The sequence below is a fragment of the Desulforamulus aquiferis genome, assembly GCF_030577015.1.
GTDB classification, from domain to species: Bacteria; Bacillota; Desulfotomaculia; order Desulfotomaculales; family Desulfotomaculaceae; genus Desulfotomaculum; species Desulfotomaculum aquiferis.
This window is the reverse complement of sequence record NZ_JARPTC010000022.1, coordinates 57,672-112,909: the sequence shown is the minus strand read 5'-3', so window position 1 is coordinate 112,909 and position 55,238 is coordinate 57,672. Positions and strand designations below refer to the sequence as shown.

The 55,238-nt window shown below is 43.9% G+C and carries 46 protein-coding genes and 1 CRISPR repeat array (1 of these 47 only partly in view); of the genes, 33 read left to right on the top strand and 13 right to left on the bottom strand.

Annotation, left to right across the window (positions count from 1 at the left end; all coding sequences use genetic code 11):
- Positions 1-189 precede the first annotated feature (189 nt).
- Positions 190-1,606: a CRISPR direct-repeat array (repeat unit 32 nt; unit sequence GTCGCCCCTTGCACGGGGGCGTGGATTGAAAC).
- Positions 1,607-1,674: 68 nt separating this feature from the next.
- The 11 genes from P6N53_RS15335 to P6N53_RS15285 all read left to right on the top strand — a co-directional run bounded on the left by P6N53_RS15335 (position 1,675) and on the right by P6N53_RS15285 (position 9,373).
- Positions 1,675-1,953, top strand: coding sequence for a TM1266 family iron-only hydrogenase system putative regulator (locus tag P6N53_RS15335; RefSeq protein ID WP_304544718.1), 279 nt, complete (start codon positions 1,675-1,677; stop codon positions 1,951-1,953).
- 266 nt (positions 1,954-2,219) lie between these two features.
- Entirely contained in the window at positions 2,220-3,272 is a 1,053-nt protein-coding gene (locus P6N53_RS15330) for a metal ABC transporter substrate-binding protein (protein WP_304544717.1), read from the top strand.
- Between the two features lie 147 nt (positions 3,273-3,419).
- The gene (locus tag P6N53_RS15325) at positions 3,420-3,548 is read left to right on the top strand and encodes a hypothetical protein (protein ID WP_304544715.1); all 129 of its coding nucleotides are present in this window, start codon (positions 3,420-3,422) and stop codon (positions 3,546-3,548) included.
- A 178-nt stretch (positions 3,549-3,726) separates the two neighbouring features.
- A complete protein-coding gene (locus P6N53_RS15320; RefSeq protein ID WP_304544713.1) occupies positions 3,727-4,212 on the top strand; it encodes a permease in 486 nt (161 codons plus the stop codon).
- Entirely contained in the window at positions 4,213-4,707 is a 495-nt protein-coding gene (locus P6N53_RS15315; RefSeq protein WP_304544711.1) for a permease, read from the top strand. It begins immediately after the preceding gene.
- 358 nt (positions 4,708-5,065) lie between these two features.
- The gene (locus P6N53_RS15310) at positions 5,066-5,908 is read left to right on the top strand and encodes an Mrp/NBP35 family ATP-binding protein (RefSeq protein ID WP_304544709.1); all 843 of its coding nucleotides are present in this window, start codon (positions 5,066-5,068) and stop codon (positions 5,906-5,908) included.
- Positions 5,909-5,934: 26 nt separating this feature from the next.
- Entirely contained in the window at positions 5,935-6,294 is a 360-nt protein-coding gene (locus P6N53_RS15305) for a NifB/NifX family molybdenum-iron cluster-binding protein (protein WP_304544707.1), read from the top strand.
- Positions 6,295-6,306: 12 nt separating this feature from the next.
- Positions 6,307-7,152 carry a P-loop NTPase gene (locus P6N53_RS15300; protein WP_304544705.1) on the top strand — a complete coding sequence of 282 codons (846 nt, stop codon included), beginning with the start codon at positions 6,307-6,309 and terminating at the stop codon, positions 7,150-7,152.
- A complete protein-coding gene (locus P6N53_RS15295) occupies positions 7,149-8,009 on the top strand; it encodes an ATP-binding protein (protein WP_304544703.1) in 861 nt (286 codons plus the stop codon). The genes P6N53_RS15300 and P6N53_RS15295 overlap by 4 nt, the downstream gene beginning before the upstream one ends.
- 153 nt (positions 8,010-8,162) lie before the next feature.
- A complete protein-coding gene (locus P6N53_RS15290; protein ID WP_304544701.1) occupies positions 8,163-8,510 on the top strand; it encodes a NifB/NifX family molybdenum-iron cluster-binding protein in 348 nt (115 codons plus the stop codon).
- 248 nt (positions 8,511-8,758) lie between these two features.
- A complete protein-coding gene (locus P6N53_RS15285; protein WP_304544699.1) occupies positions 8,759-9,373 on the top strand; it encodes a cell wall hydrolase in 615 nt (204 codons plus the stop codon).
- A 48-nt stretch (positions 9,374-9,421) separates the two neighbouring features.
- Here the strand turns inward: P6N53_RS15285 and P6N53_RS15280 are convergent, their stop codons facing one another.
- Both P6N53_RS15280 and P6N53_RS15275 read right to left on the bottom strand, forming a co-directional pair.
- Positions 9,422-10,423 (bottom strand): asparaginase, encoded by a 1,002-nt coding sequence (locus P6N53_RS15280; protein ID WP_304544697.1) that lies wholly within the window; start codon positions 10,421-10,423, stop codon positions 9,422-9,424.
- Between the two features lie 77 nt (positions 10,424-10,500).
- Complete coding sequence (locus P6N53_RS15275; protein ID WP_304544695.1) at positions 10,501-10,761, bottom strand: DUF1294 domain-containing protein; 261 nt, start codon at positions 10,759-10,761, stop codon at positions 10,501-10,503.
- A 384-nt stretch (positions 10,762-11,145) separates the two neighbouring features.
- On the opposite strand from P6N53_RS15275, the gene P6N53_RS15270 reads away from it, so the two are divergent.
- The 4 genes from P6N53_RS15270 (at position 11,146) to P6N53_RS15255 (ending at position 19,296) form a co-directional block, all read left to right on the top strand.
- A complete protein-coding gene (locus tag P6N53_RS15270) occupies positions 11,146-15,591 on the top strand; it encodes an FAD-dependent oxidoreductase (RefSeq protein ID WP_304544693.1) in 4,446 nt (1,481 codons plus the stop codon).
- 26 nt (positions 15,592-15,617) lie between these two features.
- Entirely contained in the window at positions 15,618-17,990 is a 2,373-nt protein-coding gene (locus P6N53_RS15265) for an FAD-dependent oxidoreductase (protein ID WP_304544689.1), read from the top strand.
- 194 nt (positions 17,991-18,184) lie between these two features.
- The gene (locus P6N53_RS15260) at positions 18,185-18,589 is read left to right on the top strand and encodes a DUF134 domain-containing protein (RefSeq protein WP_304544687.1); all 405 of its coding nucleotides are present in this window, start codon (positions 18,185-18,187) and stop codon (positions 18,587-18,589) included.
- Positions 18,590-18,906: 317 nt separating this feature from the next.
- Positions 18,907-19,296, top strand: coding sequence for a NifB/NifX family molybdenum-iron cluster-binding protein (locus tag P6N53_RS15255; protein ID WP_304544685.1), 390 nt, complete (start codon positions 18,907-18,909; stop codon positions 19,294-19,296).
- Between the two features lie 70 nt (positions 19,297-19,366).
- Here P6N53_RS15255 and P6N53_RS15250 read toward each other — a convergent pair whose 3' ends face one another.
- Positions 19,367-20,692 (bottom strand): acetyl-CoA hydrolase/transferase family protein, encoded by a 1,326-nt coding sequence (locus P6N53_RS15250; RefSeq protein ID WP_304544683.1) that lies wholly within the window; start codon positions 20,690-20,692, stop codon positions 19,367-19,369.
- A gap of 154 nt (positions 20,693-20,846) precedes the next feature.
- Between P6N53_RS15250 and P6N53_RS15245 the strand changes: the two genes are divergently transcribed.
- Positions 20,847-21,308 carry a CBO0543 family protein gene (locus P6N53_RS15245; RefSeq protein ID WP_304544681.1) on the top strand — a complete coding sequence of 154 codons (462 nt, stop codon included), beginning with the start codon at positions 20,847-20,849 and terminating at the stop codon, positions 21,306-21,308.
- Positions 21,309-21,359: 51 nt separating this feature from the next.
- Here P6N53_RS15245 and P6N53_RS15240 read toward each other — a convergent pair whose 3' ends face one another.
- On the bottom strand, positions 21,360-22,070 hold the full coding sequence (locus P6N53_RS15240; RefSeq protein ID WP_304544679.1) for a gamma-glutamylcyclotransferase family protein: 711 nt from the start codon (positions 22,068-22,070) through the stop codon (positions 21,360-21,362).
- Positions 22,071-22,264: 194 nt separating this feature from the next.
- Here P6N53_RS15240 and hslO point away from each other — a divergent pair, with 194 nt between their 5' ends.
- Together hslO and P6N53_RS15230 are read left to right on the top strand one after the other, a co-directional pair.
- A complete protein-coding gene (gene hslO / locus P6N53_RS15235; RefSeq protein ID WP_373323060.1) occupies positions 22,265-23,167 on the top strand; it encodes an Hsp33 family molecular chaperone HslO in 903 nt (300 codons plus the stop codon).
- A gap of 33 nt (positions 23,168-23,200) precedes the next feature.
- Positions 23,201-23,488 carry a Dabb family protein gene (locus P6N53_RS15230; protein ID WP_304544677.1) on the top strand — a complete coding sequence of 96 codons (288 nt, stop codon included), beginning with the start codon at positions 23,201-23,203 and terminating at the stop codon, positions 23,486-23,488.
- A gap of 32 nt (positions 23,489-23,520) precedes the next feature.
- On the opposite strand, the gene P6N53_RS15225 is transcribed toward P6N53_RS15230, so the two are convergent.
- From P6N53_RS15225 to P6N53_RS15205, 5 genes are all read right to left on the bottom strand, one after another.
- The gene (locus P6N53_RS15225; RefSeq protein ID WP_304544675.1) at positions 23,521-24,183 is read right to left on the bottom strand and encodes an SdpI family protein; all 663 of its coding nucleotides are present in this window, start codon (positions 24,181-24,183) and stop codon (positions 23,521-23,523) included.
- A complete protein-coding gene (locus P6N53_RS15220) occupies positions 24,164-24,457 on the bottom strand; it encodes an autorepressor SdpR family transcription factor (protein ID WP_304544669.1) in 294 nt (97 codons plus the stop codon). The genes P6N53_RS15225 and P6N53_RS15220 overlap by 20 nt, the downstream gene beginning before the upstream one ends.
- A 104-nt stretch (positions 24,458-24,561) precedes the next feature.
- Positions 24,562-26,565 (bottom strand): molybdopterin-containing oxidoreductase family protein, encoded by a 2,004-nt coding sequence (locus P6N53_RS15215; RefSeq protein ID WP_304544667.1) that lies wholly within the window; start codon positions 26,563-26,565, stop codon positions 24,562-24,564.
- 89 nt (positions 26,566-26,654) lie between these two features.
- Positions 26,655-30,074, bottom strand: coding sequence for an EAL domain-containing protein (locus P6N53_RS15210; protein ID WP_304544665.1), 3,420 nt, complete (start codon positions 30,072-30,074; stop codon positions 26,655-26,657).
- 393 nt (positions 30,075-30,467) lie between these two features.
- Positions 30,468-31,004 carry a YpiB family protein gene (locus P6N53_RS15205; protein WP_304544663.1) on the bottom strand — a complete coding sequence of 179 codons (537 nt, stop codon included), beginning with the start codon at positions 31,002-31,004 and terminating at the stop codon, positions 30,468-30,470.
- A gap of 220 nt (positions 31,005-31,224) precedes the next feature.
- On the opposite strand from P6N53_RS15205, the gene P6N53_RS15200 reads away from it, so the two are divergent.
- Positions 31,225-32,121: an RluA family pseudouridine synthase gene (locus P6N53_RS15200; RefSeq protein WP_304544661.1), complete on the top strand. Its 897-nt coding sequence runs from the start codon at positions 31,225-31,227 to the stop codon at positions 32,119-32,121.
- On the opposite strand, the gene P6N53_RS15195 is transcribed toward P6N53_RS15200, so the two are convergent.
- Both P6N53_RS15195 and P6N53_RS15190 read right to left on the bottom strand, forming a co-directional pair.
- Complete coding sequence (locus P6N53_RS15195) at positions 32,118-33,320, bottom strand: MFS transporter (protein ID WP_304544659.1); 1,203 nt, start codon at positions 33,318-33,320, stop codon at positions 32,118-32,120. The genes P6N53_RS15200 and P6N53_RS15195 overlap by 4 nt on opposite strands.
- Before the next feature lie 82 nt (positions 33,321-33,402).
- Positions 33,403-33,555, bottom strand: coding sequence for a peptidase (locus P6N53_RS15190; RefSeq protein WP_304544657.1), 153 nt, complete (start codon positions 33,553-33,555; stop codon positions 33,403-33,405).
- A 212-nt stretch (positions 33,556-33,767) separates the two neighbouring features.
- On the opposite strand from P6N53_RS15190, the gene glpX reads away from it, so the two are divergent.
- The 12 genes from glpX (at position 33,768) to P6N53_RS15130 (ending at position 49,139) form a co-directional block, all read left to right on the top strand.
- A complete protein-coding gene (glpX, locus tag P6N53_RS15185) occupies positions 33,768-34,736 on the top strand; it encodes a class II fructose-bisphosphatase (RefSeq protein ID WP_304544655.1) in 969 nt (322 codons plus the stop codon).
- A gap of 155 nt (positions 34,737-34,891) precedes the next feature.
- Entirely contained in the window at positions 34,892-35,428 is a 537-nt protein-coding gene (locus P6N53_RS15180; RefSeq protein ID WP_304544653.1) for an RNA polymerase sigma factor, read from the top strand.
- Positions 35,428-36,903 (top strand): TolB family protein, encoded by a 1,476-nt coding sequence (locus tag P6N53_RS15175; RefSeq protein WP_304544651.1) that lies wholly within the window; start codon positions 35,428-35,430, stop codon positions 36,901-36,903. The genes P6N53_RS15180 and P6N53_RS15175 overlap by 1 nt, the downstream gene beginning before the upstream one ends.
- A gap of 5 nt (positions 36,904-36,908) precedes the next feature.
- Positions 36,909-39,263: a DUF8725 domain-containing protein gene (locus tag P6N53_RS15170; RefSeq protein ID WP_304544722.1), complete on the top strand. Its 2,355-nt coding sequence runs from the start codon at positions 36,909-36,911 to the stop codon at positions 39,261-39,263.
- Positions 39,260-40,189: an ABC transporter ATP-binding protein gene (locus P6N53_RS15165; protein WP_304544649.1), complete on the top strand. Its 930-nt coding sequence runs from the start codon at positions 39,260-39,262 to the stop codon at positions 40,187-40,189. The genes P6N53_RS15170 and P6N53_RS15165 overlap by 4 nt, the downstream gene beginning before the upstream one ends.
- A 2-nt stretch (positions 40,190-40,191) precedes the next feature.
- Positions 40,192-41,055 (top strand): ABC transporter permease, encoded by an 864-nt coding sequence (locus P6N53_RS15160; protein ID WP_304544647.1) that lies wholly within the window; start codon positions 40,192-40,194, stop codon positions 41,053-41,055.
- Positions 41,056-41,533: 478 nt separating this feature from the next.
- On the top strand, positions 41,534-41,833 hold the full coding sequence (locus tag P6N53_RS15155) for a hypothetical protein (RefSeq protein ID WP_304544646.1): 300 nt from the start codon (positions 41,534-41,536) through the stop codon (positions 41,831-41,833).
- 2 nt (positions 41,834-41,835) lie between these two features.
- Complete coding sequence (gene nuoE / locus P6N53_RS15150) at positions 41,836-42,378, top strand: NADH-quinone oxidoreductase subunit NuoE (protein WP_304544645.1); 543 nt, start codon at positions 41,836-41,838, stop codon at positions 42,376-42,378.
- Entirely contained in the window at positions 42,374-44,179 is a 1,806-nt protein-coding gene (nuoF, locus tag P6N53_RS15145; protein WP_304544720.1) for an NADH-quinone oxidoreductase subunit NuoF, read from the top strand. Before nuoE ends, nuoF begins: the two co-directional genes overlap by 5 nt.
- Positions 44,172-47,618 carry an FAD-dependent oxidoreductase gene (locus P6N53_RS15140; protein WP_304544644.1) on the top strand — a complete coding sequence of 1,149 codons (3,447 nt, stop codon included), beginning with the start codon at positions 44,172-44,174 and terminating at the stop codon, positions 47,616-47,618. Before nuoF ends, P6N53_RS15140 begins: the two co-directional genes overlap by 8 nt.
- A 92-nt stretch (positions 47,619-47,710) precedes the next feature.
- Positions 47,711-48,409 carry a sensor histidine kinase gene (locus P6N53_RS15135; protein WP_304544643.1) on the top strand — a complete coding sequence of 233 codons (699 nt, stop codon included), beginning with the start codon at positions 47,711-47,713 and terminating at the stop codon, positions 48,407-48,409.
- A 34-nt stretch (positions 48,410-48,443) separates the two neighbouring features.
- Positions 48,444-49,139, top strand: coding sequence for a response regulator transcription factor (locus P6N53_RS15130; RefSeq protein ID WP_304544641.1), 696 nt, complete (start codon positions 48,444-48,446; stop codon positions 49,137-49,139).
- A 282-nt stretch (positions 49,140-49,421) separates the two neighbouring features.
- Here the strand turns inward: P6N53_RS15130 and mnmL are convergent, their stop codons facing one another.
- Entirely contained in the window at positions 49,422-50,384 is a 963-nt protein-coding gene (gene mnmL / locus P6N53_RS15125; protein WP_304544639.1) for a tRNA modification radical SAM protein MnmL/YtqA, read from the bottom strand.
- A gap of 163 nt (positions 50,385-50,547) precedes the next feature.
- On the opposite strand from mnmL, the gene P6N53_RS15120 reads away from it, so the two are divergent.
- Entirely contained in the window at positions 50,548-52,926 is a 2,379-nt protein-coding gene (locus P6N53_RS15120) for a Lon protease family protein (RefSeq protein ID WP_304544637.1), read from the top strand.
- An 89-nt stretch (positions 52,927-53,015) separates the two neighbouring features.
- Here P6N53_RS15120 and trpB read toward each other — a convergent pair whose 3' ends face one another.
- Positions 53,016-54,188, bottom strand: coding sequence for a tryptophan synthase subunit beta (gene trpB, locus P6N53_RS15115; RefSeq protein ID WP_304544634.1), 1,173 nt, complete (start codon positions 54,186-54,188; stop codon positions 53,016-53,018).
- 221 nt (positions 54,189-54,409) lie between these two features.
- On the opposite strand from trpB, the gene P6N53_RS15110 reads away from it, so the two are divergent.
- Positions 54,410-55,238: the 5' portion of a PLP-dependent cysteine synthase family protein gene (locus tag P6N53_RS15110; protein ID WP_304544632.1), read on the top strand. It continues 122 nt past the right edge of the window; only the first 829 of its 951 coding nucleotides appear in the window; the start codon lies at positions 54,410-54,412; the stop codon falls past the right edge of the window.

Below are 55,238 nucleotides of genomic sequence, written 5' to 3'. Positions count from 1 at the left end.
CCGTCGGTAGTTAAATCATTCCGCAGCCCTTAGGGCTGTCAAGGCCGCCGGACCATCATTGTATAACTTAGCCTTTTCTGGCTGTTATGAAATTCAATGAAAAAATGAGATTATGGGAGATGGCTCTAACAATAGGGGGTTAAACCGGATTGAAACTCGTATATCGATTACGGGGACATCTGATGTAACGTCGCCCCTTGCACGGGGGCGTGGATTGAAACCATCAAGCTCACCATTGATTTCGTCCATCTCGCCGTCGCCCCTTGCACGGGGGCGTGGATTGAAACAATATCTCAACCTCTGCCTTTTTTGTCCTGTTCGTCGCCCCTTGCACGGGGGCGTGGATTGAAACAATTACGTGTGGTGCTAGGTTAGCTACGGCAATGTCGCCCCTTGCACGGGGGCGTGGATTGAAACAAAAAAAGCCTTATCAAAGTGCTTACACTCAGAGTCGCCCCTTGCACGGGGGCGTGGATTGAAACAAAAAAAGCCTTATCAAAGTGCTTACACTCAGAGTCGCCCCTTGCACGGGGGCGTGGATTGAAACGTCTTTAGGTAATACATCAATTAGCAACATTATCTGTCGCCCCTTGCACGGGGGCGTGGATTGAAACAGAAACACCAGCTCCTAGTATAAATTGTTTAACGTCGCCCCTTGCACGGGGGCGTGGATTGAAACCTTTAGCTACAGCAAGATATATTTCGGTTGCACTGTCGCCCCTTGCACGGGGGCGTGGATTGAAACTAAGTAGTATAAATACGGAATACATATATGAATTGTCGCCCCTTGCACGGGGGCGTGGATTGAAACATTTTCATGCTTACAGCTTATGCAGTTATTAGGAGTCGCCCCTTGCACGGGGGCGTGGATTGAAACTTTAACTCTAGCTTTATTGGCGGCTCTGCTTAAGTTGTCGCCCCTTGCACGGGGGCGTGGATTGAAACTCAAGACCGAGAATCAAATCCTACGAGAATCAATGTCGCCCCTTGCACGGGGGCGTGGATTGAAACGACAATCCCCTGGGGCTAATCGCCGCACACGATCCGTCGCCCCTTGCACGGGGGCGTGGATTGAAACCAAAACATTGCCCATTTTTTCTAAGTCGCTTTTGGTCGCCCCTTGCACGGGGGCGTGGATTGAAACACATTCTTGGCTATCCACCATTGCCTGACGGCTCGTCGCCCCTTGCACGGGGGCGTGGATTGAAACGGTAAACTCGGTTATTATTACATTGTCAATCGACAAGTCGCCCCTTGCACGGGGGCGTGGATTGAAACTCTTTATGTGCCATGTATTTACCCCCTATCCGGGTCGCCCCTTGCACGGGGGCGTGGATTGAAACATCCTCACCGGCAGAATACCTCCCTGGGGCATTTCGTCGCCCCTTGCACGGGGGCGTGGATTGAAACTGGTGGTAACGTAGACAGGCCCCGTTTTCAGCAGGTCGCCCCTTGCACGGGGGCGTGGATTGAAACGCCTGTCGACCATGCGCTATATGCCCCACTATCAGTCGCCCCTTGCACGGGGGCGTGGATTGAAACTTAGGTAAGGAACGTACTGTAGAGTTTCCTATGTCGCCCCTTGCACGGGGGCGTGGATTGAAACCCTGTGAGAATGCATAAATACCGGAAGGCCTGCCATAATAACAAAAGAAAAATATTGGAGGTGCTAATTTGCAAAAGGATATTTATGTGGTAGGTATGATGGTAGACGAGCGGGGTTCCAAGGCTCCTGATGTACAACAGGTTATTACCCGCTATGGTGATAAGATACTTTGTAGAAATGGCATTCCCAGCCCCAGTAGGGAACGGGGAATTATTACACTAACCATGGAGGCCACCCCGGAAGATTACCAGAGGATGGAACAGGATTTGAAAGGCCTTAAAGGTGTAACGGTGGAGAGTATTCACTTCAGCCAGCCTGAGTCTTTTCAATTATGCGAGAATAGATAGAAAGAATAATAACACTATAGTACTATCCCAAGAGGTCCTTATAAAAATGGGCCTCTTTTTATTTGTTTTTTATAAACTAATTACAAGATAATGGAAAAAAATTCCTGAATATATAAAAACAATTGACATATAATGGACAATTATATAATAATATTTAGTAAATAAGAATTATTACTAATGGTGGTGGTAGTGTAGTGGCTGTATTATTTCAAAGAAATTTTTTGAAAAATTATAACCGTGCGGTGGTATAAAGGAGGATTATAAATTTGAAAAGATTAGTACTTACACTGGCTGCTTTATTTTTATTAGCTGTAACAATAGCAGGATGCGGGACTAGCGCTGAAGATAAAGACGACCGTATAAGGGTAATGACAAGCATTTATCCTCTGTATGATCTTACTAAAAACATTGGTGGAGATAATGTATTAATCAGTAACATTGTCCCGTCAGGTTCTGAACCCCATTCTTGGGAGCCTAGCCCTAAGGATATGGCAGATATGACAAAGGCGGATGTTTTAATCCTTAGCGGTACTGGTATGGAACCCTGGGCAGATAAGGTATTGGCCAATATTGATCAGAGTAAGGTGACTGTCGTTTATGGTGGTAAAGATATTGCATTGATCGATTGGTCGGGACATGAAGACGAGGAAGAACATGATCACCATAATGAAGCCCATGATTCAGACGTTCCTGAGGAACACTCTGATAAGCATAAGGAGCATGAGCATGAACATGACCAAGATGAACACCAAGATGAAGTCACAGGGGACGGACATGACCACCACCATAGTGGAAACGACCCCCATGTATGGCTTGACCCATTAAACGCTAAGATCATGGTTGACAATATATTAGAAGGACTTATAAAGGCAGATGAAAAAAACAGTTCTGTTTACCGAGCCAATGCAGAAGCCTATAAAAAGGAATTGGATAACCTGCATGAGGATTTCCAAAAAGGCCTTGAAGGCGCAAGTATCAAAGAATTTGTTACTTCCCATGCTGCCTTTGGCTATTTGGCAAAGTGTTACGGTTTAGAGCAAATACCGGTACGTGGCTTAAATGCTGAGAGTGAGCCTAGTCCTGCTGATATGGCTGCCATTGTAAAACTGGCCAGGGAGAAGAACATAAACTATATTTTCTTTGAAACCCTGGTAAGTCCTAAGGTCTCCGAAACCATTGCTAAAGAAGTTAGGGGTGAAACCCTTGTGCTTAATCCCCTGGAAGGAATGTCAGACGAAGAAATGGCCGCAGGCAAGGACTATCTTTCAGTGATGCGGGAGAATCTAACAAATCTCCAAAAGGCTCTTAATGTCAATTAAAGAACCTAAGAATTGGTAATATAAAAGGTTACCTTAGAAAATAATATATTATTTTGCAGGAGATCTTATGTTTGATTCAGGGACAACTCTTTTAGGAATAAGATATCCCGTGTATTTTCCCATAGCCAGGAGGAGTTCTTTGGTATTATGAACTATCTGGATGTTCGTAAACTTATTAAGAATCCAGGTGTTAACCGTATTATTTTTGAATTAAATGGAATGGCTCCTGCCGGCCAAATCAGAGGAAAAAGCTGCTGGTTTTCCTGCCAATTATAATGGGGATGTATCTGCTTTACTGGTATCTTATAAGAAAAATATAGGGATCTGCCTTAAAGGGCAGGTCCTTCTTTTTTACCTTAATAATTAAATAATAAGAATATAAAAAATGGCTAATAAGGAAGGAGTTATAAATATCTAAAAGAATAGTATATAAATATAATTTGAAGTAAATGAGGTGGCACGATTGAGTTTTATTAAATTGCTTTTTATAATCACGGCAATATGCCTGATTATATCCTGGGTTAAGGATAGGCAAAGGACGATCAAGGCATTAAAGATCGCCCAAAAATCCTTTATGAACCTATTGCCCTCTATCTTAGGTATTATCGGGATTTTGGGATTTTCCCTGGCGGTGCTGCCTACGGAAACCATAAAGACCCTCTTTAGTGACCAGAGTTTTTTGGGACTTGTCCTGGTTTCCCTGGTGGGGTCCATTACATTAATGCCTGCCTTTGTGGCCTTTCCCCTAGCTGGTTCACTGCTGCAGGCAGGTGCCAGTGTTACAGCAGTTGCCTGCTTTTGTACCACATTACTTATGGTGGGCATTCTTACAGCACCGGCGGAAATAAAGTACTTTGGCAAATCCTTTACACTCAGCCGCAATATCCTAGGCTTTGGTTTTGCTCTAATAATTGGGCTTCTGATGGGGGTAATGGTATAAATGATTGTCTTTAAAAAATATTTCTTATTCCTAATGGTAGTGATATTGGATTTAGTGCTATATAGAATGGATACCAACAAAGGAATTACGGCAGTTCAGACGGGTTTTGACTATCTGGTTGAAATGCTGCTATTTATTCCTCCAATCATGATCCTGGTGGGATTGTTAGACGTCTGGGTGCCTAGACATATAGTGGAAAAGAACGTAGGTAAGGGCTCTGGGGTCAAAGGGATTTTTATTTCTATCCTGGTTGGCTCAGCTGCAGCGGGACCCCTTTATGCTGGTTTTCCTGTGGTGGATGCGATGCTAAAGAAAGGCTGCCGTCTTTCCAATGGGGTTATTTTTCTTTGTACCTGGGCTACCATTAAAATTCCCATGATTATGATGGAAATAAGATTTGTTGGCTGGAAGTTTGCTCTAGCCCGGTTATTTCTTACTTTACCTACTATTATTGCAACAGGCTATATGGTGGAGAAATGCTCTGTAGGTAGATAAGCAATTTTTTTTACTTCTTCTAGTTATAGAAGTATAGAATTAAATTAAAACCAAAGCCAAATAAAGCCTATGAAACAATATTTAGAAAATCTAAATAAACGACATATATTTAGATGCGGAATTATAATTAATTATATTTAGTTTATTAATTGCAATAAGTTAATAAATGTTAAATTAAATATCTAAATAAAATTCAGGAAAATGTTACATTATTTTATTGACATTAGTTCATAATAGCTATAATATGGTTTTGAGCGGATGTCCATAATTTTATTGTTAAGGTTGGATTATGGAGCCACTAAAGGAAACTAAAATCTGACCTGGGATAATATCACATTTAAGGGAGGAAGCCAAAACCATGAGTAATCAAAGTAATGAGTGTTCAAGCTGTGGAGAAATGAAAGAGGGAACCTGTGGGGGTGAAAAGTGCAGTGCCCCGCCAAAGCTCTATCCCGGTGGCCAAAGTAAAATAGCCCGAGTTATTGCAGTGATGAGCGGTAAGGGTGGTGTTGGTAAATCTTCAGTAACTTCACTTATGGCTGTAAATTTAAGAAAAATGGGTTATAGGGTAGGAATCTTAGATGCAGATATCACTGGTCCAAGTATACCTAAAATGTTTGGGGTTAAAAGGGTTCCCCCCAATCAAGGACTGCTCCTTCCCGCCATTAGCCAGAAGGGCATTAAGATAATGTCTTTAAATCTGTTATTGGAGAGTGAGGATGAACCTGTTATCTGGAGAGGCCCAATTATTGCCGGTGCAGTGAAGCAGTTTTGGACGGATGTAAATTGGGGTGAATTGGATTATCTACTACTTGATATGCCGCCGGGTACAGGGGATGTTCCTTTGACTGTAATGCAGCAAATTCCGGTAGATGGCATTGTAGTGGTAACATCTCCACAGGATTTGGCTGTCATGGTTGTCAAGAAGGCTGTGCGTATGGCAGGCATTATGGAGACTCCCCTTTTGGGATATGTGCAAAATATGGCCTATTTTTCTTGCCCAAAATGTGGAGACCGTCTTGAAATCTTTGGCAAAGCTTTGGCGAAGGGAGACACCTTTGATGCTTTGCCGGTTTTGGAGGTTCTTGCCATTGACCCGAAATTTACGCAATTATGTGATAATGGCCGGGTAGAGGAGTCAGATATCAACGCATTTGAGGAAATACCTAATTTGCTGAAGGTTAAGAGCCAAGTCAGTTAGTACCCTTTAGGATTGGAGGAAGTATTATGATGATAGCCATTTCTGCCTTCGGGAAAGACCAGGATAATGAGGTAAATCCCCGTTTAGGAAGGTGTGAGTACTTTGTCCTTTATGATACTGGTACGGGTCAGTATTCAGCCATTGAAAATAGTGGTCGACTTTCTCCGGGGGCGGCAGGCATTGCCACAGCTACCTTATTGAATGACCAGCAAGTACAAGTGGTAATCACTGGCAATATAGGTCCTAACGCTTTTAAAGGATTGGAGGCGGCGGGCATTAAGGTATATACTGGTGCTTCTGGAAAGGTTAAAGATGTGGTGGAACGCTATCAAAAGGGTCTCTTAATCGAGGCAGCAGCTCCAAATGTAGGTCCCCATGGTAGATAGGGCGGTGATTATATGAACATCTCTGTGGCTAGCGGTAAGGGCGGCACCGGTAAAACAATGGTCGCAACCAGTTTAGCTTTAGCCATATTAAATGATCAGCCTGTTCAACTGCTGGATTGCGATGTTGAGGAACCTAATGCACACCTGTTTATTAGACAGGAGGCTATTAAAGGCACCAATGTAAGTCTGCCTATTCCACAAGTAGATTATGATAAATGTCAATATTGTGGTAAATGTGCAGAAGTATGTCGCTTTAAAGCTATAGCATTTCTAAAGAAAACTCTGGTAATCTTTCCTGACGTTTGTCACAGCTGCAGTGCCTGCTGGCATTTCTGTCCTTCAGGTGCTTTAGTACCTGCTCCAAGAAAAGTAGGAACGGTAAATATTGGACAGTCAGGAGAATTAAAACTAATTACCGGAAGATTAAACCTGGGTATTCATGCTAGTCCTCCAGTAATAAAAGCTGTAAGAAATGCTGCTGAAAAGGAGGTTATAACCATTATAGATGGTCCTCCTGGCAGTTCCTGCCCGGTAATGGCGGCTGTAGAGGGAACGGATTATTGCCTGCTTGTAACTGAGCCCACTCCCTTTGGACTTAATGATTTGTCTTTGGCTGTAGATATGCTTAATGTGCTTAAGGTTCCATACGGTGTAATAATTAACAGAGATGTACCAGGTAGCGAAATAATCGATCGTTACTGTCAGGAGAAGGGAATTAGGATATTGCTGAGGATCCCTTTACAGACGGAGATTGCCCGTTCTTACTCAAGGGGAATAACCCTTGTGGAACATGATTCGGCATGGACGAAAAGGTTTGCTGAGTTGTTCCGGCAGGTGAGGAGGGAGGTGTCCAAATGAGGGAGCTTACAGTGGTGAGTGGTAAAGGTGGAACTGGCAAAACCAGTTTACTGGGTGCCTTTGCCACCCTGGCAAACGGTTCCGTTATTTGTGATTGTGACGTGGATGCCGCTAACCTGCACCTAATTTTGAACCCGGAGGTTAAAGAAGCCCACCCCTTTATAGGGGGCATTAAGGCAGAAATATCCCTGAATGCTTGTTCAAAATGTGGTCTTTGCGAAGAACTATGTAGATTTTCTGCCATTAAAGAATTTCAAGTAAATGCTTATGCCTGTGAAGGCTGTGGCCTTTGTCATCTAGTCTGCCCCACTGGAGCAGTTAAACTTAAAGAGCACTTGTCCGGCAACTGGTTCAAATCAGAAACTAAATGGGGACCGATGGTTCATGCTAAACTTGGCATAGCTGAAGGAAATTCCGGCCTGTTGGTAAATGTAGTGCGTAAAAAAGCTAGGGAGATTGCTTCAGAACGAAAGATACCATTGATTATAAGTGATGGGCCCCCTGGCATTGGCTGCCCTGTCATATCTTCTTTAGCGGGCACTGATGTAGCACTTATCGTTACAGAGCCTACTAAGTCTGGCCTGCATGATATGGAAAGAATCCTCCGGGTCACGGCAACCTTTAGCTGTACAGCGGCAGTTTGTATAAATAAATATGATTTAGATGAAGAACAATGTAGTGAAATAGAAAAGACCGCACTCAATCTTAAGGTTCCGATAATAGGGAAAATTCCATATAACCAATCTCTCTCCCAATCCATGCTTCAGGGCAGACCAGTTACGGATATAGGGGAAAATGAGGTAACTTCTGCAATTAGAGACCTTTGGCAACAGGTTAACAAATTGCTGGGAGAATAATTATGATAAGATTCCGATGCGTCCAGTGTGGGAAAATTGTGGAATACCTTCGCCTTTACAATAAAGGTGTAGAACAACCAAGGTGTAGCTGCGGGGGATGCTTAGAAAAGATTAGTGAGCAGGTTAACAAAAATGATAAAGGAGATTTCAACAATGAAAATTGCAATGCCAGCCAAAAATGGAATGGTCAATGAGCATTTCGGTACTACACAGGAGTTTGCCCTTATTGAGTTAGAAAATGGCAAGGTTAGAGGAAAACAAATTATTTCGAATGATGGACTTCAGCATAACCATGGCGGCATGGCCCATATGCTTAAAAATGAAAATATTGATACTATCATTTGCGGGGGCATAGGGGGTCATATGATTCAAGCTTTGCAGCAAATGGGCATTAAGGTGCTCAATGGTGCCGCAGGCCCACTGGAAGAAGTGGCCGAAGCCTATGCAGCAGGTTCTCTGAGAACCAATCCAACACAGTGTAATTGTGGTGGAAATCATTAGAGTGCCGTAGCATTAATATGCCTATATTGAAACCTATAGGGGTTGGCTAACATGAGCCAACCCCTAATCTATCAGACTACTTCCTTTTCCAGTCATTTATTCCAGACTATTTTGGCAGAAATAGCAGAAATTGAGGGTTTACGCTGTGTCCTGTGTATGTTAGTCTTGTTGTTACGCCAAGGCTTAACAAAATGAAATTGGCCAGTAACAAAGGTTCTGGATAAAGTTATGGAAAAGGAGTGAAACAAATGCTAAAAAGAATGAAACATTACGTTAATAATATAACAAATAGTGTATCATTAAAAAAAGCTGGAATCTCAGCGATGCTAGGTATCCTGACGGTGACCTTTTTGATGCCTGCTCCAGGTCCGGCAACGAAAAAGCCAGAAGAAATTTCGCTGGAAACAAAGGCTGCGGAGAATAAGGAGCAGGTAGAGGTACAGGTTGGAGCAATTGAGCCAACGGAAACACGTAATGTAAGGGAGCCTCAGATATCAAGGGGAAACCTTAACAGAAACGAAGTGATTCTACTGGCCATGGTTATTGAGGGAGAGGCTGCCGATGAGCCATATAAAGGTAAGGTGGCTGTAGGGTCAGTAATTCTAAATCGAATTGAAGATAATAAGTTTCCTGATACCCTGTCTGGTGTTGTATATGAGAGGTTAGCCTTTGAGTCAGTTATGAATAATCAGTATAAAAGACCCTTAACTGAGGAGTCAATAAAGGCTGCCCAGGAAGCAATCGGCGGTTGGGATCCAACGGAGGGTGCATTGTACTTCTGGAATCCTGTAACAGCTAAAAGTAAGTGGGTATGGTCCCGACCGATTACTGATCAAATTGGACGACATGTCTTCGCAAAATAGTAGTTTACAGCAAGGCCATACTTACTGTTAGGTAAGTATGGCCTTGTGTTACATAGAAAAGGCAACTTCTAAGTGACCTATTGTTTCTCCGCGGTGGTTTTTCAATGCAGGCTGCCACAGATGCTTCAATTGGCTGAATTCGGCATCGTTAAGGTAACCTAAACCCTTTAGCACATTAATAACCACTGGGCCAATTGCCCTGTAGTTTCCATCCTCGATTTTTAGAGCGAGACCTATTCCTTCGTTTACTATACCAACGCAATATATGCCTTCTGAACCTAACTTGGCAACCACCTTGCCCTTAGTTGCCTCCATAAGCATGGTATCCAGCCGGTCAGTGCCTGCAACGTAGTAGGGGTTGCTGGTCATGGCATCCCTTATGAGGTTAATGGCCCTGGTTCTTCCTGGGCTAAAATAATCCTCGGGTAAAGAGAGTCTTGCATAGGCCATTGCCATATTTCTTAGGGGTAAGCCAAATACCGGCACACCACACCCATCTATTCCCAGGACAATATCCTTTGGTGATACTGTACTGCACTGGCTGATCACTTTTAGCATTTCTTGTTGAACTGGATGGTCTTTATCAATGTAGTTAGCTAAAGGAGCGTTTAATAGCAAGGCTAACATCAACATACCACTATGCTTCCCGGAACAGGCATTGTTCCAAGCAGCATATTTAGCACCGGAGGTCAGTATTTTTTGAGCTGCAGGCTTATACATCGGCTCAGAAGGACCACAATTCAAACACTCTGTGGAAAGCCCAATCTTTTTAAACAGGTTGCCTATGGTTATAACATGCTGCTCCTCACCACCGTGGGAGGAGGTGAGTATTGCTATTTCAGACCCTGTTAGGGCGAATCTCTCGGCTCCTCCCCGTTCAATCAGGGGGATAGCCTGAAAAGGCTTGGCGGAGGAACGCCAGTATGTGACCAGTTCAGGATTGCCAAGGGTAAAGATGGTATTTCCAGCTCTGTCGCAAACCACCAGGTGCCCCCTATGCTGGGATTCTATTAAACTACCCCGAGTGACTTTAACAAGTAAGTCAGCCAACTTTTCCAACCTCCACATATTTAAGATGCTCTAAAAACAAAAAGAAAAACCCACTCAACCGCGGGTTTCAGGAAAAACTAAATGGAAATCCATAGAAATAGAACCAGTTGTACAGCACCTATAACGGGTAACCCAACCGAAAAGATGGTTTTTCTGGTTTTGTGATGAGCAAACTTCATGCCTAGGTAACCTCCTACACCACCGCCCGCTAAGCTGGCAATGAAGAGGGTTCTTTCTGAGATACGCCAACCGCCAGTTGAGGCAAACCACTTATCCAGATTAAACATGATGAAAGTCAATACATTGACTGCCAGTAGGTACCAAAGTAAAACTTCCATCCGGGATCCCTCCTTATATTAACCGCTGGTTAGTTATTAATTATAGTATAAGGGAATATGTTTTATTTTGTCTAATATTTTTTAAAAATGAAGTATTCTTTCAAATAGTTAATCCCATTAAACCGGTACATGTTGTACCGTTTATTTATTTTCAACCTCAATAAATTTACTAATAAAAGTTCTATAAACTAACTAAAATAAATTCAGTAAATTTCTTAAATAAATATCAAAAAAATTATTAATAAAAGTTAAAAAATATCTTTGAATTACGCTGAGACTATGATACATTAAAAATACAAATAGCATAATAGGAATTTGGAGGTGAATTGTTCGTAAAACATACGGAATTAGGGAACTGCTTGTTCATTTGAGGAGGGTAATGGGATGAATAAGGAACAGGAAGCTAATAAGCTGGTTGGAGCAGTCATGGTAGTCGGAGGTGGTATTTCTGGGATGCAATCAGCCCTAGATTTAGCTGAATCTGGCTTTAAAGTATATCTTTTAGAAGAAAAGCCAGCCATTGGCGGAACAATGGCTCGCCTGGACAAAACTTTTCCAACTAATGATTGTGCCATGTGTATCATGTCCCCAAAATTGGTGGATACAGGTCGGCATAAGAATATCCAAATTGTCACTGGAGCTAAAATAACAGATGTATCTGGTGAACCAGGAAATTTTCGGGTCAAAGTCAAACAAAGGGCCCGTTATATAGATCTAGCAAAATGTACAGGTTGTGGTGACTGTGCCAGGGTTTGTCCCGTTGAATTGCCAAACAACTTTAATGGTAATTTAGATAGCCGTAAGGCAACCTATAAGCTTTATGCCCAGGCAACACCTAATGCCTTTGCCATTGAAAAAAGGGGATTGGCTCCATGTAAAGCAACCTGCCCTTCCGGGGTCAACGTTCAGGGCTATATTCAGTTGGTTAAGTCAGGCAAGTATGTTGATGCATGGAAAATGATTTATCAAGATATGCCATTTCCTGCGGTCCTTGGCCGAATTTGTGCTCACCCTTGTCAAGGGGCTTGTAACAGGGCATCCATAGATGAATCAGTACAAATTAAAAATTTAAAGAGATTTGCAGCAGACGTTGCCTATAGGGATTTAGACAATTTACCCCTGCCTGAAAGGGATTTTCAGAGAGAGGAAAAGGTTGCTGTGATCGGTTCTGGGCCTGCAGGCTTATCCGCAGCATATTTCTTAAGCCTGCAGGGTTATCAAGTAACGGTTTTTGAGGCTCTGCCCGTTACGGGTGGGATGATGCGGGTTGGGATTCCAGAGTATCGCTTACCCAAAAAGTGGGTGGATTTGGAGATTGAACTAATCAAAAAACTGGGGGTAGAAATCAGGCTTAATACGGCATTAGGCAAAGATATTACTATTGACAAGCTATTTGCAGATGGCTATAAAGCAATATTTTTAGGAGTTGGAGCACAAGAGGGCTTGCAGCTTAATGTACCGGGCAACGATTTAAAGGGAGTCTTAACAGCCGTAGAAATGCTGCGAGGCGTTGGACTAGGTGAAGATGTAAAGGTTGGGAGTAAGGTTATGGTCGTCGGCGGTGGTAATGTGGCCATGGATGCTGCTAGGGTATCAAGACGTCTGGGTGCCGAGGTACATGTACTTACTCTGGAAGCCCAGGGACAATTACCTGCCGATCCTGAGGAAATACAGGAGGCCATTGAAGAAGGCGTAAAATTCCACTACAGTGGCAGTGTAAAGGAAATCAGGGGGGTTAATGGTAAAGTCAGCGGACTTATTACTGCCAATGTAATACGGCTTTTTGATGATGAAGGATGCTTTTCGCCCATGTGTGGGGATGAGCTAACTGACTGGAATGGTTTCGACGGTGTGATCATTGCCATTGGCCAAAGGCCAGATTTATCCTTTGCTGGTGATAAACCTATTATCAATGAACAGGGTAATCGTCTGGTTGCAGACAGGGATACTTTAGCTACCAGTGTACCGGGGATTTTTGCAGGAGGGGATGTCCAAACTGGCCCGAGGCTATTAATTGATGCTGTAGGAGCTGGGAAAAGGGCTGCAGAAAGTATACACCGATATATTCAAGGGGAAGACCTTAGGGCAGGTCGTACCTTCTTAATATCCCCGGAAGAAATATCCCCCCTACGTCAAAAGAAATGTGAAGTTAACAAGGAACCAGCCATTAAGCAGTCATACATCTCTCCTGAAATAAGATCCAGTGGTTTCAACGAGGTGGCCTTGGGTTATTCAGAAGAGCAGGCCTGTGCTGAGGCTGAGCGCTGTCTAAACTGTGCAGTATGTTCAGAATGCCTTCAATGCGTGGATGTCTGCATACCAAAGGCTATTAACCACGAGATGAGAGATCAGGAACTGGAGTATGAAGTAGGGGCATTGGTACTTAACCCTGGTTTTAAACCCTATGATCCCAGTGATTTATATTTGTACGGTTATGGTAGATATCCAAATGTTGTTACTAGCATCCAGTTTGAACGGATTTTATCGGCCAGTGGACCTTTCTCAGGTCATATGATCAGGCCCTCTGACCATAAAGAGCCGGCTAAGATTGCCTGGATTCAATGTGTTGGGTCAAGAAATGAAAAAATTGGCCAGGGCTTTTGTTCATCGGTATGCTGTATGTATGCAATAAAACAAGCCATGATAGCTAAGGAACATAGTCACCACCCTTTGGATACAACAATATTCTACATGGATCTGCGCACCCACGGCAAAGACTTTGAAAGGTACCAAAATAGGGCTAAGGATGAACATGGCATCAAGTTCGTTCGTTCAAGGATATATGGTATAGATCCTACAAGCAAGGGTAGTGATGACCTGGCCATTCGTTATGCCGATGAATCGGGCAATATTCATTACGAAACCTTTGATATGGTGGTTCTGTCCATTGGCCTGTCCGCCCCCGAAGGCTCAGCAGAATTAGCTCGGGCAGTAGGCATTGAGCTTGACCGTTATGGATTTTGTCGGAGCTTAGATTTTAGTCCGGGACAAAGCTCTAGACAGGGTGTTTTTACCAGCGGGGCCTTTGGAGAACCAAAGGATATTCCCGAAACAGTGGTTGATGCCAGTGCGGCAGCTGCCATGGCCTCCCGCTTATTGGCACCGGCACGTGGGACCATGACCGCAGTCCAAGAGTACCCACCGGAAAGGGATGTCAGCAGGGAGCTTCCACGGGTAGGAGTTTTTGTCTGCAACTGTGGCATTAACATTGGCAGCGTGGTTAATGTAACAGAGGTAGCTGATTTTGCCGCGGAACTGGCTGGGGTTGTTCATACTGAAGAATTTTTATTTACCTGTTCCCAGGATAACATTATAAAAATAAAAGAGCGTATTTCGGAGCATAAATTAAATCGGGTTGTGGTTGCTTCCTGTACACCCAGAACACATGCACCACTTTTCCAGAGCAGTATGAAAGAAGCAGGGTTAAATCCCTACCTCTATGAACATGCCAATATTCGGGAACAGTCATCCTGGGTGCATCGGGAGTTTCCAAAGGAAGCCACCGAAAAGGCCAAGGATTTAGTAAGAATGGCAGTGGCTAAGGTTCGCCTGCTTAAGCCGGTTCAGCCAACCTTTATTGATGTAAATCCTAAAGTTCTTGTGGTTGGTGGAGGAATCGCAGGCATGACTGCAGCTTTATCCCTGGCAGAGCAGGGGTTTCATTCGGTATTGGTAGAAAAATCCCGGGACCTTGGAGGTATGGCTAATGAGCTGTGTTACAGCTATGATGGCGGTGATTTACCCAGATTTTTAAACGGTCTTAAAGCTGATGTTAAAGCCAATGAATTAATTGAGGTAATGCTGAAATCCCAGGTTCAAAATGTGGCTGGCTACCTTGGCAACTATAAAACCAAAATCATTAGAAATGACGAAAGCACTTCAGAAATCGAACATGGTGGCGTGATCATTGCCACGGGAGCCAATCCGGTTGTCCCAACTGAATATCTTTATGGAGAAAATCCTTCCGTTATCACCCAGGTGCAGTTGGAGCAAAGAATGTACTACCAGGGACTTGGTGACGCGAATACCATTGTGATGATTAACTGTGTAGGCTCCCGGGAACAGGAAAGACCTTATTGCAGTAGGGTCTGCTGTACTCAATCTATAAAAAATGCTTTAAAGATTAAGGAACTTAACCAAGATGCCAGGGTAGTAATTTTATATCGTGATATTCGTACCTTCGGTTTTAAGGAGGAATATTATGTTGAGGCCCGCCGCAAGGGGGTAATCTTTATCCGCTACGGACTAGACAATAAACCGAAGGTGGAGTCAGAGGGTGAAAAAATAACTGTAACTGCCATGGATCATGTTCTGCAGCTGAATATCAAAATTGATGCAGACTTGTTGGTCCTGGCTAATGGGATGGAAGCTCGCAAGGATAATTTAGAGCTTAGTCAGATGTTTAAAGTGCCAATTAATAATGATGGATTTTACCTTGAGGCTCATATGAAGTTGAGACCTGTGGACTTTGCTGCTGACGGTCTTTACCTATGCGGATTAGCCCACGGTCCTAAAAATATCAGAAGTACAATTGCCCAGGCCAATGCTGCCTCAATTAGGGCCGTCAGTCTCCTGTCAAAGGGTAAGTTAGAGTCACTGGGTATTACGGTACAGGTTGATACAGAATTATGCAAGGGCTGTGGCATATGTGTAGCTGCCTGTGCCTATGGTGCTAGGGTTATCGATGAGAAGAAACGTGTGGCCTTGGTGCGGGAAGTTCTTTGTCAGGGCTGTGGTGCCTGTGCAGTTGCTTGCCCAAATGGAGCTACTCAGCAAAAGGGCTTTGAAAAGGAACAAATGTTGGCCATGATTGATGCTGCACTATTTTAAATGTTTAGGGGCGAGGAGGGGAACCCATGACAGTTAATAAACCCATTGGTACGGTGCTGGTTGTGGGGGGTGGTATCTCAGGTATGCAAGCTTCCCTTGACTTAGCTAAATTGGGCTATCTCGTGTATCTAGCAGAAAAGAGGCATAATCTAGGGTCAATTATGACGAAGAGGGATAAACACCTGCCGGAGAATAATTGTGCCATTTCTGCCAAGCCATGTGCCATGTGTACTTTATCCCCATTGTTAATTAGTGTACTTAATCATAGGAACATTAACATTTTTACTGAAGCAGAAGTCATCGATCTTGAAGGAGAGCCTGGTAGTTTCAGAGCAAAAATCCTGCAAAGAACTAATAACGTAGACTACAATCGGATATTAGGCTGTGGGGCATGTGCTAAAGTTTCCGAGCCTGACAATAACCTTAGTTCCAATGAACTATGCTGGGATTGTAAAGAAAAAAACCACCCAGAGAATATAATAGAACGTGTGCTTCAGTTAGAAATGGATGCAGTAATACTTACAGGCAGAAATGCCAACAAACTAGGACAAATTTTGGATATAAGGCTAAAGGGTAACCGAAATGGACTTAACAAGTTAACCATGCCAGGTCATACAGCACGCCCGGGTATCTTTACCTGCGGTAATTTCTCTGGACCCAAGGATGTTGCTGAAACTGTCATCGATGCAAGTTCCACTGCCGCCCAAGCTGCTAAGCTTTTAGCACCGATACGAAACAAAAAAATTGATAAAGTATATCCGGTGGAACGTAATGTTAATATGGAGAAGCCTAAGGTGGGTGTGTTCATTTGTAATGGAGGCAATAACATTGCCAGGGTTGTCAATATGCCTGAAATTTTATCCTATGCCAAGAACCTAAAAAATGTTGACTATGTAAGTGAATACCTTCATTTATGTTCTCCCGAGAGTATTGCTAAAATGAAGGAAATGATTATTAAATATACGCTAAATAGGGTGGTAATTGCCTCCTGCACACCTAATGTCTTAGAAGCATTAATAAAAGACGGTTTAAGGGAGATAGGACTTAACCCATATCTTTATGAACATGTTAATATTCGGGAGCAGGTTTCCTGGGTACACAGCAATAAGCCGGAGAAAGCCACCGAGAAAACGAAGGATTTAGTTAAGATGGCTGTTGCAAAGGCCCCCTTGCTTAGACCAGTTTCCACCACCCATGCCGATATAATTCAGGCCAGTCTCATTATCGGTGGTGGCGTGGCTGGCATGATTAGTGCCCTATCACTGGCAGACCAGGGCTATCAAACAGTTTTAGTGGAAAAAAATAATGAGCTTGATAGTTTTATTGGGGAGCTAAAGGAAAAGGTCTTGGCTGCTCCTAACATTCAAGTGTTTCTTAAAAGTAAAATAAAAGATGTCGCGGGCTTTCCAGGTAGGTATAAAACTACTATAGCGCAGAGCAATGGTGGTACCACTTATGTAGAGCACGGCACGGTAATCATTGCAACAGGGGCATCCAGCGTTAAGCCCAAAGAATATTTGTATAGTCAGCACCCAGCTGTAATTACACAGCAAGAGTTGGAGCAACGAATTTCTCAGGAATTCCTTTCCGGGGTCAAAACTGTTGTGATGGTGCAGTGTGTTGGTTTAAAAGAGGTAAGGCCCTATTGTAGTAAAAATTGTTGTACCGAGGCATTAAGAAATGCCCTGGCAATCAAAGAAATAGATCCAGATATTAATTTATATATATTATACCGGGATAGTATTAATTGCAGTTCATACCCAAACTACTATACTAGAACACAGCAGAAAGAAATAAGGTTTATAAGGCTGGGACTTGATAAAAAACCCCAGGTCACTAATGTCCAGGGAAACATAAATGTTCAGATAAAAAATCCTTACCCTGAATTAATGTTGAATTTGCAAGCTGACCTCTTGGTATTATCCACTGGAGTAGAGCCAGCAAAGGACAATAAAATACTAAGTAAATGTTTTAAAATACCTCTGGACAAAAATGGTTTCTTTGCCCCAGCTGATCAGAAATTTAATGTTGTAAATTTTAAAGTTGATGGTTTGTATCTATGCGGAACAGCCCAAGGACCTCAAACAACAGAAGAAAGTATAAGCCAAGGCTATGCTGCATCAATACAGGCAGCAAACTTCCTGGACAGGAAGAAGGTTGAATCCCTTGGTATTGTTGCCACGGTTGACGAAGAATTGTGCGGGGGCTGTGGTTTATGTGAAAAGCACTGCCCCAGTGGCGCAAGGGATTTGGATAGGTTTAAGAGGGTAGCTAGTGTAAGGGAAGTATTGTGTACCGGTTGTGGAATGTGTGTAGCCGTTTGTCCAAATGGTGCCAGCCAACAGCATGGTTTCCAAAAGGAACAATTACTTTCAATGATCGAAGCTGCCCTATGCTAAAGCCTAAGCCATTCCCTTGCTATATGGAACCATAGTAATAAAGCCGTAGCATTGCTACGGCTTTAATCATACTAAAATCATTTATAAAAATATTAAAAGTTAATACAAAGCATTTATTAAGGTGATTATTGACAAAGGATCAAAGATAGGTATAATATGGTTATGAACGGATGTCAAAAAAGGACGTGTGCACATTGGCTAGGCCTCCCAAGTATAGGCAAGTAGAGAGACTTCCTGTGGTGACATATTTTAAGCCTCAAGGAATACCCATGAGTCAACTATCTGAAGTTGTTCTTACGGTAGAGGAATTAGAAGCTGTTCGTCTTTGTGATTTAGATAGTTTAGATCATGAGGTTTGTGCGGAGAGAATGGCAGTATCCAGGCCAACCTTTCACCGGATAATTGTTTCCGCACGAAAAAAGATATCCGAAGCTCTGATAAATGGTCTGGCCATAAGGGTTGAGGGGGGCAACTATCGAATAGTTTTATCCAAACTTGAGTGTAAAGAATGTGGGTATAAGTGGCAGGGGAATTTCTGTCGACGGCACACCAAATGTCCCTTCTGTAAGTCAACAGATTGGGATAATGTTAAAGATTAAGAGATTAAAACTGCTATAGAAGTTTGCAGATTGTTGAAAAAGCTACAACCGGGTTTTAATAATCCCGAGCAGCGACATTCGGAGCAGTGGAAACAGCGCTTCGCGAAGCTGAGGATGCGAAATGGTTGAGAGGACATGGATGTCCGCGAAAGCCTGAGGTAAACACGCTGTTTACTCGAAGGCAGCCCATTTTCGCCCGATGCAAGGGATTAGCGCTGTCCACTGCGGAGATAGGAGTCGGGAGGGATTATTAAAACCCGAAGGTAGTTTTTCGACAGCCTAAAAATATTGCAGTATAAAAAGGGGGACGATGACAAATGAAAATTGCTATGCCAGCAAGGAACGGTCAGGTCAACGAGCATTTTGGTACCACCCAGGAGTTTGCCATTATTGAACTAGAAAACAATAAGGTAAAGAGCCTGCAGATTTTATCCAATGAAGGCCTTCAGCACAACCATGGTGGTATTGCCAACATGCTGAAAAACGAAAAAATTGAGGCCATTGTTTGCGGAGGTATTGGTGGTCATATGATCCAAGCCCTGGAGCAACTAGGTCTAAAGGTCGTGAACGGTGCCTCCGGCCCACTGGAAAGTGTAGCCGAGGCCTATGCAGCAGGTTCCTTAGTAACTCGCCCAGTGAGCTGTGGCTGCGGCGGCGGACATCAACATCATCATCATCATCATGGTGGCGGAGGATGTCATCACTAGAAACACTGCAAAGGGTTGTTGCGAAGCGAACTTAATAGTTCGTAGCAACAACCCTTTTTTATTAATTCTCCTAAAGCAAGCCCATTTTTTTGGCAGCTTCCCTTAATTCTGGTCGGTGATCCGGGTGGGCGATGTTGATAAGGGCCTCGGCCCTTTGTTTAAAGGTACGGCCAGATAGTTTTGCCACACCGTATTCCGTAACAATATAATCAACGTCATTTTTACTGGTGGTTATTACTGTGCCCTCACGGAACATGGGTACTATTTTTGACTTGTTTTTGACGGTTGAATGTAGGACAATAAAGGCTTTTCCCCCTGGGGCCTGTACAGCGCCCCTCACAAAATCCACCTGCCCCCCGGTTCCGCTGTACTGGATAGGTCCGATGGTTTCCGAAGCACATTGGCCAAGCAAGTCAACTTCTACAGTAGCATTTATGGAGACCATTTTTATATTTTTCCCAATGGTATTTGGGTTATTGGTATAGGAAACGGGATGCAGCTCAAACATGGGGTTATCATTAATAAAATCATACAGCCGCTTGGTACCAAGGGCGGCACAGGCCAGAGATTTACCAAAATGAATTGATTTGGCGTTGTTTGTAACAGCCCCTGCCTCCATCAAATCTACCATGCCGTCGGTTAAAATCTCAGAGTGGATACCTAAATTTTGTTTTGTTAGAAGTGCCTGGGCAACTGCATTAGGAATTTTACCAATCCCAAGCTGCAAGGTTGAACCATCCTCAACAAGCTCCGCAACATGCTGACCAATAGCCAGATCTTCCGGTCCCATATCCTTTGAGGGAAGTTCGGGAAGGGGGGAATCGTCCTCTACCAGATAGTCCGTCTGAGTAACATGTATAAAAGTATTGCCATGGGTTCTGGGCATGTTGGGATTAACAACCAGCATGATCTTTTTAGCCTTTTGGGCAACGGTGGTTGTGTAATCAATGGAAGCACCAAAGCTGAAGAAGCCAAATTTATCCATGGGTGAAACTGTCGCCATTAGGATGTCAACTTCTATGTATTCAGCAAAAAGCCGGGGGGAGAGATAAAAATAATTTGGCATTATATCAAAGCGACCGGTCTGTACCCCGTTTCGACTTGCCCCACTGGTAAACCAGGATACATGGCTGAAGTGTTTTTCCATGCCAGGTTGGAGGTATTTTGACGGGCGCATGGGAATCATTTGATGAATTCGAACGTCCCTGAGCTCTTCCTTTCGATCAGCCATGGCATCCAGTAATATAGGTGTTTCAGCAACGCCAAAGGCTACCACTACATCGTTATCTGATTTAATGCCCTTTACTGCTTCGGCAGCAGACACTAACTTACTGTTATACTGATCTCGCAGTACTTGGGGGTTACTGGTTACCTTTCCTCTGTCTTGCCAGGCCATTAAAGCCCCTCCCTTAAAACTATTTATATATTGTACAAGATATTCTACAGAGCAGATTCTCCGCAGGGGTCAATAATTCCTTCATAGATACAATATTATGGTATAGGATGTACGGATTGTTGAAAAAATAAGATTGATGAAAGGTGGAATTACTTTGCCCTGGCTTATAGCTGGAGTTATCTCCTGGATCATATTTTATATACTTGTGGATTTTAAACAACTTAGGCGGACTGTTTACGCCGGGCTTTTCGCCTCTCTGATGGCTACTTTTGTGGATTGGGGAGGTCAGAGATTAGGATTTTATAGGTTTGACGAGATGCTCCTGCCAATTGCAAATGCTCCCATATTCTACATATTCGGGCCTGTATTTGTAGTTGGAGTTCTCTTTGCACAGCATTTGCCTAGAAATAAAAGCCTACAAATAGTTAATATTTTTATAGTTTCTTTATTATACCTGTCCTTGGAATATTTACTCATCCAGACCAATGCTGCTAGACATCTTAACTGGCACCTTTTAGCAAGCTTCTCAGTAAATTTAGCAGCGTTTACAATCTTAACCTATGTTATACGTATGTTTAACCTATCACCAAAATTTGATAGCTTATTTAGGCTATAGGTTTAAAAACCCCCGTTTTTTTAAGCAAAACGGGGGTTTAAACACTAGCTTTTAGTTGCTCAGGGGTAGGGAGACCAACCAGCGTAGATATTGTTGGGGTAGACCAAAGAATTGGGCGCCGCTGGACATCTTTTCCAGATAACGACGGCCTGGCAAAAATGAACCTTCAGGGATGGTTCGGTAGCTATCGCAACATAGTGGCCCAAAGGAAGATTTAACCACAGTGCGAACCTTCCGGTACTCTTCGCTGCGGTTTTGATTGCCATCCAAAATTTCATTACCACCTGGAGGTAAGCAATAGATTATGCCCCAGACCTGATCCCCAGGGGATCTTTCAACACCGGCGATTCCTCCACCCTGCTTTGTTTGCCTGTTGAAAACCAATCTATAGCCTTCCAGGACTGCCCTGCATAAAAAGTGACTGCCGGGGCAGCGCTCCTGGTACATACGATCAGGATTAAGATTCGCTCCATAAGCAAAGTACAATCTACCTTCACCGGCCAGTTCGATCAAGTAATCCGCAACCATTTGATCTACGGCCTTTTGAGCTTCCTTTGGGGTGAGAAAGCGGCACAAAGTTAGTGGCTTACCGGCGTCCTCATCGAGGGAAAAGATTAAGCCCTGTTTTTTTAAGGACTCAATAACTTCCGGTAGTTCTTCAGCATTTAAATTGCCACGATTTACTATGGTTTGGAATGACGGTGCATTATCTGCCTCTCGAATGATACTTAAAATCGTTATGGGCCTATCTATATCTGGCAAGCTTATTCCTCCTTTCGGGGATTAAAATCATAGAATTCGACCTGTGATAGGCTATTTCCTCTTTGAATTTATTGTAATGAAAATTAAAGGATTAAATACTCTTTTATAGTATATTAGCTTAAGGATAAAATTGACTTTACCATCTTTAGGTTGGTAGAATAAGCCCAGTGACTGTAAATGGAGGTAGTATTTTGATGGTGCATGATTATTTAGTACGGGCTGTTGCTAAGGATGGTAGCTTTAAAATATTTTCCGTACTTACTACCAGTACTGTGGAAGAGGCAAGACAGCGTCACAACCTATGGCCGGTGGCCTCTGCAGCTTTGGGCAGGACCATGACCGCTGCCCTATTATTAGGGACCAATTTAAAGGGTGAAGATATTCTTACTATAAGGGTTCTGGGTGACGGACCCCTGGGTGCTATTTTAGTCTCAGCCAATTCCAAGGGTGAGGTTAGGGGATATGTACAAGAACCACAGGTTCATTTGCCCAGTACTCCGAAAGGCAAACTGGCAGTGGGAGCGGCTGTCGGCAAGGGATTTTTACATATTACCAGGGACTTAGGTTTAAAGGACCCCTTTACGGGAAGTGTAGAATTGGTATCTGGGGAAATAGCTGAGGATATTGCCCACTATCTGATAACCTCGGAGCAGACTCCTTCAGCTCTGTCATTAGGGGTTTTGGTGGAAACAGACAACTCTGTGGTTGCTGCCGGAGGACTGTTACTACAACTGCTTCCCCAGGCAGAGCAAAGTGTCTTAGATACAATAGAGAAAAATTTGTCAAAGCTGCCCCCCATTAGCTCACTAATCAAAGACGGGGAAACTCCAGAGGATATCATCAACAGGGTTACGGAAGGTATTGAAGTGAAAATACTAGAAACAAAGCCCGTGTGTTTTTGCTGCCAATGTTCAAGGGAGCGGCTGGAAAATTTACTTATAGGTATTGGCAAAGAGGAGGTTTCCTCCATGCTTGAAGAACAGGGGGGGGCAGAAATAAATTGCCACTTTTGTTCAGAGAGATATACCTTTGACAAGAAGGATCTGGAAAATGTATTAATAAAGATAGAGAGCCAGGGGAAGAAAAAAGACGACTAATCAAAGTCATAACTATAAAAAGAGTTGACCAAAATGATTACCCATATCGTATGCTTTAAGCTTATCGACCGCAGTCCTGAAAGTGTTCAAAAGGCTAGGGAATTATTAATGGGAATGGAGGGCAAGATACCCCAACTGCGCCACCTGGAAGTGGGTGCAGATGTACTTCACACAGAAAGATCCTATGACCTGGCACTGATTACCAAATTTGATTCATTGGAAGATTTACAAACCTACCAGGTGCATCCGGTTCATGTGGAAGTGGCCAATTACCTTGCCAAAGTAAGAGAGGCCGCTGTGGCTGTAGATTTTGAATCATAAAAAAAGGTCCGGCAATTGCCGGACCTTTTTTATTATTCATCGACCCGAAGTTTTTGATAAGACAGGAAGGAATAAACAGTAGTAACTACAATTGGGAGTAAAATTCCTACCATGACTAAGGCAAAACCCATTGATGGAGGGGTGAAAACTCCCAGAAGAGCGACCAGGCCTCCGGCAACCATTAGCTTGCCGCCTAGCCGATGGGTTTTATTCCAAACCTCTTCACTTGCTAAGGTCCAGGGCAGTCTGAACCCAAGGGTGTAGTTATACCTTACCTTGCCCATGTAATTACCAATTACTATAATGAGAAGGGGAATGGCTATTCTAACCATAAGGGAAATATTTATATCGTAGCCTAAACCCACTAATAGGGTGAATAGGTTAAGCACAACCATCAAAGCAACAGTGGCCAGTCGGATTTTTTCATAGCTTGAGGCGAATTTTAAATAATTTTCCTTTTTGGGATCAATTTTAGGTATGAAGGTCATCAAAAGGTATATGCCAAGGGGCAGCAATGGTAGGATAAAGGCCGCAACAGATTTATGGGAGTAATTATCTACTTCCCCCTTTATATTCCAGTGTGTGGGTACCTGATCAGGGAGATATGGGTAGAATGAAGCGCAGACACCCCAAAAAATGATAAGTATTATAACTGTAAGCCAATTCAATTTGATCTTATTTTGATTCGTCATCATCTTTACCTCCTTTTTTAAAAAAGCCGGCAAACCATCCCATGACCTCATCCAGTACCGTGGTATTCAAGGAATAGTAAATGAACTGTCCTTTGCGGTCGTCTATTACCAAGCCGGCATTTTTCAGTACACTTAGATGATGGGATATACTAGGGCGGGAAATGTTAAAACGGTCTGCAATTTCTCCGGCAGTCAGGTCCTTATCCTGCAGCATCCGCAAGATTTCCCTTCTGGTTGGGTCTGAAAGGGCTTGAAATGTTGAATTAATAGTTGGCATAGCACCCATCCTTTAGATATTTAGAAACTTATCTAACTATCTACAATATATACCCTGGGGGCCAAAAAGTCAACCCACCTTAAGAAGAGGTGGGTTGAAACCGTTCATAGTTTTGGTGATACATTGCAGAGACAATCATAGTAGGGTGTGCCGAGTCCCATATCCGGCAGGAACTGGGGAGTCAGCATATTAACGCCGTTGCCATGCAGGGCCCAGGAGCCTTGATAAATTAGTATAGTATCTTTCCTAAGTGCATCGCTAAATCGAGCGGTGCAGGTTATTTGCCCCCGTTTAGTAGCGATATTTACCAACTGATTCTCTTTTATACCCACTTTACCCCCTGTATCCGGGTGCAGGTAAACCGGCTGGATATCCATTCCCTCTGAAGCAAGGTTCCAAAATTGGGAGTGAAGATAATCGGAATGATGGGCAGTTATCAAGTGAAATGGATACTGCATAGCCAGGGAACTATCCCGCACCAGGCTTTCCCTGGGTTCCCTATACTGGGGAAGGGGATTTACCCCGTCAGCCAGGGCTAGCTGGGAATAAAGTTCAAATTTACCGCTGGGAGTTTCAAAAACGCCATCCTGCCAGGGAACGTCAGGGGCCACCGGGTTGCGTACAGGTCCCTGTTTGAGTTTATCTAAAGTAATGCCGTAGTTTGCCAGGGGGACCAGCGCCCTTTCCAACCATTCCTCAGCCGAAAGATTAGGGAAGCCCCCCAAATTCATATATTGGGCCAGCCCTGAAAAGATATGGTGATCTGAACGGCTTTGCCCCAGGGGCTCTACGGCTTTGGGGGAGTAGGACAGGTAATGGCTCCAGGAAGAGTAGACCACATCCTGTTCTTCTAAGAAAGTTGTACAGGGCAGGAATAGGTGGGCCATTTCCGCTGTGTCATTGAGGAAAAAGTCTACAACAACATTAAATTGGGATTGGGCAAAGGCTGCCAGAACCCGGTTGGTATCCGGTAACTGGGTCAATGGATTGGAGCGGGTGACAAAAATGCTTTTCACAGGAGGTTTAGCCTCCATTATGGACTCAGCCAAAGTAGGCCAGTTAAGATGACGTATCTCTGGTAAGAGTTCACTGCCGGTAATATCATTAATCAGTCCAAACCAGTGCTTGCCGGAATAGTTTACCCCGCCGCCGGGCAGCCCGAGGTTGCCAGTTATTGCTGCCAGGGCATTAATGGCTCGAACAGTCTGCCCCCCATTAGTGTACCTCTGCAGACCGTAACCAAAGATTATTGTGGCAGGGGAAATAGTACCATATTCTTTGGCTATAGTACTAATTAATTCAGCACTGACATCAGTGATCCGGGATGCTTTTTCAGGGGTATACTCTTCCACAAGCTGTTTATATTCCTGATAACCAAAAACCCTACTATTAATATATTCTTCATTTATCCAGTGATTTTTAATTATTTCATGGGCTACTGCCAGTGCCAGAGCACCATCGGTGCCTGGACGGGGTGCTAAATGTAAATCGGCCAGAGAGCAACTGGCGATTTTAATCGGATTAATAACAAATATCTTAGCTCCCCTAGCTTTGGCCTGCCTTAGGAGGGGCATAAGCTGGATATTGGTCGAGGCAGGGTCCCTACCCCAGAGGATAATCAGCTTAGAGTTCAACAGATCATCCCAGCAATGCAGTTTGGGACGTCCAAAGTCATAGGCCTGTGCCTTATTACCGCTACCCCAGCAAATACTGCCGGCAGGACGGGAACAACCCCCAAGGGCATTAAAGAAACGCTGGGGGAGGCTTTTTAAAATCCCTTCAGATCCCCCATTATCATGATGTAAAACAGAGGTGGGTCCGTAGGATTTTGTTATCTTGGTTAGGTTATCGGCGATAATTTCATATGCCTCGGTCCAGGAAACAGGCTGCCAGCCTGAGCTTGTTTTTCTAAGGGGTGTTGTAACCCTTTCAGGGCTATAAATGCGTTGTAAATGTTTTTTGCGTCCCTTGACACAAATAAGCCCCTTATTTAAAGGATGGTCTGGATCTCCAACAATTTTGGTGATCTTGTCTCCTTCCAGGGTGGCCAGCAGACCACAATGGGAATAACAGTCCATGGGACAAATAGTTTTTATCAATTGACTCACCTAAATCGCCTCCTAACAGTGTCATTTTATCCCCTGGGGAGGGCTTTTGACAGATAGTTTCTCGACAATCTGAAGAACCCGGATTCTTCTTAGCTATTATTTTTAGTCAGCAATTGATGTAAGTCATTCTTGGGCAGTGGTTTGCTAAATAGGTACCCTTGTAACTCGTCACAGTTTTGAGCTTTTAAAAATTCAAATTGTTCGATTGTTTCTACACCCTCAGCGATAACCTTCAGCTTTAGGTTATGGGCCAAAAGTATGATTGTCTTAACAATGGAGGCATCATCTGGGTCAATGGTGATATCACCAATGAAGGAACGATCGATTTTGATTTTATCAATGGGTAATCTCTTTAAATAATTCAAAGAGGAATAACCCGTCCCAAAATCATCAATGGCTATGGATATACCCATTTTTCTTAACTCTAAAAGCATTCTGTTGGTAAACTCCACGTCCTGCATGGCAACACTTTCAGTAATCTCAAGCTCTAGCCAGTGCGGCTCCAGGCCTGTTTCCCTAAGTACATTTTCTACTGTTTGTACAAGAGTCTGCTGCTGAAATTGGCGGCCAGATATATTTACTGCCATTCGCATGGGTGGGAATCCTGCTTCCTGCCAGGCCTTATTTTGGGTACAGGCTTCCCTCAGAACATATTCTCCAATGGGAATGATGAGACCGGTATTCTCCGCAATGGGGATGAACTCTGCCGGTGAAATCATGCCTGTTGTAGGATGCTGCCAACGAACCAATGCCTCAACCCCAAGTATTCGACCTGTGCTTACCTCTATCTGGGGCTGGTAATGAACATGGAATTCCTTACGCTCCAGAGCGTGACGCAGATTGTTCTCTGTTTTTAAGCGCTGTAGGGTCTTAATATTCATAGAAGGTGTAAAGAACTGGAAATTGTTGCGCCCAAGTTCTTTAGCCTGGTACATGGCGGTATCAGCGTGTTTTAAAAGTGTATCAGCATCTTTGCCGTCATTGGGGAAAAGAGCAATACCCATACTGGTGGTAATATGAAATTCATGGTTTGCCAGGGACCAGGGCTCCTTAAAGGAAGTGAGTACCTTTTGGGCAACCCGGGCGACCTCTTGTCCGTCTGAGATATCCTGCAATAATATGGTAAACTCATCCCCACCAACCCGGGCTATGGTGTCACCTTTACGGAGTAGACTTAAAAGCTTATGGGAGATACCCTTTAAAAGGGTGTCACCCATGTCATGTCCCAGGGAATCATTAACGATTTTAAAAAAATCCAGATCCAAGAAAATAACACCCAGGGTCTTATTACTTCGACTGGCCTGTTCAATGGCAAGGCTAAGACGGTTATTAAACAGGGCACGGTTAGGCAGACCAGTCAAATGGTCATGAAAGGCCTGAAATCTCATAATTTCTTCTACCCTGGTACGTTCAGCCAACTCCTGTTGAGCTTTGTAATAAAGTCTGGCATTATCCAGTGCGATGGAGGCCAGACGGGCAAACCCAGTCAAGAGCTTAATCTCATTTTCGGAGAAAATTCTCCCTTCTTCTTGGGTTGCCAGGCCGATGGCCCCGACTACCCGATGCTCCCTTTTAAGAGGAACAGATACTATAGAATATATACAAATATCAATAAATTTGCTGGAGCGGCCGGACCAATGTTCATAATCATTAACAATCAGCGGTTGGCCAGATTCCCATACTTTTCCTGCCATACCTTCGCCCTTATTCAGAGTTATACCTATATAATCTTTAAATATACCTGTGCTAAACTTCATTTCCATACAGGTTTTGTCATCTCTCTCCAGATAAATCCAGCCTGAACTGGTTCCAAGGAGTTCACCCGCCCGGGTAATGACAGCTTCCAGCAGCTCATCGAGGTTAAGCCTGTTCATTAGAGCCAGGGTTGTTTCATGTAAAGACTCAAGATATTTATTGTGATGCTGAATTTTCTCTTGGTCGTGCTTTGTAGAGGTTATGTCATGGAAGTAAATGGATAAGCCTTCCTTTGAGGGAAACACATGAATATCAAACCACTTACCCACAGATTTATAGTAATATTCAAAGGTGACAAATTTTTGTTCATCCAAACTGGAACTAAACATTTTTTCGAGATTTCCATCAAAGGTATCGGGAAATTCTGCCCAGAGGATTTTGCCTAGCAAGTCATTTTTGTTTCGAACTAGTAATTTTTCTGCTTCTGTATTAAGGTAAGTTATTGCATACTGGTGGTTTACCGCAAAGAAAGCATCAGTAATGCTTTCTAAAATTGTGTTGACCCTGGTGTGTGCTTCATAAAGTTCCTCATTGGTAGCCCTTAGTTGCTCCTCCATGGCCACAAGTTCTTCGTTGGTTGCTACCAGTTCCTCATTTGTAGCTGTTAACTCTTCATTTGCTGCCGCAATATCTTGTTCATATTGTTTACGTTGAGAAATATCTCTGCCTTCAGCAACAAGATAAATAACTTCCCTATTTTCGTTAAAGATAGGAGTTAAGCTAAAATCTAGCAATAGTTTTTTATCTGAGCTTAGTTCACTGTGTATTTCATATTGGATGCTATTGCCGTTTGCCGCCTGGGCAATGACTCCTTTTAAGAAATTCCTTGTTTGGGGGTTATTGTTCAACCAGGGAGTTTCCCAAAATTTTTTGCCCGTCAACTTAGCAGCCGGGGGATCCAGCAGATTAACTGCAGCCCTATTGGCCATTAAAAGGGTGCCATCTGGGGATAACTTTCCGTTCAAGGTAGTCAAACTATCAATGTACTCTTGAAGCTCCCTCTCCTTAGTTTTTAGGTCATTAATGGAATTTGCTAGCTTCTGGGACATATGGTTAAACTCCCCGGTTAGCATTCCTAACTCATCATTTCTGTTGGGTAAAGTTAGCTGAGTAAGGTGTCCATTTGCAAAGTCTTTGGAGGCTTCGGAAAGGGTGGATAGGGGAACCAAAACGCTATTCAGATGCCTAATGGTAATCATAATAATAAAAACAAATAGTATAAGGCCTAGAAAAATTATCAGTGTATGGTATTGATTTTCTAAAGTTTCAATGGCATTTAGAGAGGTACCTAATTTGAGTGCACCAGCATGTTGATGATTTGCGTCGTAATAGGGAATTAAAATGTCTAATGTAGGCTCTGTCTGAAAATGGGAATTGACATGGCCAGCACCTTTGTTAATCAGGTGTTCAGCAGTTTGGCCTGATTTGGCAAAGTGCATAAGCTCGGGATCGTCAGTTACGTGTCCAACCTTTCTGGGGTCAGTATGTACCAAAATCTTCCCATTGGAATCCACTAGAAGAATAAAGGATAGATCCTTTTTCTGCTGATATAGTATATTGATTACCTGATGCCTCTCTTTGTTTTCCAGTAAAGGAAGGGTATGCTGCAGGTAATAACCAAGATCCTTGGATTTATCAACTGTGGAATTTATTTGCCAGGGCAAAATATAGGTATAGAAAAAAATTGCTATTACACTATATATGGCAATTCCTAAGGTAAACATCATTATTATAAATTTTGTACGAATTTTCATTTTGTCCCTCAGAGTTGAAAAAATTAGTTAATATGAGCATTTACGACACCAAAGTCTTTTTTCCTCTAAGTTCATCCAAAATATCGTTTAAACACATAAAAAGATACAACTGGGTTTTAATAAACCAGAGCAGCGACATTCGAAGCAGTGGAAACAGCGCTTCGCGAAGCTGAGGATGCGAAAATGGGTGAGCGGACATGGACGTCCGCTAAAGCCTGAGGTAAACACGATGTTTACTCGAAGGTGGCCCGTTTTCGCCCGAAGCAAGCGATTAGCGCTGTCCACTGCGGAGAGAGGAGTCGTGAGGGTTTATTAAAACCCGTATATAGGTGGTTTCTCGACAATGTAATAATCCCCAACGCTAAGTTGGGGATTATCCTTTTTATGTTTTATTTATTGGTATAAATTACGGAGTTCTACGGTAAGCCTGGTAAATTCCCCTTGATTTTTTTCATCCAGTGCCCTGTCTATTTTGCTGAGGAGTTTTTTTCTGCGGGATTCTTTGTAATTAACATTACGGGCAGCCTCTACCAGCATCCTATGGGCCATGGACATGGGATTAGGAATTCCTTGCACCTGCTTTCTCCCGGAGCGAGAACAAAGCTTGCATCCTGGAGGACTTGCGTAGGATAGCCAAATAAACAATTTCTTAGGTGGGTTGTTTTTTAGTTGATGGATTACCTGATCAACTGACCCGTAGTTAATATTGTTTAAACGGAAATCAAAGGGGAAGGTGTTGGTATACACCGCAGAAACAAGTAGGGCATCTTTCTTATCAGACAGTTTGCTGGTAAACTGAACCCGGGACAGTAAATTCTTGTTTTCCTTTATAAAATCAAGAACCCGGGCTGCTTCAGGTTTTTTTAATCGATTTGTACGTAGAAACCAAACTAGTAACTCCCTCTTCTCAGCTAATGAATTGGCTAACACGGTGGTCCCCCCTTTAACAAAATAGTTATCCTTAATAATAAGGAATTTGACCACAGACCCTTAAATCCTGCTTTTTATTCTGTGGGAAAAAGTTACATTTTGCTTTCTATAGGAGAGAATAGTACTATCAATTCTATATTCTTAAGGGATATGAAACTAGACTAAATAAATAACAATTGTCAGTTGGCAATTTTAAGTTAATAAATATTGGAGATGAATTATGCTAAAAAGTGAACATAGAACAAAAGCCCTAGGGAAAAGGATCGGCGAGGAAATGGAAGGTTGGACGGTTGAGCGGGTATTAAGGCAGAATCTTGGGGTTTCTAGGGGCCTGCTGAGAAGGGCGAAGGGATCAGGGAGTATTTTGCTAAATGGCCAGTTGGTAAAAACCAACCAAAGGGTAGCTGTGGGGGAAATGCTGGAAGTATATTTTGAGGAAGAGAAACATTCAATTATTCCCCAGAGGATGCCATTGGATATTAGATATGAGGATGAAGGACTTCTTATAGTTAATAAGCCTGCCGGTATCCTCGTTCATCCCCTGACCAATGAACCCACTGGGACCCTGGCCAATGGGGTAGTGCATTACTTCCAGGAGCAGGGGGAGAATATTCGTTTTAGGCCGGTACACCGACTTGATCGAGGGACCTCAGGCCTGGTCTTAGTAGCTAAAAGCTCCTATATACATCATCAATTAGCAAAACGGTTGACAGCAAATTTATTTACCCGTCGATATATAGCTTTGGTGCATGGGCAAATGAAGGAGGACAGGGGCACCATCCGGGAACCTATTGGTCTTGTCGATGGAAGCTTCATAAAGAGGATAGTGACTTCCCAAGGGAAGGAAGCTGTTAGCAGGTATCAGGTATTGCGTTCTTTTAAAAAATGGAGTCTGGTTGCTGTTGAACTGGAGACTGGTAGGACGCATCAAGTAAGGGTACACTTGGCCCACTTAGGAAATCCCCTTTTAGGAGATAACCTTTATGGTGGAGATAATAATTTTATTGCTCGACCGGCGCTTCACTGCGGTTTTCTTGCCTTTACACATCCTCACTCAAACCAGGTGATAAAAGTGGCCTGCCCAATTCCAAAGGATATGAGAAAGCTGTTAGGTTAGGCCCCAACAGTTTTCTCTTGTGTCTGGGCTTTATCAGTTTTGATACTAAGTGCCGCAAATAAATTAGCGAAGGCAATAAGTGCAGCAACCAGGAATACATACTGATAGCCCATCTTTAACCATAACAAACCACCGAAAAAGGGTATTGTCATAGCTACAATATGATCGAGAGTAAGACCCATGGACAAGGTTGGAGTGAGATCATCAGGAGAATCAGCAATCTTATTTAGATAAGTGGCCCGAGCCATATTACAGGCAAATAAAAGCTGGTCACCTACATAGCATGCATAGACTAGCCAGATAGCGAGACTTCCTAGACCCAAGTTGCCTGCAAAACCATAACCTAGACAGACCAGAACCAGCATTATTGATTCCAGACTTATAATTGTTCGCTCACCAAATCGATCAATGGCACGGCCAAGCAGTGCCCGAAAGCCTATGCCTGTTACAGTGCCAACTAATCCAAGCAGGGCAAAGGTAGTGACCGGCTGATCATATACCTTGATTAAAACCCAGGGTGCAAAGGTTAAAAATATTTGTTTTCTAGCACCAAATAGTACATTAAGCCAGTAGAACAGAGTATACTTCCTTTTAAGAAGAAGCCTATGTCTTTTTGTTTTACTCTTGCGGGGTTCCATCATTAGGAGGCAGACACAGGCCGCAAAGGTACTAAGACCGGCCAGTGCAAAAATAGTACTATAGCTTAGGTTCATATACTTAAAACCAAACCAGACAATTAAAAAACCGACCAAAGATGCAGCGGTCTTCACAGCACCTAGTTGACCTAATCTTTTTCCCACCTCCCCTGGTTTAGATAAGGAAACTCCAATGCTGGATTCCAAGGGCATTGATATGTGGGCGCCAATACTCCAGATAATCATCCAAAGGACTAACCAGGAAAAGCTGGGAGATAAAAAGCCGAGTCCTAACAACCCAAGCCCCAGAATTAGATTTGCGATGAGGGCTATGCGAACATCTGGTAAAAAAATTAGCAGTCCCATGAAGAATACCACCAGGAAACCTGGCAGTTCCCGGGGAAACTCCAGGGCACCCCTGGCTACTTCACCTATATTGAATACATCACTTAAGTAGTTATTAAAGGTTGGCTCATACAAACCCGTGTAAAAGCCCAGGAAGGCACCCGCCAGTATAAAAAGAAAAAAGTCCCGTTTTTGACGGGTCCTCAGAGTTTGATCCATCACCTATTCCTCCAGTTTTCTGCAAAAAGAACATGAGCATATTGTAATCCTGTATCTTAAAAAAGGCAATAAAAAAAAGGCCCTAAGCCCCTTGTTTAAGAGATTCTATTGCTTTTAGTAAATCTTCGTTGAGCTTTGAAAACCACTCCCTAAGCTCCTGCTGTTTTTCCTGGCGAGCCTCATTTTGCTTAATCATTAATGATAGGGCCACAATGGCTTTTTCCTTATCACTCATATTTCTACCTCCTTTCAAGTAATATTATAACCTTTAATCTTTATGGTTTGATTAAGATTAGGTAAAGCTTAATGAATTATCCTAATTGTGTCAAGTAAAAAAATATCCTAATTGGTAGTTGCAGTGCTATAATAATAATACAAGCCAACCTAAATCTATTTGACTTAGTAAATATTGCTTAACTAATTAAGAACCTTTAAGGGGGTATTTTTGTGGATAGAGAACTGGCCATGGAAATTGTTAGGGTTACAGAGGTAGCCGCTCTGGCATCTTCACGCTGGATGGGGCGGGGTAAAAAAATTGAAGCTGATCAGGCGGCCACCAGTGCAATGAGGGCCATGTTTGATTCAGTTAATATGGATGGTACAGTGGTCATCGGTGAGGGAGAGATGGATGAAGCACCGATGCTTTATATTGGTGAAAAAGTCGGGTCCGGCCATGGACCTGAGGTTGATGTGGCGGTGGATCCACTGGAAGGCACAAATATTGTGGCTAAGGGACTAAACAATGCCCTGGCTGTGGTAGCTATTTCGGACAAGGGCAACTTACTGCATGCCCCGGACATGTATATGGAGAAAATTGCAGTGGGTCCCAGGGCGGCAGGCTTGATTCACATTGATGATCCTGTACCCAAGACGCTGGAAATAGTGGCCAGGGCCAACCGCAAAAGAATCCAAGATTGTACTGTCATGATTTTGGAACGGGAGAGACACATGGAAATTATTGAAGCCGTCCGACGAACAGGTGCCAGGGTAAGATTATTCAGTGACGGAGATGTGGGTGCAGCCATTGCCACCTGCTTTGAGGATACAGGTATAGACCTTTATATTGGTACTGGTGGTGCTCCTGAAGGTGTAATATCTGCTGCAGCCATTAAAGCCTTAGGCGGAGAGCAACAGGGCAGGTTAGCACCGGCAGATCAGGAAGAGTTTGAACGCTGTGTTAAAATGGGTTTAAAGGACCCCAGGCAGGTTTTGATGATGGATGATATGGTGCGAGGCGAAGATGCCATCTTTGCCGCCACAGGTGTTACAGATGGGGAGCTTCTCAGGGGAGTTCGCTTTGTTGGTAATGACCGGGCAGAAACCCATTCAATTGTAATGAGAGCACGCACCAAGACAGTCCGTTGGATTAAGGCTCTACACAGTATTCCCAATAAGCCCCACTTGATTATGGAGTAATGACAGCTAAAAAAGTACCCCCGCAGCTTCGATTGTGGGGGTACTTTATATTAGTATGACTTTTATTTGTTACAGGTGTTACGTTTTACCATTAGCATCGTCTTTAAGAATGAATAACGTTATTCCCCTTATATTCATGAAAAGAGGTACTGTAAATGACCCCAGCAACTAATACCCGGCATCCAGATGGCGATTTGCCATTTGAAGAGCTTTATGACAGATATTTTGAGCCGGTTAACAGGTATCTACGCTACCGGGTAGATAGTACCTGGGATGCGGATGATCTTACCACAGCTGTCTTTATGAAGGCGTTGGAAAACTTTCATAAGTACAGGGCTGACGGCCCCTTTGCCGCTTGGGTCTTTAGAATTGCTCATAATGTTTATGTTGATTATATTAGGGGACGCCGGGAGTATGCCACCAGCGATATAATGTTGGAACTGGCCGCAGGTTCGGAAGGCGGACCGGAGGAACTGGTGCTGCAGGGTGAAGAGTTAAAGAAGCTTCGCCAGCTGCTAAAAAACTTGGCACCTGACTATCGGGATGTTGTAGCCCTTAGGTATGCTGCAGACCTGCGTTTTGCTCAAATAGCACAGGTTCTAGGTAAAACCGAGTCTGCTGTAAGGATGCTTCATCATAGGGCCCTTAAACAATTAAGGGTTAGCTATGTGAGCGAAGGGGGTGGGGCCTAATGTCAGAGGACAAATTTAAAGATTCAGGGACCAAGGTTTTACCCATTGAGGACTGGCTTAAAGCAAGACAAGAAGGTGAAGACGGCCTTTCTCAACTACTAAACCATATGAGAAAGGTGAGGGATGCAGTACCAGTCAATCGACGTCTTCAGGTGGAGCTGCGCAAAAAACTAATGGAACGCCAGAGGGAACTGCTGCAGCAAGGTATGGGAAATGTTCCCGCAAAGACTGAAAAGGTTAGCAAAGGAATTGTGGCTGCCCGACCTTGGTTGATACCTGCTATAAGTGTAGCGGTTGTATTTATGTTAGTCTTTGCCATTGGTAGCATCTGGAGGCAGAATAGTGGTGACTATTTGCTGGAGGCCTCAGGGACTCCCCAGGAAATTTCCCGTTTCTGGACAGAATCACAGCCACTACAGCCTGCAATCAGCCCGGATGGCAGCCAAATTCTTGTTGTTAGGGGCGGGGGATTGGTACTACTCTCTGAAACAGGTGTGCAAATGTCATCCCTTGAACCCCCAGAAGGTGGATATTTTCGCTCTCCAGGTTGGTCACCGGATGGTCAGCAGATAGCCTTTGTACTGGGTAGTTCTGCTGGTTCCGAGGAAATAAAACAAATGCCAACCAGTGAATTAAGCTCTCCGGCTAAATCCAAGCTTCTTAACACCGCTAAGCAGAAGTCGGCGGATCTAGTTGGGGCGGAGTCTATGGAAACCAGCGAAGTTGTAGCTTTCTCAATGGCTAGTGCTGATGCCTTAGCTGATCAGAAAAGTGAGCCGGTGACCTACTGCTCCAATCTGGTTTACTCGCCCGATGGAAAAACAATTGCTTATGTATCCAAAACTGCCGGTGAAAAATCCTCAGTATGGCTCATGCTTGCTGATGGAAGCAATAAATTAGTTACCGAGGGTGACAATCCAACGTGGTCACCGGATGGCCAGAGCTTAGTGGTCCAGAGAACCCATGGTTCAAAGGGTTACAACCTATGGCTGGTAAATGTAGAAACCGGAGATAGTCAACTACTTGGGCAAGGTGAAAGGCCTGCCTGGGGAACAAATGGTTATCTGGCCTTTGTTAATGAGAAGGCCCAGGAACGTATTTTAACCTTCCAGCCTGATGGGGAACCCCAATATAGTGTCAGGCAGCAGGTTCCGGAAATCAGGGTTGTTTATATGGGTAAAGACGGGTCTCCTATTTTAAAGAAGCTAAATGAAGGTGAAAGCTGGATGTCGGCCAGTACCCTTCTGGTGGCAACTGAAAACAGAGTTTCCGGCATGGAAATTAATTGGCTTCGTCAGCAGGAAATAAGCGGCTCCCACGGGCCAAAGACACTGGTGCTGGATGAAATAAATAAATGCGAGGGTCAAGTATTTGGGCCCGATGGTAAATGGTTATTGTTTGCTCGCCGAGACGGCGACACCGTGGCATTGGTTAAGCTTAGGTTAGAAGAACGGTGGGAGAAGCGGAGGGACTAGTGGAAATGCATTTAAGGCAAAGGTCAGTTATTAGCCTGGGCCTGCTGGTTATGGCCCTGTTATTTACAGTATTTTTTTACCCCACAGCGGCTATGGCAGGAGAGATTCCCCAGGATAAGGTTAGGATAGGAGTTCAACCGGGTCTAAGCGGTCTTTATAAGGTAGGCTTTCCCACCGGACTTAATATCACTGTCTATAATCAGGATCAAGATCTCAAGGGTTTACTTATTGTAAGACCTGAAAATAATGAGCGAAATTTGATTGGCCCAACCTTATCCACCAGGTTTCAGAGGTCCATCGAAATACCGGCAGGAAGTATGGTTAAAACAAATTTGATGGTGCCGGGGGATTTAGTAAATTCAAACTCTGTTATTCAACTGGTGGTAGACGGCAAGGTAGTTGCTTCCACCCCTATTCAGGGGACGGCAGTGAATGGCGGACTAATTGCCTTAAGTCTGGGGGAGAGACCCTTAAGGGGTGGTATTGCAGCCTGGCTTGATCAGACTTTTGGTGGCCAGACAGCCATTAAGTATTTAGCGCCAAATTACCTGCCCGAGGATACCATAGAACTGACATTGGCGGATATTATCATTGTTGATGAGCAGGCTGTTTCCCAGATAACCCCTAAGCAGGTTGAACTACTAAAGGATTGGGTATCCCTGGGGGGATTGCTGATTATATCTGGTGGTGCAGGTACAGGTACCGGGGGACCCCTGGCGGATATTTCACCTGTAATTGCCGAGGAGCAGAAAATTATTTCCGCTGATCTGGGTGGTCTGAGGATGGTAACCGGCACTATGCAAGTTACCACAGGTAAAGTTGTCCAGGGTGAAGTAACGAGCAAAGCAAACGGGGTAGTTGTTGTAGCCTCCCGGAGTATTGGTAAGGGCCGGGTGATTTATAGTGGGATTCCCCTGGAAAACCTTACCTCAGAATCCGCTGCTGTTTGGCCTGTGGTATTTGGTCAGAAGAATGGGCCAGGTATGGTGGATGTGAAAATGGCCTTGAACGGCAGGCATTTGGGTAACGACATGTTGGGCCATGTGGCCGGATATCTACCCCAGTTAAAAACCCCTCCGGTTCCCCAAGTTGCCCTGGCCTGGTTTGTTTATGTAATAGTTGTAGGTCCAGTCCTTTATTTTGTACTGAAACGCTATGACCGTCGGGATTGGCTTTGGTGGATTATTCCTGCTTGTGCCTTGGTAACCACCACCGTGGTATATTTTATGTCACCGGCCCAGAGGATAAATGCCCCCATAAGTCATACCCTGGCAGTGGTCGAAATATTAAACCCCACCATGGCTGAGATTAATGCAACGGCAGCCTTTATCAGCCCCTATGGGGGGACCCTTAATGTCAAGGGACCCGCCGGCTCGGTGGTATGGCCTGGGCAGGCCTATTATAATAACTCAAAAAAATCACCAATTATCCAATACGATCAGGCAGAGGGGCCTAGAATTTCCTTTCCAGAGGTGGAATATTGGTCTATGCGACAGGCCAGGGCCACTGCTTTAAGGGACAATATCGGCCATGTTGAGGGCCAGTTGGAAATGGATAATGGTAGGATTTTTGGGACCCTGAATAACCACACTTCCATGAACTTAAGGGATTGCCGTATTGTACTGGGTGGAAGATCCTTTGCCCTTGGGGATTTGCCGGCGGGGGGCAGCTTGCAAGTTGATCAAGCCATAAGTAAATGGCCTGTTAGTATAGGGCCAAATCAGTATAGAATGGATATTATCCCCCAACCAAAGCCTGGAGAAAGGGACGAATTGATTCGTGAAAGGCAAATGCTAGATGTGGCACTAAACACCATGCAATCGGATTCCATTACCCAGCCCGTTTTCCTTGGTTGGACGGAAAATCCCTTGGATATGTTTGAGATTATCGCAGCCCAAAAGAAAGAAATAGATTATGGCTTAGCCTTGGTTAAGCAGGAGTTAGCCTTGCATTTCCCCGGGGATAAAGTTATTGAGCTGCCTTCAGATATTGTAAACCACAGAATTATTGAATCCAGGGGAGCCTATAACAAGAATGCCATGGGTTATACCATCTATGAGGGGAGCTTTACCATTAGTCTGGATTTGGATAGACCCTTGCCAAATCAATCGTTAAGGGTAGTAGCTCTGGACTTCCCACGTCAGGAAAGCAGTATGGTGGTCATGAAAATCTATGATTGGCAGGATAATAGGTGGGTTGACCTGCCGGTAGAAGGCTTGACAATTTCAGGTCAAGAACTAAAAAACTATAGTTCCCAAACGGGTGAACTGCGCCTTCAAGTTGAGAAAAAATCCGGTCATGGTCAGCCGGATAAAGTGATACTGCCGGCAGTATCGGTGGAAGGGGTGGTTGGCCAATGAATGCCGTAGAGATTAACAATTTAACTAAAATATATGGCACTAATTATGCACTCCGGGGCTTTAACCTAGACATTGAGGCAGGAAAGGTCTATGGTTTAATTGGTCCTAATGGAGCTGGAAAAACCACAGCCATGTCCATTATGGCCACTTTGCTGGCCCCAGATGGAGGCGCCGTATCGGTTGCCGGTTTTGATGTGTTGAAGGAACCAGCCTCAGTTAGACGGGCAATAGGTTACATGCCAGATTTTTTTGGAGTATACGATGGACTTAAGGCTACGGAATATCTGGAGTTTTATGCCGCAGCCTACCGAATTCCTGCAAAACAGCGCCCCCAGCTTACCAGGGATCTCCTAGAATTAGTTAACCTTTCGGAAAAGGCTGACTGCTATGTGGACCTACTTTCCAGGGGAATGAAACAAAGATTGGCCATGGCCCGTTGCCTAGTGCATGATCCTGCAGTTTTAATTTTGGACGAACCGGCCTCAGGCTTGGACCCCAGGGCCAGGGCAGAGATGAAGGAGGTAGTTCGGCAGCTTAAGAGAATGAATAAAACGGTTCTGATAAGTTCCCACATACTACCTGAATTAGCCGAAATGTGTGATAACATTACAATATTAGAGCAAGGACGGTTAGTGGCCAATGGAACGGTGGAAGAGGTCACTGCTTCACGCCAGGGTGTTAGGGTATTAAAGGTGGATGTTACGGACAGGTTGCCGGAGCTGTTAGATTTCCTGCATGAACAGCCGAATATAGTTAATGTGGATGGGGACCCTGGCTGGGCAAGGATTTCCTTTGCCGGAGATAAAGCTGCCCAAGGGAAGTTGCTTAGGGATATCATGGAGGGTGGCTGGACAGTACTTGAATTTGCCGAGGTTAAGGGAAATTTGGAAGATGCCTTTATGGCGGTAACCGGGGAGGTAGGTTAGTAATGAAGGAATTAAACCCGGTACTGCTCAAGGAGTTACGGCAGAGATTTCGATCCTACCGTTCTTCCCTGGTGGTACTGCTATATTTATTGGTATTAGGGGGCTTCTCTTTAGGATTTATATACTTGAACTGGCGTGGCTCACCGGGCTTCTTTCAACCTGGCAGCAGCAGGGAAATATTTATAGTACTAAGCATGGCCCAACTGGGACTGCTGGCCTTTGTGGTGCCGGGCTTAACTGCCGGGGTAATTAGCGGGGAAAGGGAGAGGCAAACCCTTAATGTTTTGCTGACAACCGATTTGAGCCCCCTTAGTATTGTAACCAGTAAGCTGATTTCAGCCTGCTCCTTTACAGCTCTGCTGCTTTTCGCAACCTTACCTTTATACAGCCTGGTATTTATGTATGGTGGTATGGCGCCTGGGCAAATCATGGGGGTCCTTGGGTTCTTTTTGATATCTATGTTCTTATTTGCCGCCATTGGGGTGGCCTGCTCCACTTATTTTAAAAGAACCGGTGTTAGTACAATTTCTACCTATGGAATTGTGTTCTTTATAGTGGCGGGTACCGGCTTTTTAGCCGCCTTTATCCACGAACTCTATCTATATCAGGCCCGGATATCCATGATTAACATGCTGGAAACTCCCATGGTGGTGCAAATTCTGCAGGATGTAAACCCGGTGTTAGTCATGCTGAGAATTCTAGGGGAAAGGGTTGTAATGGGACCGGGTAGAGAAATGTTATTACCCTATTGGGGAACCTATTTGGTCATGTGCCTGGTTATAGGGGTGGCTCTTGTTTTGTGGAGCGGCTGGAAATTAAGCCCTATAAACAGTGGGAAAAGTCTATTTCGAATTAGATTTAAGTAAATTTGAGGGGCCATAAAAGGATCATCATTGAGATGATCCTTTTATATATTCAAAGCATTTTTATCTATATATTAAATAAGTTCACATGGGAAATATGTTAAAGTGACTTATTATAAAACCAAATAAAAATACATAAAAAATATCAAAAAAAATACTTAGGTTGCCTTGACTTGTGACTAAATTAGCAATAAGATGGGGTTAAATAATAATTTTCAGTAAAATAAAAACATAGCCATAGCGTAATAGGATTACTAATCAACTGAATTTACTGACTATTATAATTATTGCAATAATTACAGAGGAGATAACAACAAACATAGAGACTGATTAAGAAATAATATCAAAATAGCATAACTACTTAAAATATAATAGGTGTTTTTACCTAATGGAGTTAAGCAACTCCCCCGATGTGGATCTCAGCTAATTGATGGTTTAATTTAGGTAACATCATTTAGATGAAAAAACGGGGGGTAAGAATATGGGAACAAGAGCTTATTTTTTAGTTAATGTGGTTGATGAGGTGAATCAGCAGGAATTTGTAAACATCCTAAGGGAACTGGAAGACATGGTGGAAGTTGACTTTGTAGATCCGGTGGTAGGGGAATGGGATATGGTTATCATGATCGAGGCCCCCATTACCGTAGAGGCTGTGGCCAGGAAACTCGAAGGGCTGGCCTGGATAAAAGAACTAAAGACCTTAAAGATAGTAAGCCTTTTTGAAAGGCACAGGGGATCTAAAAAGGAATTGCTGGCCGCTCTCCAACACAAAGGAGAATAGTTATGAAGACAGCTAGTCAATTATCCAAACATACCAGTTCAAGTCCTCTGGCCATTATAGATCAAATTGTACGGGACCACAATTTGGATGAAGGCTCAGCTATAGTAATTCTCCAGCAAATTCAAGCCGCCTTTGGTTATGTGGGAAAGCCAATGCTGGAGAGAGTTTCCCAACTGACCGGGATACCGGCCAGTGTTCTTTATAGTATAGTAACCTTCTATACCCAATTCAGGCTTGAGCCGGTGGGTAAAAACCTTATTCAGGTATGCCATGGTACAGCCTGCCACCTGGCTGGTGCAGAAAGAATATCTGAAGTGCTTCAGCAGGAAACTGGCGTTCCAGAAGGTAAAACCAGTGCTGACGGTAAGTTTACAGTCAAAAAGGTTGCCTGTCTGGGGTGCTGCAGCCTTGGTCCTGTGGTTACCGTAAATGAGGAGACCTTTGCCAGGGTCACACCGGACAAAGCTAGGCAACTGATCAAGGAGAAGCGTGCTAGCTGCCAATGTGGCCACAGCAATACTGAGGAGGTGGCTACAATTGATTAACTCCAATAAAGCCACTGTAACAGTGGGTTTAGCCAGCTGTGGCATAGCTGCAGGGGCCCAGAAGGTATATGATGCCTTTAAGGAGTCCCTGGAAGGACTCCCGGTGCAGTTAGATTTCAGCGGTTGTATGGGTATGTGTTATAAAGAACCCCTGGTGGAGGTTAAAGTTGAGGGTCAGCAATTTATCTACGGCAAGGTTCAGCCGGAACAGGTCAAAAGGATTGTTGAGGAGCATCTGCAGGCAAAGAAGCCAATTACGGAATGGCTTGTAGCTGCAGAACAGTTGGAGACGCCGGATAAGACCTTTCTAGACCGCCAGCAAAGGATTTTACTAAAGTACTGCGGGGTTATAAACCCGGAGACTATAGAAAGCTATTTTACTGTAGATGGATATAAGGCCATTGAAAAGGCCCTTAAGAACATGAGTCCTGAGCAGGTTATAGAGGAGATTAAATTATCGGGTTTAAGGGGTAGGGGGGGCGGAGGCTTTCCCACCGCTACAAAATGGGCCCTCACCAGAAGGTCTCCCGGTAAAGATAAGTATGTTATCTGCAACGCCGATGAAGGTGATCCAGGAGCCTTTATGGATCGCAGTGTACTGGAAAGTAACCCCCATAGCGTATTGGAGGGTATGCTTTTAGCGGGTTATGCCATGGGGGCAAATAACGGCTATATTTATATCCGGGCTGAATACCCACTGGCGGTTAAACGACTAAAGCTTGCCCTTGCAGAGGCCCGAAGTACGGGGTTGCTAGGAGATAATATACTGGATAGCAGTTTTAGTTTTGATATTCAAATCAGGGAAGGGGCCGGTGCCTTTGTATGTGGTGAGGAAACTGCCCTGATCATGTCTATAGAGGGAAAGAGGGGTATGCCCCGTATACGACCGCCATTTCCGTCTGAAGCCGGGTTGTGGGGAAAACCTACTTCCATCAATAATGTGGAGACCTTTGCCAATGTACCTTGGATAATCTTAAATGGAGCCAACTCCTTTAATCAGTATGGCACCGAAACCAGTAAAGGTACTAAGGTATTTGCCCTGGCCGGGAATATTGCCAGGGGTGGCCTCATTGAGGTACCCATGGGTATCACCATAAATGAGATAGTCTATGACATTGGGGGAGGTTTAGCCTCGGGGAAGAAGCTTAAAGCGGTGCAAACGGGGGGGCCATCCGGTGGCTGTATCCCAGCGAGCCTGTCAGATACCCCGGTGGATTACGAATCATTAAGAAAAATCGGAGCAATAATGGGCTCCGGGGGTATGTTAATTATGGATGAGTCCACCTGTATGGTGGATATGGCTAAATTCTTCTTAAATTTCACCCAGGAAGAGTCCTGTGGCAAGTGTACCTTTTGTCGGATTGGTACAAAGCGTATGTTAGAAATATTGGAAAGAATAACCCAGGGTGAAGGGCAGCGGGGAGACATTGAACTCCTGGAGGAATTAGCTGATAAAATTAAAGCCGGTTCCTTATGTGGATTGGGTCAAACAGCACCCAACCCTGTATTAACCACCATTAAGTTTTTCCGGGAAGAATATGAAGCCCATATACTTCACAAATATTGCCCGGCTAAGAAGTGTAAGGCCCTGATCAGCTATGAGGTATTGACTGATAAGTGCAAGGGCTGTGGACGCTGCAGCAAGGAATGTCCTAGTGGTGCCATTGCTGGTGAGAAAAAGAAGCCCTTTACCGTGGAACAGGAAAAGTGTGTCCGCTGCGGTCTCTGTATAAATGTTTGTAAATTTGGGGCCGTTCAGGTGGTATCCGGTAACGGGAAGGGGGCAGGGAAAAATGTCTAGAGTTAAAATATACATTGATGGTAAAGAAACATTTGCAGATAGGGGCAGTAACCTCCTTGAAGTTGCTCGGAAAAACGGTTGCAGGATTCCTTCCCTGTGTCATGACCCCCGGCTCGAACCCTTTGGCTCATGCAGATTATGCCTGGTTGAGGTGGAAGGGGCCAGGGGACCTGTACAGTCCTGTGGAGCTACTGTACAGGAAGGCATGGCTGTTAAAACAAATACAGCAAAGATAAAAGAACTGCGTCGCATGGCCACGGAATTTTTACTGTCAGAGCATTGTGGAGACTGTATTGCACCTTGTCAATTGGCTTGCCCAGCGGAGATAGATATCCAGGGTTTTGTTGCCCACATTGCTAATGGGCAGTCAGGCGAGGCAGCTAAGCTTATCAGAGAAAAGCTACCGCTGCCCTCCTCTGTGGGGCGTGTATGTCCTCGTTTTTGCGAAAAGGAGTGCCGTCGTAATCTAGTGGATGAGCCTGTTTCCATTTGTGCTTTAAAGAGGTTTGCCGGTGATTTTGAATTGGCTGCCGGGATTTCATTTATGCCTAAGGTCAAGGCTGATACTGGCAAACAAGTGGCTGTAGTTGGCGGGGGACCGGCAGGACTGGCCGCAGCCTATTACCTCTCATTGGAGGGGCACCGGGTTACTATTTTCGATGCCGCCCCCAAATTAGGGGGGATGATGCGTTATGGTATTCCTGAATATAGACTTCCCAAGGAAGTTTTGGACCAAGAAATAGAAGTAATCACAAGCCTTTGTGAAAATGTATTTACTAATAAGGTTATGGGCCGTGATTTTACAATCAACCAGTTAAAACTAATGGGTTATGATGCAGTTTTTCTGAGCCTAGGGTCCTGGGCAAACCAAAGCCTGGGTCTGCCTGGAGAAGAGTTAGCAGGTGTTTACTCGGGGATTCAGTTTTTAAGGGAAATTGCTTCAAGTAGAACTGTTCCGGTGGGCAATCGAGTCGTAGTAATAGGTGGAGGTAATACAGCCATGGATGCGGCTCGTACATCGGTAAGATTAGGTGCTGAGGAAGTAACGGTTGTCTATCGCCGCTCCCGTAATGAAATGCCGGCCAGCCTCCATGAGATTGAACAGGCCGAAGAAGAAGGAGTAAATTTTGAATTATTGACGGCACCCGTTGGCTTTATTGGAGAAAATGGCAGGGTCAGGGCCATAAGCTGCATTAGGATGAGACTGGGTGAGCCTGACAGCTCAGGACGCCGTAGGCCTGTGCCGGTACAGGGCTCAGCCTTTGAGATCCCGGTGGACACTGTGATTACAGCAACCGGACAAAAACTAGATTTAACAAGCCTTCAGGGTAGTTCTGAGGTCACCCTTGGGAGAAGAAATGTCATAGAGGTAAATAAAGCTACCCTACAGGGCAACATTGACTGGATATTTGCCGGCGGTGATTGTGTAACGGGACCTGCCACGGTGGTAGAGGCCGTTGCTGCAGGGCGTAGGGCAGCCAGGTCTATTGACCTGTATCTCCAGGATAAAGAAGTGATACCTCAAGAACGAGCATTCAATTGTTCTAAGGGGACTCTAGGTGATTTAGAACCTGAGGAGTTTGAACAGAAGGAGAAGATCCCCAGGGCACCGATACCCACAATGATTCCCGAGAAAAGAAAACATAGCTTTTGTGAATTTGAAGATGTCTATAGTCAAGATATGGCTTTGCAGGAAGCAAATCGCTGCCTATCCTGCGGGTGCTTAGATGTCTTTAATTGTCGGCTTCGTGAGTATGCTACCGAGTTCAAGGTAAATACAGATAGATTGGGTACCGGCAAGAAAACCCATGCTATTTTAGAGGGACACCCCTATATCGTAAGTGATCCAAATAAATGTGTACTTTGTGGCAACTGCATCCGGGTATGCCAGGAGATTATGGGGATAGGAGCTTTGGGCTTTGTAGGACGTGGCTCTGAAACAGTAGTTATGCCATCAATGAATAATCCCCTATCAGAAACCATTTGTACTTCCTGTGCACAGTGTGTTGAAATCTGCCCCACCGGTGCATTAACCATGAAGAACTCCTTGGCAAAACCCGGACCCTGGCGTCTTGAAAAGGTGGAATCAGTCTGCCCCCACTGCAGTATTGGCTGTAGGCTGGATTTAGGGGTAACTGGGGAACAGGTTGTTTCTGTAACATCATCTAAAAAGAATAGTATAGGCTATCTGGGTGACCTATGCGGTAAAGGTTCCTTTGACTATTCTATCATCAAGGGTAGCAGGCGACTCACCAAGCCCCTGGTAAATAAAAAAGGCATTCTTGAAAGTGTGGAATGGACTGAGGCTTTAGAAAAAGCTAAAGAGGTATTCAAGGAGGTCCGGGAATCCGCCGGCCTTGATAGTATTGCAGTGGTTGCTGCACCAGGGTTAACCAATGAGGAAAACTATTTAGCCTATAAGCTTGGACGGACTGTGTTGGGCAGCGATCTTGTATTGGGAGCAGTACCGGCGGCGGTGTTGCCCGGTGTTGCCCGGGAGCAAATTCCTACCTTTACGGATATGGTGAACAGTGATCTGATTTTGGCAGTCAGTGAAAATGGCTTTGAGAAATACCCGGTCATTTCTGCAAAGTTTAGAAGGGCTGTAAAGCAGGGAAGTAAACTTCTGACCTTGAGTTATACCACCACAGGGCAGGATTCCTTAGCTTACGCATCCCTAAAAATCCCTAGGAGAAAATACCAGGATATTTTTCGAGCATTTTCCAACTATGTAATGCAGTATAACCTAATTGATCCTGAGGCTCTCCGGAAATATCCCGGGGAAATTGAGCTGGCCAGAGAAGAATTTGAGGATAATTTCTACCAGTTGGTTAGCTCCCTATGGGTTAAACCCCAAAAAGTTGTTGATTTTATCCATCAAATTATAAGGGCTAATAATCCCGTTATTGTGGTGGATGGGTGCAGTGTGACTAACCAAGAACTGGAGCTTATAAATATTTTTGCTCTAATAACAGGCAACCTGGGTATACAGGGCCGGGGAATAATTACGCTATATCCCCACAGCAACATTCAGGGTCAGCTAAATGTGGGACTTCAACTTGGTGAGACTAACTATTCAAAGCTATTAGAAAAGATTCAAGCTGGCAAGGTTCAAGGACTATTGATAATTGGAGATGGATCTGCTCTAGATCAGCAACTGTTCCAGCCGGAAGTAAGAAAGGTGGTTATAACACCACTGATCAATGAAGGTCTAACAGCTGATGTAATATTACCAGGATCAATTCTGGCAGAGACAAGTGGAAGTGTTACTAATTCTGAAGGTAAGGTCCAAGGATTAATGCCAGCTCTTAGACCTCCAGGAGGCAAAGAAAATTGGCAAATCCTGCTTGAGCTTGCCCAAGCACTGGGCTATGAGATGGGCTATCAGGAACCAAAGAAAATATTTGGGGATATGGTAAATCAAGTGATGAAGAAGTAATAGCTTATCAAGGTGGATGGGAACCATAAAGGGTTCCCATCCTTCCAACATGTTGCTAAGAGGATGGCTGGGCTAGCCGCCGTGAGAGGTGTGTGAGGGCCAATGGGATAACGGATCGAAATCTCAGCTTATTTGTTGAACGTGTTACCAGGGCGCAGGAAGATGAAAGGCTTAGGATATCACGGGAGTTACACGATACAACTATTCAGTCACTTATAATGGTTCTCCACCAAATGGAGAGATATTTGACCAACAACCACGAGCTAAACATAACCCATATGAGATTTTTACTAAATATCCAAGACTCCATTAAGACAATATTGCAGGAGGTTCGCCATTTTAGTCAAAATTTAAGACCTTCAATTATAGATCATTTGGGCCTTCTGCCGGCGATAGAGTTTTTACTACAAAGTTTAGAGAGTAGCTCAACAGTGGCTACTATTTTGAACATTGAGGGACAGAGCAGACCTTTAAATAAAGAAACGGAGCTTGTCGTATTTCGCATCGTTCAGGAGGCACTAAATAACGTTAAAAGACACTCCGAGGCTAATTTAGTTGAAGTTACAATAATTTTTGCCGCAGAAGGAATTCAGTTTACTATTGAGGATAATGGAAAAGGAATGGGGGGTTCCTCTAACATACTGGATTTTATGCAAAGGGGTAAATTAGGTCTGGCTGGGATGTCTGAGAGGGCCAAACTACTAGGTGGAGATATGAAAGTCATATCCTCAGCAGGTAAAGGTACTGTCATTAAGATATGTATTCCAGAAAATCCAACTCCTAACCTGTAACCTTTTACTCAGGGAACTTGAAAGGAGGGAAATAGTGAATAAGATATCTATTATGCTGGCAGATGATCATGTAGTAGTTAGGGAGAGTATTCGCAAGTTTTTAGAGGATGAAGATTTCTTCCAGGTGGTTGGGGAAGCCGGAGATGGCGAAAGTGCGATAAACATGGCTGTAAAGCTTAAGCCAAAAGTAGTGATTATGGATATAGATATGCCGGTAATTAACGGCATTGAAGCTACCAGAAAGATCAAAAAACTATGTCCCGAATGTGCAGTACTTATTCTTACGGCCTATGACTATGAACAGTATGTTTATGCGCTGCCGGAAGTAGGGGCATCGGGATATCTATTGAAAGATGTTAGCGGAAGAGAATTGGTTAATGCCACCCACGCTGTTTGCAGAGGAGAATCAGTATTACACCCGGCAATTGCAGGAAAGGTATTAAAAAGGCTAGGTTCCATAGGTAAACCAGAGGCAGAAAACTCCGATTTCCTAACGGGCAGGGAGAAGGAAGTACTGATTTTAATGGCTGCAGGTTTGAAAAATAAGCAGATTGCTAATAAATTGTTCGTGAGTGTTAGAACCGTAGAGGCACATATGGGCAATATTTATTCCAAATTAGGCGTAAATTCAAGGACAGAAGCCATATTAGCCGCCATGAAAAAGGGCTGGATTAGCTTAAATGAATTGAACCAGGCCAGTAATTCCCTGAACAAAAACAACATACAGTAATTGACAGATTTTCTTGTATACAGTAGAATAAAAGTAACCCTAAAGGGTGTTATTATAAGCCAAAGAAGGGTAATCCCTGATTCAAGGGTTTGGCCTGCAGGCTGTAGATGAGGATTTCCTCCCAGGCAGATGTCGCTGACATTATCAGGGGCCATTAGAACTAGCAGCCATTGATACAGGGGAAAAACTACAGAAGGGGGGACGTACTGAATTGCAGTACACCTCTGGAAAAGGGTAGGTAGTCAGATAGTAGAGATCTGAACTGCCTACCCTTTTACCATTTTAATCTAATGCCGGAAAGCAAGCTTTGCCGTTTAAATAGTTGAATTTCTTACCCTGCCAGGTATTCCTTTCTTCCAGAACACCTTCAATGGACTGCTTGATTTTCCACCAGCTGGTACTCCAATTTGAAAACAACTGATTATCCTGGGGACCTTTCCCCACTAATCGCTGAATAACAATATTTGGGTCTAGGAATTCCAAGAAACTCACAACCCGTTCAATATATTCCTCCAGAGAGATTATAGTAAACTCTTGTCTCTGATACATCTCTGCCAAAACAGTACCCTTGACAACATAGAGGGAGTGAAGTTTAACATAGTGGATACCCAGGGCAGATAATATTTTGGCGTTTTCAATGACGTCAATTTCATTGTCCCAGGGTAAGTTGAGAATGATATGGCAGCAGATTTCAAAGTTCCTTCTCTTTATTCGTTGAACAGCATCAATAAATTCCGCCAGGGTATGGCCTCTGTTAATGGTGTGCAGTGTATGGTAGTTGACTGTTTGTAGGCCCAGCTCAATGTTAATATCCAGATTTGTGCTGTTTGCCAAAGCCTCTAAGAAGTCTAAATATTGCTCATTAATACAATCCGGTCGGGTGGAAATTGATATACCGACCACATCCTGCTCAGCAGCAGCAGCATATATATTTTCCTTAAACTGCTCAAGGGGAAAATATGTATTGGTAAAAGCCTGGAAATAAACAACAAAGCCGCCGGCATTAAAGCGTTTTTTAAAAAAATCTCTATTTTTTTGTATTTGTTGTTTTACCGATAGGGAATTGGGCAGGCATTCAAAGCCGGCTCCTTCTTCATCACAAAATATACAACCGCCTCGACCTAGGGTGCCATCCCTATTGGGACAGGTGCCTGGCAAATTAACCGGCAGTTTATAAACTTTATGACCAAATTTCCTTTGTAGGTGCTCAGAGTATTGTCGGTAACGTGTGGACTTCTCTTGCATTGGTAAATACCTCGAAATTTTCTATTTTAACCTGACTGATAGTATATCACAGGAAAAAACTACCTAACAACTTTTTTGCCTTTCTCCATAAATAACTATGGCAGGAGTAAAAGTAAGTTAGGTAGTATATAGTCCATATAAGGTCTTTCATGGAGGTGCCTAAATGAGTATTAATGACGCTAGAATTGAAACTAACCGATTACGTCGACGCTGTCTTATGACAGAATTAGATTTTTGTACTACCTCGGGGGACATTCCCCCATTAAATGATTTTATTGGACAGGCAAGGGCCGTTAGAGCTATGCATTTTGGACTTAATATGAAGGCACCTGGCTATAATATTTTTGTTGCCGGTCCCCCTGGTACAGGTAAAACCACCTATACACAGACCGCGGTGGCACAAATGGCTGCCAAAAGGACTGACAGGCCGGAAGATTGGTGTATTCTGCATAACTTTAATAATCCTGATGTTCCACTGGCTGTTAACCTGTTGCCTGGGGATGGAATGAAGTTTCAAAGGGATATGCTTAAATTGGTAAATGATATTAAAGGAAACGTTCCCAAAGTAGTTGAAGATAAGGAGCACAGTCAAAAGAAAGATGAAGTTTTTCAGGAAATTCAACAGGAATTAGATAAAGCCATTAAACAACTCAAAGAGGATGCCAGAGAATCACAATTTATGATGAAAACATCTGAGGAAGGGATCTTCTTTATTCCCTTAAAAGAAGGGAAACCCATGTCCCAGGAACAGTTCCAGTCCCTGCCCTCGGAAGAAAAACAAATATTAGAGAACAAACTACAAGAATTACAGAAACGAACTGAAGAAATAGGACATAGTGGCCGGCTAATGGAGGAACAGGCAGAGAAGGTTATCCATAACCTTGATAGACAGATGATCTTGGAAAAGGTATTGCCCCTGATACAGCAGATAAAGGGAAAATACGATTCATACCCTAAATTGATGTCCTATCTAGACTCCCTAACGGAAGATTTAACCCAAAACATTAACTCGCTGGTTGAGAGAAAAGTACAGGCCCATGAAGGTCCCGGTGATATTTTAAGAAATTATACTGTTAATTTATTAATTAATCATGGGGAAGCTAAGGGTGTGCCAATGGTTGCTGAGGCTAATCCCAGTTACTATAATCTCTTTGGTAAAGTGGAATATAGAAGTCAAATGGGTACTGTAAATACTCACTTTACCATGATTAAACCAGGTGCTTTACATAGGGCAAATGGGGGTTACCTCATACTTCAAGGGAAGGATTTACTGGCAGATCCCCATTCCTGGGAGACCCTAAAGAAATCCTTAAAGAATAAGCAAATAATTATTGAGAACATTGGTGAGAATTTTAAATCTGTACCTACCATTAGCCTTAAACCTGAGCCAATCCCCCTAGATGTAAAGGTTATATTAGTGGGCTCCCAGCAAATTTACCATCTTCTGCAGCAGGTAGATGAAGATTTTGCCAAAATGTTTAAAGTTATGGTGGATTTCGAAGTAGTTATGCCCCGGACAGAAGATAATTTAAAAAATTATGTTGCCTTTGTGGGTTCCGTTTGTCGACGGGAAGGGCTGCCACATTTTGACAAAACAGGTCTTGCGGAAATAATTGAATACGGCTCCCGCTTAGCGGGTAATCAAAACAAACTCTCAACCCAGTTTAATGAAGTGGTAGAGGTAATATTCGAATCCGCCGCCTGGACCCAGTCAGCAGGAGCAGAGATGATTTCAGCGGAGTATGTGCGTCAGGCTATTAACGAAAAGGCTTACCGCTCAAGGCGGGTTGAAGAGCGCATGCAGGAACTGATTCTCCGGGGGAAGATTCTCGTAGATACAGAGGGTAGTGTTATAGGGCAGGTTAATGGGCTGGCAGTCCTTGATCTAGGGACCTATTCCTTTGGAAAACCCTCAAGAATAACAGCTAAAACCTTTATGGGCCAGGAAGGCCTGGTCAATATTGAAACCGAAACTGAAATGAGCGGGAGTATTCACTCCAAGGGAGTTCTTACCCTAACCGGTTACCTAGGATCCATGTTTGCCCAGGATAAGCCCCTGTGTTTTAATGCCAGGGTAACCTTTGAGCAGCTATACGAAGGGGTAGAAGGGGACAGTGCCTCCAGTGCAGAGCTTTATGCTCTAATTTCCAGTCTGGCGGAAGTCCCAATTAACCAAGCCCTGGCAGTTACCGGCTCAGTTAACCAGAATGGAGAAATCCAACCCATAGGCGGAGTTACTGAGAAAGTTGAAGGCTTCTTTGGGGTTTGCCAAGCCAGGGGCCTCACAGGTGAACAGGGTGTAATTATTCCAGCCCAAAACATTGATAATCTGATGTTAAATCAAGAGGTGGTCCAAGCTGTGGAAAAGGGACTGTTTCATATTTATGGAATAACCAGGGTCGAGCAAGGAGTTGAAATACTAACCCAAATCACCGCAGGTGAAATGGATAATGAAGGAAACTACCCGGAGGGTACAGTATTTGACTTAGTTAACCGCAAATTAACCGCCTATGCCCAGGGACTAGCTGGCTTCTACAAATAGTAGTAATGATACAGGGGATAGTTCTTGGACTTTTTCAAAAAAAGTGAGTCAAGAACTGTCCCTGGTTCCTGACTCACTGGTTGTTTTGTTTATCTTAGCATGTGGAAGACTTGTTCTACATCCTTATCTCCGCGTCCGGAAATGTTTACGACGATGATTTTATCTTGGCTGAGCTGGGGGGCTAATTTAATGGCCTGGGCAACGGCGTGGGCACTTTCCAAGGCAGGAATTATTCCTTCCTGGCGGGATAGTTCCTGGAAGGCAGCCAGGGCTTCGTGATCATCTATGGCCACATATTCAGCCCTGCCGCTGGCCTTTAAATAACTGTGCTCAGGTCCTACCCCCGGGTAGTCAAGGCCTGCAGAAATTGAGTGGGTGGCTAAAGGCTCGCCGCTCTCATCCTGCATTACATAGCATTTAAAGCCGTGCAAGATTCCAGGTTTTCCTGCACATAGGGGTGCTGCGTGCTGACCTGTGGCAAGACCTTTACCACCGGGTTCTACACCAATAATGGAAACTTCTTTATCCTCAAGGAAGGGGAAAAATAGACCAATGGCATTACTGCCCCCACCAACACAAGCAATCAGGTAATCGGGGAGACGGCCTTCCTTTTGCATAATCTGCTTTTTAGCTTCACTGCCAATGATTGATTGAAAGTGTCTTACGATCAAAGGGTAGGGGTGTGGCCCCACTGCAGATCCAAGCATATAATAGGTATTAGCTGCATTGGCCACCAAATCCTGTAAGGCCACATCTACAGCATCCTTTAGAGTCCTGGTCCCAGTGGTAACGGGGACGACTTTGGCTCCAAGGAGTTCCATTCTAAATACATTAAGTGCCTGGCGCTTTGTATCTTCTTCACCCATATAAATTACACATTCCATGTTGAACATTGCACAGGCTGTTGCGGTGGCAACCCCATGTTGTCCGGCGCCTGTTTCGGCAATTACTCTCTTAACACCCATTCTTTTAGCCAACAATACCTGGCCTAATACGTTATTGATTTTATGGGAACCGGTATGGTTTAGATCTTCCCTCTTTAAATAAATTTTCGCACCGCCCAATTTATTAGATAACCGTTGGGCAAAATATAATGGATTGGGGCGGCCTACATACTCCTGCAAATAGTAATTTAACTCATTGATAAAATCCGGCTCATCTTTATATTTCAGAAATGCGGATTCAAGGTCATCTAATACTCCCTTAAGTGCGTCAGGAACGAAAGCACCACCAAATTCGCCGAAATAACCCTTAGTACTCATCTCATCTACTCCTCTTCTTTTTTTGAAAACTAAACTACAACTGACGAAAACTATTCAACATTTTAAACAAACTAAGAGGATTGTAACATAATTGACACAAAAATTTCAATGAATTGTTGTCTATAGGGAAATCTTCTTTATTGATTTGGGAAGTCTAACCATGTAATATGTAAGAAGATGGCTAAAAATGGAAATATTACACGCACATGGAGGTATAAATCTTGAGATCATGTACTTCGGTAATCCAGGCTATCGGAAATACTCCATTAATTGAGTTAGGACGCGTAGGTAAAGACTTACCCGCTAAAATCTTTGCTAAAGCAGAATTTATGAACCCAGGCGGCAGCATGAAGGATAGAATTGCCTTGAGAATGATTGAGGATGCTGAGCAAGCGGGAAGGTTAAAGCCTGGCGATACAGTATTGGAGGAAACCAGTGGTAATACAGGGATAGGGCTAGCCATTGTCTGTGCCATTAAAGGATATAGGTTTGTGGCCGTGATGTCTGAAGGCAACAGCCCGGAACGTCGTCAAATTTTACGGGCCCTAGGGGCTAAAGTAGAACTTGTTCCCCAAGGTGAAGGGGGAAAGCCTGGGCAGGTCACAGGTAAGGATCTTGAATTGGTTGAGCAAAGGGCCAAGGAATTGGAGAAACAACTCAATGCTTTTTGGATCAATCAGTTTCACAATCCCAGTAATTGTTTAGGACACTATAGCACCACCGCCCAGGAAATATGGGAGCAAATGGAAGGAAAGATTGATTACTTCCTTGATGTGGTGGGAACCTCAGGAACCTTTACAGGAATAGCCACTGCCCTTAAGGAAAAGGACCCCAATATAAAGTGCTGGGTAGTTGAACCAGCATCTGCTCCGGTATTGGCAGGAAAGCCGGTAACAGATCCTAAGCACGTACTTCAGGGCTCAAGTTATGGTAAGGTTCCTGAACTTTGGCAGCCGGAGTTATGTGACGGATATATAACTGTGACTGATGGTGAAGCAATTAGGGCTGCACGCAGGCTGGCCACGGAGGAAGGGCTTTTGGTGGGGTATA

Coding starts and splice junctions, on each gene's coding strand:
- P6N53_RS15325 (WP_304544715.1), top strand. CDS start 3,420: ATGAACTATCTGGATGTTCGTAAACTTATTAAGAATCCAGGTGTTAAC.
- P6N53_RS15315 (WP_304544711.1), top strand. CDS start 4,213: ATGATTGTCTTTAAAAAATATTTCTTATTCCTAATGGTAGTGATATTG.
- P6N53_RS15310 (WP_304544709.1), top strand. CDS start 5,066: ATGAGTAATCAAAGTAATGAGTGTTCAAGCTGTGGAGAAATGAAAGAG.
- P6N53_RS15305 (WP_304544707.1), top strand. CDS start 5,935: ATGATGATAGCCATTTCTGCCTTCGGGAAAGACCAGGATAATGAGGTA.
- P6N53_RS15300 (WP_304544705.1), top strand. CDS start 6,307: ATGAACATCTCTGTGGCTAGCGGTAAGGGCGGCACCGGTAAAACAATG.
- P6N53_RS15295 (WP_304544703.1), top strand. CDS start 7,149: ATGAGGGAGCTTACAGTGGTGAGTGGTAAAGGTGGAACTGGCAAAACC.
- P6N53_RS15290 (WP_304544701.1), top strand. CDS start 8,163: ATGAAAATTGCAATGCCAGCCAAAAATGGAATGGTCAATGAGCATTTC.
- P6N53_RS15285 (WP_304544699.1), top strand. CDS start 8,759: ATGCTAAAAAGAATGAAACATTACGTTAATAATATAACAAATAGTGTA.
- P6N53_RS15275 (WP_304544695.1), bottom strand. CDS start 10,761: ATGGAAGTTTTACTTTGGTACCTACTGGCAGTCAATGTATTGACTTTC.
- P6N53_RS15270 (WP_304544693.1), top strand. CDS start 11,146: ATGAATAAGGAACAGGAAGCTAATAAGCTGGTTGGAGCAGTCATGGTA.
- P6N53_RS15265 (WP_304544689.1), top strand. CDS start 15,618: ATGACAGTTAATAAACCCATTGGTACGGTGCTGGTTGTGGGGGGTGGT.
- P6N53_RS15255 (WP_304544685.1), top strand. CDS start 18,907: ATGAAAATTGCTATGCCAGCAAGGAACGGTCAGGTCAACGAGCATTTT.
- P6N53_RS15250 (WP_304544683.1), bottom strand. CDS start 20,692: ATGGCCTGGCAAGACAGAGGAAAGGTAACCAGTAACCCCCAAGTACTG.
- hslO (WP_373323060.1), top strand. CDS start 22,265: ATGGTGCATGATTATTTAGTACGGGCTGTTGCTAAGGATGGTAGCTTT.
- P6N53_RS15230 (WP_304544677.1), top strand. CDS start 23,201: ATGATTACCCATATCGTATGCTTTAAGCTTATCGACCGCAGTCCTGAA.
- P6N53_RS15225 (WP_304544675.1), bottom strand. CDS start 24,183: ATGATGACGAATCAAAATAAGATCAAATTGAATTGGCTTACAGTTATA.
- P6N53_RS15220 (WP_304544669.1), bottom strand. CDS start 24,457: ATGCCAACTATTAATTCAACATTTCAAGCCCTTTCAGACCCAACCAGA.
- P6N53_RS15210 (WP_304544665.1), bottom strand. CDS start 30,074: ATGAAAATTCGTACAAAATTTATAATAATGATGTTTACCTTAGGAATT.
- P6N53_RS15200 (WP_304544661.1), top strand. CDS start 31,225: ATGCTAAAAAGTGAACATAGAACAAAAGCCCTAGGGAAAAGGATCGGC.
- P6N53_RS15195 (WP_304544659.1), bottom strand. CDS start 33,320: ATGGATCAAACTCTGAGGACCCGTCAAAAACGGGACTTTTTTCTTTTT.
- P6N53_RS15190 (WP_304544657.1), bottom strand. CDS start 33,555: ATGAGTGATAAGGAAAAAGCCATTGTGGCCCTATCATTAATGATTAAG.
- P6N53_RS15180 (WP_304544653.1), top strand. CDS start 34,892: ATGACCCCAGCAACTAATACCCGGCATCCAGATGGCGATTTGCCATTT.
- P6N53_RS15175 (WP_304544651.1), top strand. CDS start 35,428: ATGTCAGAGGACAAATTTAAAGATTCAGGGACCAAGGTTTTACCCATT.
- P6N53_RS15170 (WP_304544722.1), top strand. CDS start 36,909: ATGCATTTAAGGCAAAGGTCAGTTATTAGCCTGGGCCTGCTGGTTATG.
- P6N53_RS15165 (WP_304544649.1), top strand. CDS start 39,260: ATGAATGCCGTAGAGATTAACAATTTAACTAAAATATATGGCACTAAT.
- P6N53_RS15160 (WP_304544647.1), top strand. CDS start 40,192: ATGAAGGAATTAAACCCGGTACTGCTCAAGGAGTTACGGCAGAGATTT.
- P6N53_RS15155 (WP_304544646.1), top strand. CDS start 41,534: ATGGGAACAAGAGCTTATTTTTTAGTTAATGTGGTTGATGAGGTGAAT.
- nuoE (WP_304544645.1), top strand. CDS start 41,836: ATGAAGACAGCTAGTCAATTATCCAAACATACCAGTTCAAGTCCTCTG.
- P6N53_RS15140 (WP_304544644.1), top strand. CDS start 44,172: ATGTCTAGAGTTAAAATATACATTGATGGTAAAGAAACATTTGCAGAT.
- mnmL (WP_304544639.1), bottom strand. CDS start 50,384: ATGCAAGAGAAGTCCACACGTTACCGACAATACTCTGAGCACCTACAA.
- P6N53_RS15120 (WP_304544637.1), top strand. CDS start 50,548: ATGAGTATTAATGACGCTAGAATTGAAACTAACCGATTACGTCGACGC.
- trpB (WP_304544634.1), bottom strand. CDS start 54,188: ATGAGTACTAAGGGTTATTTCGGCGAATTTGGTGGTGCTTTCGTTCCT.